Genomic DNA, 57,671 nt, shown 5'->3' on the forward strand with positions numbered 1-57,671 from the left:
TCCAGGAATTCATGGTTATGCCTGTTGGAGCAGAATCTTTCCGTCATGCACTACGTATGGGTGCTGAAATTTTCCATAGCCTGAAATCCGTGCTACATGAAAAAGGATTGAACACTGCAGTTGGTGATGAAGGTGGATTTGCACCGAACTTAGCTTCTAATGAAGAAGCTCTTACAACAATCTTGACTGCTATTGAAAAAGCAGGTTACAAACCTGGTGAAGAAGTCTTGCTTGCAATGGACGTAGCTTCTTCTGAGTTCTTTAATAAAGAAGACGGTAAATACCACTTAGCTGGCGAAGGCATCGTGAAAACATCTGAGGAGATGGTTGCTTGGTATGAAGAGCTTTGCAACAAGTACCCAATCGTTTCAATCGAAGATGGTTTGGACGAAAACGACTGGGCTGGTCATAAATTATTGACTGAGCGTTTGGGCGACCGCGTTCAATTAGTAGGAGACGACTTGTTTGTAACGAACACAACGAAACTTTCACGAGGAATCGAAGAAGGCGTTGGTAACTCGATCTTAATCAAAGTTAACCAAATCGGTACATTGACTGAAACATTCGATGCAATCGAAATGGCGAAACGCGCTGGCTATACTACTGTTATTTCACATCGTTCAGGTGAATCTGAAGATGCAACGATTGCTGATATCGCTGTAGCAACAAATGCAGGCCAAATCAAAACGGGTGCACCATCACGTTCTGACCGTGTTGCAAAATACAACCAATTGCTTCGTATTGAAGATCAATTGTATGACACTGCAAAATATCTAGGACTAAAAACGTTTTATAACTTGAAAAAATAATTGGAAAGCCGCACATCTTTTAGGTGTGCGGCTTTTTTTTATTTGGCTATTTTATAAAAATAGGTGTTTATCGTACATTTGCGCTTGCGATTTTCTTTCTCTGTCTAACTTAAAGCGCCATTCTGGAAGTAGATTCAGTCCATTATGTGATAGGTTATTTTTCGAATCTCTCCAGCAAACTATGGAGTCAAACTATTTAAGTGCTATTTTTCTGCAAGATTCTATCATATTATCTAATAATCTGACAGAATTCTTATTCTATTTCTCTTAACATATTGTGCTTATCTCTATTATTTGGTAAAATAGTTATTGTTGTGATGTTTCTGATCGGAGGTGGAACAAATGCATGCGTTTTTACTGACTTTACTCGTCATCGTTTCGCTAGCATTAATCGTTGTTGTGTTGTTACAATCAGGGAAAAGTGCAGGTTTATCAGGTGCCATCTCTGGCGGAGCTGAGCAACTTTTCGGTAAGCAAAAAGCAAGAGGTATTGATCTTGTCTTGCACCGTGTAACGATTGTATTAGCAGTATTATTTTTTATTTTGGCAATTGCCGTAACAAAATTATAATCAACACATACGAACCGCCTGACCGACTGAACTGGTTAGGCGTTTTCTTATTCCATGAAATGATGGGAAAAGTTGGATGTCTTAATTAAAAACATTATTTAGATACATACTGATTGAATGATGTGTTTTGTAAAGGAGAGGTTTTTTTAATGCGAATTGCGCAACCCAAACCGTTCTTTTTTGAAGCGGGTAAAAGAGCCGTATTATTGTTGCATGGATTTACTGGGAACTCATCAGATGTACGCATGCTTGGCCGTTTTTTAGAAAAGAATGGTTACACATCATTGGCTCCTCATTATAAAGGGCATGGTGTTCCACCGGAAGAATTGATTCAAAGTGGGCCTGCTGATTGGTGGAAAGATGTAATGCGTGGCTATGATCAATTGAAGGCTGCTGGATACGAAGAAATTGCTGTGGCAGGTTTATCATTAGGTGGTGTCTTTTCACTGAAATTAGGGTATACCGTTCCTGTAAAGGGTATCGTGACGATGTGTGCGCCAATGTCCATGAAGACTACTGAACTCATGTATGAAGGTGTATTGAAATATGCGAGGGATTATAAGCGCTATGAAGGAAAAGACACATCACTTATCGAAGAAGAAGTAGAAGTACTTCAAAAGACTTCGATGGATTCACTACCTGAATTACGGAAACTCGTATATAACGTTCGTGATCATGTGGATCATGTCTATGCACCACTTTTTGTTGTGCAAGGCCGTCAAGATAGTGTTATTGATGTGGACTCGGCTAATATTATATATAATCAGGCGGAATCATTTGAAAAGCAGATTAAATGGTACGAACAATCAGGCCATGTAATTACACTTGATCAGGAAAAAGAGCAATTGCACGAAGATATTTTAGAATTTTTACAATCACTTGACTGGCATGTGTAAAAATTGCCATGCACGCACACGCTTATAGAAGGAGGGATGAATCATGGAACAATCTTTAGAAAAACAATTATTCGCGATATTACGAGAAGAAGATTATAAACCAATGACCGTTCAGGAATTAGAATCAAAGCTTGAGCTGGAGTATTCCGAGGAATTTAAGGAATTAGTGAAGACGCTTGCCCGATTAGAAACACAAGGAGATGTCATCCGCTCAAGATCGAACCGTTATGGACTCCCGCAACAAATGAATTTATTAAAAGGGAAATTCATTGGACATCCACGAGGATTTGGATTTGTTTCACCGGAAGAAGAAGGTATGGATGATATTTTCATTCCACCAACAGAAATTAATGGAGCAATGAATGGAGATAGCGTTTTAGTTCGTGTTTCGAGCTCAAGCTCAGGCGATAGACGTGAAGGCTCGATTACCAAAATTACAGAACGTGGCATCACGAAAGTGGTCGGACAGTTCCAAGATAATAAAGGCTTCGGCTTTGTACTTCCGGACGATAAAAAAATCTCAATGGATATTTTCATTGCGAAAGAAGATACACTTGGCGCGATGGAAGGACATAAAGTAGTTGTAGAAATTACTGGATGGCCAGAAGGTCGTAAATCAGCAACGGGTATGGTTACACAAATTCTTGGTCATAAAAATGATCCTGGTGTTGATATTTTATCCATCATCCATAAGCATGGAATCGAAACGGAATTCCCGAAACCAGTATTGGATCAAGCTAATGCAGTGCCTGATGAAATCACTGAGGCAGATTTGGAAGGTCGACGTGATCTTCGAAATGAAGTTATCGTGACGATTGATGGAGCAGATGCAAAAGACTTGGATGACGCCGTAACAGTCACGAAGAATGCAGATGGAACATACAAACTCGGAGTTCATATTGCAGACGTTAGTCACTATGTAACTGATGGTTCGCCAATGGATACCGAAGCGTATGAACGCGCAACGAGTGTCTATTTGACTGACCGTGTAATCCCAATGCTTCCACACCGTCTTTCTAACGGAATTTGTTCATTAAATCCAAAAGTGGACCGTTTGACATTATCTTGTGAAATGGTGATTGATGGCAGTGGGAAAGTCGTATCACATGAAATCTTCCAAAGTGTCATCAAAACAACAGAACGTATGACATACACGGATGTTTTCAAGATTGTCGAAGAAAAAGATGAAGCACTAATCGAACGCTACCGTGATTTGGTTCCAATGTTCGAACTAATGGCAGAATTGGCTGAAGTTTTACGTCAAAAACGTGCAGACCGCGGTGCGATTGATTTCGACTTCAAGGAATCAAAAATTTTGGTGGACGAAGATGGTTGGCCAACAGATGTTGTCATACGTGAACGTACGATCGCTGAGCGCTTGATTGAAGAATTCATGTTAGCTGCGAACGAAACAGTTGCAGAGCATTTCCACTGGATGGATGTACCGTTCATCTACCGTATTCACGAAGATCCAAAACCTGAGAAGCTTCAACGTTTCTTCGAATTCATTACAAATTTCGGTATCGTTGTAAAAGGTTCGGGTAATGAAATTCATCCACGTGCATTGCAGGAAATCGTAGAGTCAATCGAAGGACTACCAGAAGAACCGGTTATTTCAACGATGATGTTACGTTCAATGCAACAAGCGAAGTATCATGCGGAAAGTTTAGGCCATTTCGGATTATCTACGGACTACTATACGCATTTCACTTCACCGATTCGTCGTTATCCGGATTTAATCGTTCACCGATTAATTCGAACATATTTAATTAATGGAGATGTTTCAAAACCAACAGTGGCCCATTGGGGTGCAGTGATGGATGAAATTGCTGACCATACTTCTGGACGTGAGCGCCGTGCTGTTGATGCAGAGCGTGATACAGAATCATTGAAGAAAGCACAATACATGGCTGACAAGATTGGTGAAGAGTTTGAAGGAATCGTCAGCTCTGTAACAAACTTTGGTATGTTTATCGAACTTCAGAATACAATTGAAGGACTCGTGCATGTAAGTAATATGACAGATGACTATTACCGATTTGATGATCGTCAGATGATGATGATTGGTGAAAGAGGAGGAAAACAATTCCGAATCGGAGATGAAGTTACGGTTCGTGTCACATCTGTTAAACCTGAAGAATCTGCTATCGACTTTGAAATTGTCGGTATGGTCAAAACTTTCAATCGTCCTCCTCGCAAGGAAACGCCGAAAGTCATTCATGCGAAACGAAAAGAAGGAGCAGGTAGAGGTAAATCTTCTGCTGATAAATCATCGCCAGGACCAAAAAAAGGCGTGAATCAAAAGAAAAAGTTTTATGAAGACATTGCCAAGAAAAATAAAAGCAGTCGTAAGCGTAAGAAAAAGTAAGTGATAGGAGCGGCGGATAGCCGCTCTTCTCATCAAAGCTAATAAATTATAAAATTATGTTATGTCTAGCTCATGCGCCAGCCTACGCCAAAGCTTGGGCCCACAGGACGTGGGTCATGAAGGCGTTACCGCAGGACGCGGTAACTTTAGCCTTCCTATCGAAACGAAAGCACTTGATTCGGTAACTTCATGCGCTGGTGTAGGCTAGGTGGTGCTTTGCGCTTTTCTTGACAGCGAGGTGTAGACAGATGCCAAAAGGAACTGGGAAAGTGGTTGCGCAGAACAAGAAAGCCAATCATGATTATTTTATTGATGAAACAATTGAAGCAGGAATTGTGCTTCAAGGTACGGAAATCAAATCCGTTCGTAACGGGAAAGTTCAGCTGAAGGATGCATTCGTCCGCATTCGCAACAATGAAGCCTGGATTTCGAATATGCACATCAGTCCATATGAACAAGGAAACCGATTCAACCATGAACCATTGCGTTCTAGGAAACTGTTACTGCATAAAAAACAAATCAGTGAATTGATCGGTCTTTCAAAACAAGATGGCTATTCAATCATTCCCATCAAAATGTACATGAAGGATGGCTTTGCCAAAGTGTTAATCGGCATGGGTAAAGGGAAAAAGAATTACGATAAACGCGATGATCTCAAGAAGAAAGAAGCGAAGCGAGACATTGAACGTGCATTCAAATCCCGCAATCAAGATTGATGGTACTTGAAGTTTGACCAATTTTGCCTTATAATAGAATTACAGCTTTGCCAGCTGAACTTTTTGTTCACCCGAACATCCCTTATCATAAAGAGTTAAAAGACTTTATGATTATCCTATAAGGGGACGTTACGGATTCGACAGGGATGGTCTGAGCTTAAGTTGCGCGTCGGAGGGATCGGCTCCGTATCAACGTCATTTTATAATAACTGGCAAAAACCAAAACCTAGCATTCGCAGCGTAAGCTGACAATGTTGCTTGTCTTGACCATCGCCCATGTGGTCCTGTACGAGCTCACTCTTAGTGGGATACGATCGTCGGTGCGACTTGAGCCGCCGAGAAGAGACTTTCAAGTTAGCGCACAAGACGCCCGCTTGTCGGCATAATGCTGCGCGAAACCTCAATAGGCAAGATACACGCGTAGAAGCTTAAGTGTTGGAGTTTCTGGACGCGGGTTCGATTCCCGCCGTCTCCATATTACGAAATCATATGATTTCATACAGTGTCAAAACCCTTGGTATTCAAGGGTTTTTTCTTTTTGACTATATCATCTAGTTTCAATGAGTATTAACCGAACAGCGTCAAAAACGTAGTCAAAGCGTAGTCACCCCACTACATTTCGATGAAGCTGACGAACTTTAATCTTGCTTCTTCTTTTGCTTTCTTCGTAACGTGTTCATCGAAAACTAATCCTAATATCATCCCGACAATGCCCATCAAGAAAAATAGTACGTTCATTATGTTCACCATCCTTTGGTTCCATTTTGTAAATATGTTGAAAAATGTACACAATAAAAACAGACAACTTTATTTGTTGTCTGTTTTTATTATCTGCTTTTTGTTTGCGTTATCTTGCCTTCAAGATGAGATAATTGGTCCTTACAAATTTAGACTTGAAGATAGGCTCCAAATGAATGGCGGTCAAATTGTTACAAAAATGGGGAACCGCAATCCTAAAATGTTATATTCCTTTATCAACATGGGCAACATTTAATAAATTGTATATGGACATGATAAGTTATAAATGTATACTTATTAAGTAAGTTTAATGGTCAGACGTTTAACCTTTTAATAATACAACTTTGTGGAGGCATTAAATGAATTATTTAATCTCAATCGTAGGCTTAATTGTTGTTCTGGGTCTTGCCTGGGTTGCAAGTAACAATCGTAAAGAAATAAAGATAAGACCAATTATCCAGATGATCATTATTCAGTTAATATTAACTTTTATATTACTGAATACCAAATTTGGATTGATTCTTATAGAGGGAATCGCAGCCGTGTTTACAAAATTATTAGATTACGCTAATGAAGGAATCAATTTTGTATTTGCCGGCATTGCGAATGAAGGACAAGCTCCTTTCTTCTTAACTGCTTTACTTCCAATCGTATTCATTTCGGCTCTGATTGGAATTCTGCAACACATTAAGGTTCTTCCTTTCATTATGAAATGGCTTGGATGGGCAATCAGTAAAGTAAACGGCATGGGTAAATTGGAATCTTACAATGGAGTAGCATCCGCTATTGTTGGACAATCTGAAGTATTTATTACTGTGAAAAAACAGCTTGGACAATTATCCCCTCAACGTCTATATACACTAAGTGCGTCAGCGATGTCTACTGTATCTATGTCTATTGTCGGAGCTTATATGACGATGATTGAACCGAGATATGTCGTAACTGCAATCGTGATTAATTTATTTGGAGGATTCATCATTGCTTCAATCATTAATCCTTACTCTGTAACCGAAGAAGAAGATCTCCTTGTTGTGCAAGAAGAAAAACAAAGCTTCTTTGAAATGCTTGGCGAATATATTATGGATGGATTCAAGGTTGCAATTGTGGTTGCGGCGATGTTACTTGGATTCGTTGCACTAATGGCAGGAATAAATAACTTATTTGATATGATATTTGGAGTCACGTTCCAAGCAATTATTGGATATGTCTTTGCTCCATTTGCGATTTTAATGGGTATCCCTGTTTCAGAATCAGTAACAGCAGGCGGTATTATGGCTACCAAACTAGTTACAAACGAATTTGTAGCGATGCTATCATTAAATGAATTAGCGTCAAATCTGAGTGAACGATCAATCGGAATCATTTCAGTTTTCCTTGTTTCATTTGCAAACTTCTCTTCAATTGGCATCATCTCAGGTGCTGTAAAAGGTCTTCATGAAAAACAAGGAAACGTTGTAGCACGATTCGGCTTGAAACTTTTATACGGAGCAACGTTAGTGAGCATATTATCAGCGATTATTGTGAGTTTTATCCTATAGTTAGAGAAAGTGTCATCCAAAACCCTAATAAAAGCAACATCCCAGCGAATACTTATAAGTATTCCTGGGACATTAAAGGACGTCAAATAAACCTTTTCAGTGAGTAGGTAAAAGAACGGGATACGAATTTTAGTATTTATCTCCATTCACGTCTTACTGTAAGATTACCAAAGAACCTTCTAAATCAATTATGATTAGGAGGTTTTTTCATGTCTAAAAAATCAGGTGTCTTTAATATTTAGGAGATGTGGGTAATGGGCAAGGTGACAAACCAGTTTAGGCTAATCATTATATAAAGTGCAAAATATGGTACAATTAGAAAAAAATGTTGGGGGTTAATATGGAGATAATCTTAAATCTTATTATTATAACTTTAAGTTTGGTAGGAGCAATGTCGTTTACTCTTTTTATACGTAGGTTATTAATAAATTCAAGCTTGCGGAATACTCATTATAAAGATATTGAAACTAAACTAGATGAAATCAAAGATTTACTTTTAAATGAGCGCACTTCCCCATAACTTCCAGTTCCAAAGCATCAGTTGTAATGCTTTTTTAATTTAAGAAGAATTCAAAAAGGGACTCTAATAGAGTTCTTTTTTCTTTTGCTGAATTATCGGCGATTAACTGAGCCTTATGTGACGATAGTCAAATGACTGTAGGAATTGTTTGTTACCACTTTTATAAAACTACTCTATAGAAACAACAATGCAGCGAATGCTTTAATCAAGGGGGGTGGCGTTTTTTACTTTTTCACCTAAATGTACGTTTTTTCATCTAATGGCATTCAAATAAGTGATTTTTTAATAAAAAGAATCTAAATAATCATCATGTTGATTTTCGCTATGACCGGACGCTTTCCGGGGGCATGGCTTCAGCCTCCTTATTCGCTAACGCTCAAGCTTGTTTCTTACACAGGGAACAAATACTATGAATTTTAAAGCTTCAATTACTGAAGATAATTCAGGATTGTGGCTTTTTTGTTGTTTTATGATGTCCCTGCCCTTATGCTCCCAAAATTGCAGCTAACACAAGAACGGTGTTCATAAGATATGCCAAAAGATAACAAAAAAAATCGATATAACATTCTAAAAATTTGTGATAGAATAAAATATCAGTCTATTTAAAGTTAAAATAAGTACACATTATTTTAACGAGGAGAAGTGATTGTGCGTTTTTTATGCGTGTTTTAAGAAAATTTTGGGGGGTAGTAGAATGAAAAATTTATTTGTTAAATGGAATCAAGTGAGCCTAGTAAAAAGGATTATGATCGGTATTATTGTCGGTCTTATCTTAGCTTTAACGGTTCCTGAAGCCACAAGTTGGATCTCCATTTTCGGTTCTTTATTTGTCGGTGCATTAAAGGCAGTTGCACCAATATTAGTATTATTCTTAGTGATGCATGCGATTGCCGTACATAAAAGTGGTAAGAAAACGAATATGAAATCGATTCTTGGTCTTTATGCTATTGGTACATTCCTAGCTGGGGCTGTCGCTGTAGTTGCAAGTTTTATGTTCCCAGTTACATTAACACTGACAACAGGAGCAGAAGACATATCTCCACCTGAAGGTATTGCGGAAGTTATTCAAACATTACTATTTAACATTGTTGCCAATCCAATTGATGCAATAATAAATGCTAACTATCTAGGTATATTAATGTGGGCAATCGTTCTTGGGATTGCATTAAAAAATGCAAATCAAAATACGAAAGACATGTTAGGTAATTTTTCGGATGCAATCACTAAAGTAGTACAATGGGTGATTAATTTAGCACCGCTTGGTATTATGGGGCTTGTTTTTAGTGCAATTGTAACAAGTGGTCTTTCTGCTCTACTTGATTACGGTAGATTAATTTTAATTCTAGTTGGATGTATGTTGTTTATCGCACTTGTAGTGAATCCGTTAATCGTATTCATCTATACGCGAAAAAATCCTTATCCACTTGTTTTAATGGTTTTAAGAGAAAGTGGTATTACGGCATTCTTTACACGTAGTTCAGCTGCAAATATACCGGTAAATATGAAATTATGTGAAAAACTAGGCTTAGATGAGGATACTTATGCAGTGTCAATCCCTCTAGGTGCTACAATTAATATGGCTGGTGCAGCCGTTACAATTGCTGTACTAACTCTTGCAACAGTAAATACTCTTGGTATTGAAGTTGATTTTGTGACTGCACTTATGCTTTCTGTTGTAGCAGCTATCTCTGCAGCAGGTGCATCAGGTGTTGCCGGCGGATCACTATTACTTATCCCACTAGCATGTAATTTATTTGGAGTTCCAAATGATATTGCAATGCAAGTTGTAGGTGTTGGTTTTATCATCGGTGTTGTTCAAGATTCTTGTGAAACTGCACTGAATTCTTCTTCTGACGTACTGTTCACAGCTACAGCTGAGTATGCTAAAGAACGTAAAGAAGGTACAGTAGTTTCTATGAAATCTTAGGATCTACGACTCTAGTAAAAAGAATATAGAAGCTTAACTATTGATCTGATCTAAAGCTCCATAAAGGTATTCATTTGATTGAATTCGATTAATGAAGATATAAAAAGCCGCAATTACCGAGGATGCTTGGTGATCGTGGCTTTTTGGTTGTGTAATGATTTATCCGCCCTGTTGCAGTACACTAATAAAGTAAAAAGGTTTACTTCAGTAAAATAAGGTATATTATATTTGTTGAATAGATTCTCTTTAAAGACAAGAAAAGTAGGTGAACAAAGTGGGGAAATATCAATTGGATACCAAAGGTCAGGTGGCTGTGGCAAAGTATCATGAAAAACACAAGCCTGCCAAATTTGATAAAAAGCAGCAAATTGAAAAAATACGTGCGGAGTATTTGAAAAAAAAGCAAAAACAAACAGATAAATAATATGAATATGAAAACATAGGAAGACTAAAATCTCCCTATGTTTTTCTTATTCGAAGTTCTTTTTTTCAATTGATGATAGAGTTTATTATTCTCCTAAATTTCAGATTCGGTGACAAAAAACTCGTCATCAGATATCCATTCCTCACTAATTGATTTTGACATTTTTTTTACTAATAGAAAACACCTCCAAGTTTGTTCAGGTATTCAATACCCGTTCTCAACTTAAAGGTGTTTTTATTTGTCTAACTCTATTTGGTCAGTCCCAAGCTTTTAAGCGAAAGTCAGGATTTCATACTGAAATATCTTGGTCAGTTGTTTGATTCATGCGCTGTTTCTTAGATTTTCTAAAGTGAAGCAATTCATACATACAAGGAATCACGATTAGGGTCAGCACGGTTGCCATGGCTAGACCACCAATCACAACAATAGCTAGACTTTGTGATACTAAGCTTCCTGTTTCGGCTTGTTTTAGTAGTAGTGGAAGCATCGCACAGATGGTTGCAATTGCAGTCATGAAAATCGGTCTCATCCTTGTTGCTGTCGCTTCCACTAGGGCATCACGAATAATCATTTTTTGTTCATTTTGTTTTACTCGGTCTAGTAGAACAATCGCGTTTGTTACGACGATACCAATTAGCATTAATGCTCCTAGTAGTGCTGTGATATCAACTGGAATTCCGCTGATGAGGATTCCTAAAATTGCGCCAATCGCAGCAAGTGGAAGGGAACAAAGAATGGCGATTGGTGCTCTGATCGACTTAAATGTGATGACCATAATTAAAAATACTATTCCGATCGAAACAAGCATTATGAGAAATAAATCAGTAAAATCATCTGCCTGTTGGCTGCTTGATCCACCTACTAGAACCTCAACATTCTCTGGTAGATCCATGCCTTTATTGTCTTTTTGATCGCCGAAAATCTCTAGATTGATTGTTTTCGAGATTTCAGAAAGCTTTGCAGGATCAACGGATGCTGTGACTCGAAGGTAGGCATCCCCATCTTTATGAAACTGGTTGGTTGAAAGCTCTTCACTTTGTAAAGTAGCAATGGATGATACTGGTACAAGGCCGGAATCGGTCATGACTGGTATATTCTCCAAGTCTTCAGGTGTATCCGTATCCAGGAGAGGTTCCAGGAATACAGTTTTCTGCTTGTCATCTAAACTAATCGTTCCAATTGGTGTTTTATTTAACATCACACCCAACTGCTGCGCGATTTGTTCAGTATTTCCTTTTGTTGGATCTACAACAAGGGAGTGTACAGTTTTCTTCTCGTCTTGATTGGTCGATACTTCCTCGACACCGTCAATGTTTTGCACTTTTTCTTTAATATTGGTTGCCACTTCTTCAAGCTCTGCCAAATTTTCACCGACTACATCAATGGTGATATTTGTACCTGCTCCTCCCATCATAAAGGAGGCTGTAGTTACTTCTAAAAGGGCATCAGGATATTGATCCTTTTTCTTTAACATTTCTTTCACTATGAAGTCTGTATCATTTTTATCGTCTAATAAAATACTGAAGGACGCTTCTGTCGGTGATCCAACATAGCCATATTGAGCAGCTTCAGCTGGAGAACCTACCTGTGAAAATACATGTTTCACTTCATCCATATCTCGAATGGATGATTCAAATTCAATTGTCTTTTCCTTTACTTCTTCCACTGGCGTATCATTCGGGTAACTCAATGTGGTCAGGACATAGTCAGCAGAGGAGCTGTCAACTGCACCTTTTGGAATGAAAAAGTAAGTGCCTATGGATCCGATGAAAAGGAGAATGGAGATCGTGAAAACAATCCATTTATGATTTAAGGACCATGTAACTACTTTTGGAAAACGAACAGCTGGTTTATGTTCAGGAAGCTTTGTATTTTTTAATAATCCCGCACTCATTAACGGAACAACAGTCAACGCGACAATCAAGGATGCTAACAAGGAATAAGTAACGGTTAAAGCGAATGGTAAAAGAAATTCTTGAAGTCCACCATTCAGTAAACTCATCGGTAAGAAAACGGCTACTGTTGTTAATGTAGAGGCAGTAATAGCAACCCCCACTTGCTTCGTTGCGTCAATAACCATTTGAACTGAGAATTTCTCTGTTTGCATTTTCCTGAAAATATTTTCGATGACGACAATACTATCATCAACTAGGCGTCCAACTGCAACAGCGACACCACCGAGCGTTAAGATATTCAATGTCACACCAGACCAAGACAGAAGGAATAGTGTGAAACACAGGGATAGAGGAATCGATATTATGGTAATAAAAGTAGAACGGATATTTCGCAGGAAAACCATAATGACGATTGTTGCAAATAGTGCACCAAGAAGAACTTCTTTTATCATAGTATGAACGGAATTTTGAACCATATCAGCAGAGGATATATAGATAACAGATTCCTGCTGATCATACTTTTCGTTGATTTCCTTTGTTACTTTTTCGATTTCTTTGCTAATAGTCACCGCATTGGATTGACTGTCCTTTGTGATGCTAATATCTAGGCTTTCTTTTCCATTAAATCGGCTAATGAAATTTGCATCTTTTGTTTCTTCAATTGTTGCAATATCTCCAAGCGTCACACTAGGTGAAACAGTTAAGCCTTTTAGTTTTTCAATGCTTGTTAAATCACCGATTACTTTAATATTGCTTGTTTTTCCGTCAATAATCTTTTCACCGACAGCTACAGCAGTATTTTGACCATTAAGAATGCCCATAACTGTTTGAAGAGAAATTTGATTTTCAGCCAATTTTTCATCATCAATATTAACGGAAATGACGGAATCTGTAATCCCATATAGATCTACACTGGAAACACCTTTGATTTCTTGATAATGAGATTGAAGCTCTTCACGAGCAAAATCTACATTTTCTGTAGTCACACCTTCTTCAAAGGTGACAGCAATGTTAGCAATTGGAATCATAGATGTATTAAGCTGTGAGATTGTTGGCTTGGATATATAGTGCGGCAAAGCTACATTACTTAACGCATCCTGTACATCCTGTTTGGCTTGTTTCATATCATATCCTGCCTCGAAAAACAGGTCTACTTTTGAAAATCCATCTCCTGTTGTAGAATAGACGGATGTTTTTCCATTCAATCCTGCAACAGCTCTTTCTATCGGATAGGTTACTTCTGATTCCATCGTATTGGAGTCAGTTCCCTGTCCAACGGAGATAATGGTGACTTGCGGATTATCCGCAGATGGTAAAAATTCCATAGGCAATCTAAAATAGCTGACAATACCTATCACCAATATTAAAATGGTTAATACAGCGACAGCAGCCCTGTTTCGAAAAGCCCACTTGGTAAATATCGACATAACAATTTCCCTCCATAAAATTACAAATTTGATATCAAAAGAAATATACTATAAATGCAAAACGAAAAATCAGACTTTTATTAAACTTTACAAAAACTTAATTCAAACTATGTGCTCCCTTCTTACCATCGTTTCAGTTACCTCTTTATTGTAACGAATGGTAATATATTCCACAATGATCTCTAGATTTATATTTTTCTAAGACCTAAGACTTAGAAGATAATGGAAAAGTAAACGGAGTGATGTTTTGAACATGAGAAAACATCCTAATAACCTCTCAAACTATGCATTGTATTAATCAAATAGAACAACGGCATTTACAGACAATTACGTTGTTATAAGGGGTTAGCGGCTACGCCGTTTCCATTTACATGATTCATTTAAATGTAGATGGATTTACCCATTATTAAACACGTCTTTCGATTCATTTCGAAAGACGTGTTTTTTGTTATTCATAAAAAGGTTCTGTATAAGGTCCTTGGCTGAATATAATCTCATATCGCCTCTTATAAAAAGTGCGACTTGAGCGACTGTAAATAGTCCAAGCCTCTCAGATTAATTCTTAAGCAATCGGAAGTTTCTCATTCATTTCCTCGAAACCATTCAATATCAACCGATAGAAGGGAGAAATTAATGAAGGTTTACCATATCCGGTCATTGGAGCAATTGAAACCTTATCAGAAAATGTGGGATCACATTTTGGATGTTAATCAGAACGATAACCCATTCATTGAATTTCAATGGATAGAGAATTGGTGGAAATACCTTGGGCGCAATCGGGGAGTCGAAATTATCGTCGTAGAAAAAGCAGATAATGTGATTGCCTTTTTCCCTTTGCAAATCACTCACATGATGAAGTCGACCGTCATTGAGTTCCTCGGGCGTGGTGAAGCGCATTACATGGATATCATCGTATACGATGATGAAAGAGAACAAGTGATTCAATATGTTTTCGATGAATTAATGGAGTCGATGCCGAAATGTATCTTTAATTTACATGGGTTATTATCAAGCAGCCCTACAACCAATATGTTGAGTTTGTATCTTGCTAAAAGAAAGTGTGAACCCACCATATTTTCAATTGTTACGCCTTTCGTGAAAACGGACACGCTCAATCTCGAAGATTACTTGAAAAAAAGAAGCAAAATTCACGGTCTCAATCGCAGGGAAAAGAGACTTCGTTATTTAGGACATCCAAAAGTAATGACTAGCAGTCCAGATGAAATCGAACAAGTTTTTACGCTACATGATAAGCGATGGAGAAAGATGGACGAGACCAATTTCACGGATGAAGAACATCAGATGTTTTACAGTGCTTTATTAAACTGTGAAGATGGACCGATGAAAGCTAAAGTGGAAGGCTTATATTTGGATGATCAAATGATTGCGTTCTCTTACGTATTTAAGTGCAGAGGTCGACATGTCGGTTATTTGAACGGGCACGATCCTGACTACAGCCTTTATGGACCTGGAACAATCCTCGATAAAGAATTGATCACTAGAAGCCAAAATAATGATTTGAGAATTTATGACTTGAGCATTGGCTACGAGCCATATAAGTTCGACTGGAATACGGGAGTAGACTACACGAACAATTTCTTGTTTTCTTCTAATGAATGGCAAACTCAAATGGTCTTCCAACTGATCAAAGGTAAGGGGTATGTAAAAGAAATTTTAAAGAAGAACTATAAAGTATTGTTATTTAAAAATGAGTTTCTTGGAAAAAATCTGCATTTTTTTCGGAATGCTAGCTTCAGGGATTGGGTAAAAGCGTTTCGCAGCCAAGTCGGTAAAATTTATTCGCAGAAATCGGTCGAGATTTATCAACAAAAGCAAGGAACTAAAGATTCGCTGGATTATCAAATGCTTATCTATCCCGAAGCACGAAAACGACATCACGACCTGAAGCAAACGAATAAATGGTTTTATAATGGATTCACACCATATGGTGATGCCAATGTTTCGATGTTCTGGGTTCATCCAAATGTTATACGTGTAGATGAAGTTGATTACTTGCAGGAGTTGCCAAAAAACAGTGCGTATATTGCAGAATGGCAAATTCATAAGTTGTCGAGTGTATGTTCATATTTGCGCCAAGATAATGGAGTTCAGGACATTTTTCTTCATACCACAAAAAAAGATGAAGTGACTACGAAACATCTTCAACAATTAGGTTTCACTCATATCAGCAGTATCAAGAAAAGAAATTTGTTATTTAAGCCATCTACACAAGTTTTAACTAATTCGACGAGTAAGCAGTGAGCTTGGCTGAGTTGATGGATTAAAAATGGACATGCAATAGTAAATTGGGTTATGGGGGAGAACATGTGAAAGCATATTCCGATTACGTATCAAAACATCGGATAGGAAAGCTTATAATATGGTTGAGAAATGTAAAAAGAAACAAAGAGAGAAAACATCGATAAGTCATTACTCTTAGCTTCCTTAAATACATCTTGTGTACCATTTGCCTGACCACTACGATAAAGTGGCAGGTTTTTTTATTGTTAATGAACTTTTTCGACAGTACGATGTCTAATACATAACAGAGGTTGAAATTACCGGAAGAGACTTACACAAATCCATTAAAACTTCCTTTCTCCTACTACCCTCGCTGGATTGAAGAGAAAGTGGAAATTGAACTGGAACAATAAATGAACAAATAGGAAGGCTGACTCTTTATGAAAGAGTCAGCCTTATTTTAATAGTTTTTGCTATCCCAGTCCTCTTTCGTTATGGAAAAGACGAAAGCATCGTGAGTTTTACCACCTTGATATAAATAATTTCTTAGCAAACCTTCTTTATTAAACCCCATTTTCAACAATAGCTTCCACGAAGCTTCATTGTCAGGAAATGTAACGGCGCCAACTCGGGAAAGTTCAAGTGTTTCAAAGCAATGTGACAAAACCTTCTCCAGTGCTTCTTTCACATAGCCCTTGCCCCAAAAATCTGGATGCAGGTCATAGCCAACTTCACATTTTTTGCTCCAAAGCTGCAGATTATTTAACCCGATTGTTCCAGCGAACTCTCCAGTTTCTTTTAGTTGGATGCCCCATCGTGCTGAACGTTTTTCCATGAAGCCTTTATTCATATTGGTAATCATTTTTTCTGCTTGTTCCATTGTTGTGAGGGGGTCCATCCCATAGTAACGTGTGACATCTTCACGTGAGAATTGATTGAACAAGTGGACTGCATGGGATTGATTTAAGTCGATTAAGTTAAGTCTATCGGATTCTAGTACAGGAAAAGACAACAGGAAAACCTCCATAATTAGCTTTGAATTTCTTTTGCAAAATAAATGTAATCGACTGGAACGCCCTCCAAATCAAACTGACGCAGGAATGAAGTCACTTGGCCCCGATGATAGGAAGAGTGGTTAATGAACGTAAAGAACATTTCGTCTCGTTTGTTGGAAAACGAAGCACCTTTTATATTGGTGAAATTCAATGTTTCTTTCCACTGTTCTTCAGTTAGCGTCGAGAAAAATTGTTCCATTTTTTCGTGTAAATCTGCAAATGCTTCTTTCGTTGATTGAACAGAACTCACATCAAACTGTTTCCATTCAGGTTTAGCAATACCAGTTAAACGCTTATACCATAAGTAATCAACACTGATGACATGTGAGTAAGTTTCACTGATAGATGGAAATGAATTTTTTGCTTCTTGTTGAAAGATAGATGCATCTAGTGAATCTACATGATTCAATAGTTTTTGCGTAGCCCATTTGTGGTAATGAAACATCGATTGCCATTCCAATTGAATTCCTCCTTTGAAAAATGTGAATATTCCCCATTTTAACACTTTATTAAGATAGTACACTACCACTGCATCTTGTTATAATTTGGAAAATAGTAATTGCAGTTCATTATATACACACATATACTCGAAGTATAGGGGTGATTATGATGATCTTATTAACTGGTGAGAAATTAAATTTAGAAGAAATGCGATCCATATTATTTCAGAATGAAACAATAAATCTTGATTCAAATGCATTAACACGTGTTCAAAAAAGCCGTGAAGCGGTTGAGAGAATCGTAAGGGAAGGCAAAACAGTTTATGGCATTAATACGGGCTTTGGTAAGTTCAGTGATGTCAGCATTGATGAGGAAGATGTACACGCACTACAACTCCATTTAATCCGTTCACATGCATGTGGAATTGGTGAACCATTTGAAGAACGAGTGTCCCGTGCAATGGTCGTCTTACGATTGAATGCATTATTGAAAGGTTTCTCGGGCATTCGAGTAGATGTATTAGAACGATTGGCTTACATGGTCAATCATTCGATTCATCCAGTCATTCCTTCACAAGGATCTCTAGGGGCATCAGGTGATTTAGCACCTTTGTCTCATCTGGCACTTGTATTGGTGGGGGAAGGGTTTGTCTGGCATGAGGGACAGCAAATTCCAGCTCATGAAGTATGGGGGAATAAAGGTATTGAACCATTAGTGCTGGAAGCAAAAGAAGGCTTGGCGCTAATCAATGGTACGCAAGCCATGACAGCGCAGGGCGTAGTGAACTGGTTAGAAGCGGAGACAATGGCTTATCAAAGTGAATGGATTGCGGCGATGACAATGGAAGCGCTTCACGGTATAACGGATGCATTTCATCCAGCTGTCCATCAGGCACGTGGCTACGTCGAGCAAGTAGATGTGGCACGTAGAATGCTAGAGTGGTTGCAAGGAAGTCAACTAGTTACAACTCAAGGTGAAAAACGTGTGCAGGATGCCTATTCGCTGCGTTGCATTCCACAAATTCACGGTGCCAGCTGGCAGGTGCTTGGTTATGTAAAAGAGAAGCTTGAAATCGAAATGAATGCAGCAACAGACAATCCATTGATTTTTGAGGATGGGGAAGTCATCATTTCAGGAGGTAATTTCCATGGTCAGCCGATTGCTTTTGCGATGGACTTTCTGAAATTAGCAGTTGCGGAGCTTGCGAATGTTTCGGAACGCCGAATCGAACGATTGGTCAATCCACAATTGAACGAAGGATTACCACCTTTCCTAAGTCCACAACCAGGACTTCAATCAGGTGCCATGATTCTGCAATATGCGGCGGCAAGCTTAGTATCGGAAAATAAGACGCTGGCACATCCAGCCTCGGTTGATTCAATCCCATCCTCGGCTAATCAGGAAGATCATGTGAGCATGGGGACAATCGGCGCACGTCATGCTGGAAATATGATTCAAAATGCACGACGCGTGTTGGCAATCGAAGCTTTCTGTGCATTGCAAGGTTCGGAGTACAGAGGCAAAGATAAAATGTCTCCATTGTTACAGGATAAATGGAATGAATTCAGAGCATTCGTCCCATCGATGGATGAAGACCGGATTTTCAGCACAGATATCGAGCGAATCAGCGTACATTTAAAGAACGAAACTGCTTCCTCAATTTATGCGAAAAAAGAGGCTGTAACCGTCCGGTAAGCGATGAGTCAAGATGTCTCAAAGGTCGTTTTCAGACGTGAACCTGCAAAAGTCAGACTGAGATACCGCTCAGCTACTCAACGAGCCAATAAAAAAGGCAGTCTCCATTTTTGGAGACTGCCTTTCACTTATTTAACACCATATTTACGATCCAGTTGCACTAAATGGGCATCGGGGTGATAGCCATCAATTATTAAATCCCTCAACTATGACACGTTTTTTAAACAGTTTCTGTCCGTCATGATTGTCCGACATACTCGTAATGGAGAACATTAAACATAGAAAGAGGGATAAGAATATTTGCTCAAGCTTATTCGAAAATCCCACTTCTAAGAACGGTAAAGTCAACTTTAAAATTTACTTTCGCGTCCTTATACATCTCATGCCATTTTTCATAAGTGAGATTGGGCTCTCTGACCGAGCTTCGGTAAAATTCACCTAAACCAAAAACATCGGAGTCCACTTCCTGACAATAAACGAGTATTTTTGCAAGGTTCTTGGACATACTTTTCTCGATTTCCTCTTCCAATTTCTGCACATTTTTTGGGTTGTCCATATCCATATTTGCTTCTATTTCTAATAATCTTCCACGAACTGTGAATTGCATGTCGAATTCCGGTGTGTCCGGATTAATGAGTTTCAATTTTTTCTTCGTAGAGATAGTATCAATCACTACTGTAATATCTTCTTGAGATTCCTGTGTTTGTGAAGCTGGTAGTGATTCTTTAGGAATCTTCGTTTCAAACATGGCAGCCTTGTGAAAATCTCTAGCCAATTTAAGGTAAAAACTATTTTCAGCCGATAATTTCCCGACCATTTTGTCTTTGTTGAATAAAGCAACTCCTGAAATTTCCACAATTTCATCCTTTCTTTTAATTATGGGTAAAGCAACGTCCCTACCTAGAGAGTAATAATCGTGTGCTACTTCATGAATAGTGGATGAAATCATTTGTTCGCTCTTGATGTTTTGTTCTAGCAACTTGAAGATATGGATTCCTATATCTTCGATTTCCTGATACTGATATTCAAGTAATGATTTTGTTTCACCCTCAACAACAGCCACATACAAGCCACCGCTCGTCTCGGAATTCTTCGAAAGAGTATCAATATAATGAGCAATTCCGTCTTTTGATATTTCTTCTCCAAACAAGACGACTCGCATCTGACCGGTCACGTTTTTTTTCGATGTTTTTCTATTAATATCAGTACGGGCACCACGAATAGTTTCATTCTCAGCCGAAATTACTTCTACATTACTTTGGAATTCTGGATTCACTTGACGAACGACTGCTGTTACCGACAATTTATCGTCTTCTCTCAAATCATATCCAAGTAAGGTTGTCAATCCAATCTGTTCCAGCAATTTCTGTTCCGCACATCCAACCAACGAAACAAAGAGAACAACGAATATGAAGCCAAGTTTTATTTTTTTCATATCTTTTGCTCCTTACGAATCCGATATTTCTTTTTCATTATTGCGAGAAAGTATATAAAGAGGGGATAAACAAATATGACATAAAATCCAACTTTGGAAAAGTAAGTGTTCACCGCATTGATTTGGGTACGAGTTTCAATGGAAAGAGAGAGCATAAAGATGACAACCGAAAACAGCCAAATAAATTTGTTTGAATTTACTTTCACCAATCGTAAGCTTCCCCGATAAGCAGCCCATAGGTATAGACAAAGGTTGGGCAAAATCACTAACATCCAAAAGCAAACGGCAATATATTCAAACCGTTCGATAAACGGAAAATGGACGACGCTGAATAATGTTAAGGTGGCCCAAATCGATTTATTTAATTGTTCTGGGCTGAAGTATGTGATAGAAACTAATATGACAGATAGATAAATGATCGTAGTTGCCAACAATCCAAAATGTACATGCTTTTGTACTTTATTTTTATCCTTGATGAATGGGTAGATCACATTGAGTATCTCAAACCCCGCAATAGTAAACGTCATGGACTGTGCACCTTTTAAAATTCCGATAATATCGGTTTCCATTATGGGCAGCAAACTTCGCGCCGAAGTAAATTGAAGTGGATATACCAACATGGGCAAAAGCCAAATGGACAGAACGAAACTGAAAAATGAAATCCCAACAATAACACGCAGTCCACCTGTAAAAGCGTAGATGACTATCAGCAGTAAAGTAGCGGAAATAAACCACGTACTCAAGTTCGGAAAAACCCACGTTTGAACCACTTCAATATAGTTTCGTAATACAGAGAAAAATGCAGTTGAACAATACAATATATATAAAAGATTTAAAAAGTTGCCGAACCATTTTCCGAAAATGTCTTGATGGATGCCGTATAAATCATTCGAACCGTAGATTTCCAGAGTTTTAATCATAATAATCGCGATAATATGAGTGGCAATTCCGACGAGCAGAACAGAAATCCAGGCATCATGTTTGGCGTCCTGATAAATGACACGTTGGAAGCCATGGATACCAACACCTACTTGAATCGTATGAATCACAAAAAAAAGTAGAAAAGCATTGATCATCTCTTGGTTTTTCACATGTATGGTGTTGTTCACTCAAATCACCTTCAGTTCAACTTTTTTCTGGATTGATTGGTTCTGGTTGATATTTATCTGCATCCTGTGGCCTTGCATTTGATTGCCTTTTGTAAGCAAATGGTAATGGTAACCTAATGATACTATCTCGCCAATCCTTAAAACGCGGGGGATAGAAAGGAGCCGTGTATGGTGCTCCCAAACTAGACTGACGAATCAGGTGAGTCAAGATGAAGCAAAAACCGAGCATGATTCCATAAAAACCCCAAAAACCCGCTAACAAAATCAATGGAAAGCGGATGACCCGAATGACGTTACCCATCATAAAGCTTGGCGTCGTAAAAGAAGCCAATGCGCTTAGCGCAACAATGATAATAAGAATGTTACTCGTAATCCCGGCTTGTACCGCCGCGGTTCCTATCACGATACCGCCTACGATACCGATGGTTTGTCCAACTTTGGTCGGTAATCTTGCCCCTGCTTCCCTTAATAATTCAATTATCAATTCCAGGAGTAATGCTTCAATTATTGGTGGGAATGGCACTAGAGCTCTGGATTCGCTTAAAGGAACTAACAGCGATTGAGGGATGACTTCATAATGAAAAGTCAGAGCTGCTACATACATAGGTGTCAAGTAAATGGACAAAAATACGGCACCGAATCTCAATAGTCGAAAAAAGGAAGCGATTGGCCATCGCAGGTTTTGATCTTCCCTGCTTTGAAAAAATTCAATGAACGCGTATGGGCATAATATTGCCATGGAACTGCCATCCACAAGGATGCCTAATTTACCATTCAGCAACCCTTCGCAAAACCTGTCCGGTCTTTCAGTAAGAAGCATCTGGGGAAACGGTGATAAAGAATTGTCATCAATCATTTCAGCAAGAGTCGAACTATCCAATAAGGCATCCAGCTTTAAGCTGGTAATCCTGTCTTTCAACGTATTCACCATGTCCTCGGATGCAATGCCCTTGATATATAAAAGGGCAATCGTTGTATTCGTTTGTTTTCCAACAATAAATTTTTCATTGCACAGCTCAGGATTTTTAATATACCTTCGAATTAGTGATTCATTGGTAGACAGGCTTTCATTGAATCCGACCTGTGCCCCGATTACCTGTGATTCATTTTCAGGTGCTGTCAAGCTTCGGGACTCTTTCGTCGTGATTTTTGCCATTACAACTTGAGAAAATCCATTTATATGAATCAGTGCCGTCCCGTTATACATAGAAAGGACGGAATGATCCAGTTGTTCATCCAAATCAACCTCGGGCAGGGAAAGTGCAGATTTAAGACTTTCAGGTGATTCATACTCTTTTCTTAAAAGGTCTGGAAGGAGCTGTTCTTTTATGGTTCGGCCATCCACCAAACTATCTATGTAAGTAAGCGTGAGATTTGGAGAAATTGTTTTGACAACTAAGTCAGTTGGATTGTTGGTTGCTTTTTTAATAGCCTCTAAATAATCTTTTGATGAGATTGGAAACAAGCTTTCATTATGAACCTTACTTGCTTTTTCATCTTTGTGATTTTCGCCATCAGTCGGTTTATTTTTCGAGGAAGACTGTCTGCTCTTTTTTTTAAACATTTCTTTCCCTCCTTTCACAACCCTTTCTTTTAGAATAGGCTCCAGGAAAATAATCTATACTCATAATTCAAATGTAATAATATTTTTTGACACTTATAGAATACAGACTTTCGTACAGTTCGATCTGCATTTGTTATACTGAAACAAGATATTTTAAAAGGAGAGATTCCAATGAAAACATTCGCCTTGATCGCTGGAAGTTTGCGGAAAGAATCATTAAATCGAAAGTTACTTGCATACTTAAAAGAAACGTACAAAGTGGACATAAAAATGGAGTTTATTGAAATCAATGAGTTTCCATTGTTTAATGAAGATATCGAAGCTAAGGTTCCAGAACAGGTGAAAAAAGCCATCCAACTGATACAAGAATCTGAGGGTGTGCTGATTGCGACGCCTGAATATAACCATTCAGTGCCTGGAGCATTGAAGAATGCATTGGATTGGCTTTCAAGAAAAGAAAAAGTTTTTGTAAAGAAACCAGTTCTGATCATGGGTTGTTCAGCGGGACCAGTAGGAACATCACGTGCTCAAAATCATTTGCGATTAATATTAAATTCACCAGGCCATCAAGCGTTAACACTACCTGGAAATGAAATTTTGATTGGACAAGCATCAACGAAATTTAATGATAAAGGAACACTAACTGATGAAAAGACCGTAATATTCATTAATGGAGTCTTGAAGAAATTCATTACATGGATCGATGCTACAAAAGAGTGGCAGAAAGAGGAGATATAATGCAATCCAATCAGAGGCCCCACATTTTATTAGTCGACGGAATGGCACTTTTATTCCGTTCGTTTTTTGCAACTTCAGTCTTTGGACAATACTTTAGAAATGAACAAGGTGTCCCAACTAATGGTGTTCAAGGGTTTGCCCGTCATGTGATGAGCGCAAAACAAATTATGCAACCGACTCATATGGCCATTTGTTGGGATATGGGTATGCACACTTTCCGCAATGATTTGTTTGATGGATACAAATCCAACCGTCCTGCTCCGCCTGAAGAAATGCTGCCTCAATTTGATATGGCTAAGAGTCTTTCTGAAATGCTTGGCTGGAAAAACTTTGGGGAAGTTGGGATGGAAGCGGATGATTTAATTGGCTCCATGGCATGCAAGTGGCAAAATGAAGCAGATATCACCATCGTAAGTGGAGATAAAGATTTATTGCAATTACTCAATCCCACAACTAAAATCGCTTTTACGAAAAAAGGGTATAACATCTATGACGAATATACATACGAACGTTTTGTAGAAGAGTATCAAATTGAGCCTTCGGTTTTTGCCGATGTGAAAGCATTTATGGGAGATTCGAGTGACGGGTACCCGGGAGTTAAAGGAATAGGACCGAAAAGTGCACTTCAACTTATTCAATGCTATGGTTCTGTTGAAGGAGTCATTGAGGCGTTACCGGAGTTAAAGCCGGGTCAACAAAAGAAGATTCAGGAAAACCTGGACATGTTACGATTGTCAAAAAGACTCGCTACGATTCATTGTGAAATGGATTTGCCGATTGAACTTGATCAATTGATTGTGCCTTCATACAGTCAGCAATTATTAACTCAGGTAGAGGAAGCCGGATACGGCATTACGAGTCGGTATGCTCGAACTTTATATTCGATTTAACTTTATTTGGAGGAAAGCACATCTGAAGTTACTCGTCTCTTAAACGAGCATTGTCAGTAATTCAAACTTCTTAGTATTTGGGGATATTTTTACGAACGTTAAAATTCCTTTGTTCTTTTCATATGAAACTTGGCGAATTCGGCTTGCGCGATTTCTTCCACCATTATCGTGGATGATCAGCGTCAAGTCGTTTTCTTTTTCTTCAAACCCGATGAGCGGGACCCAATGATAGGAAAAATCATAAGAGCTGAACCAGTGAAATGAAAAGTACCGATCAAATTTACATGCCACCGGTCTACCGGCTCGTAATTCTTCTTTTGCATCTTCCATCGAACAGGTATCAATATCCCAATTAGGGCCGAGAAGTTTCCGTAAATTACGTTTTAAACGCCATGTAAATAAACCAATTCGAGTACCTCCCAGTAAACGGTATAATCGATTCGCATCATAAGGGCATGAATTCGGCATCAAGTAACGCAAAATGGTCAGGGCAGTAACAGGTCCACATGCAGATTTCTGATACTGTGTTTTGATTGATCTATCAAATTGCGATAGACCTTGTATTTCTAATTGAATACGCATAATGTCACCTCAGTGAAAAAAGAGTTTTTCCGTCTGATTTAACAGTACGGAAAAACTCTTTTTCTGTAAACTTTGAAGCTTTCATTGCAACTAAAAAAATGGCAGAGAAACTTAAAATCTAGCGATCTATCAACTTACAAGAATTGATGAACGTCTACGTTTGCACCTTCGGCAAGTGCATGCCCAAGCGATTCATCGGCGCGGTGGAAGTTTGCAATCGCACGCCCTACGATGTCACGATTTTGGATGGTAGAGAATTGATCTAGCAAGTTTTTAATAAGTGCTTGTTTTGTAGACTCATCATAACTACGGTAAATTTCACCAGCCTGGCCGAAATTATTTGTTTTTTCGATTGCGTTTTTACCCGCAACTCCTGAAATTGGTTGATCAAATTCTTTGAATTCAGGCGCTTCTTTTGGTTCTGAGTCGAAACTATTTGGTTCGTAATTTACGCGAGACGTTTGTTGTCTAAATGGCATAGCGCCGTCACGTTGGTTATTTGAGAATGGACATTTTGGTGCATTGATTGGCAACTGTAAGTAGTTTGCACCAATACGGTAGCGTTGTGTATCTGAGTAAGAGAACAAACGACCTTGCAACATTTTATCTTCAGATGGTTGTATACCCGGTACTAGAACACCTGGATTGAATCCAACTGATTCTGTTTCTGCAAAGAAGTTGTCTACATTTCGATTTAAAGTCATTGTTCCGATCAACTCATAAGGGAAGTCTTTCTCTAACCAATCTTTCGTAGCGTCAAGTGGATCAAAGTCAAAGTTATCCATGTCTTCAGGTTTCAAAGTTTGAACAAATAAATCCCATTCTGGATAGTCTCCACGCTCAATTGCTTCATATAAATCACGCGTTGCATGACTGAAATCTTTTCCTTGCTGTTCAGCCGCTTCTTCGATTGATAAGTTTTTCACGCCTTGTTTAGGCACCCAACGTAGTTTCACATATGTAGTTTTTCCATCTGCTGAAATCCATTTGAACGAATGGACAGAAGAACCACGTAGGTGACGGTAATCTTGTGGAATTCCTTCATCTGTAAATAAGTGAATTAACATATTTGTCGATTCAGGGGATAAGCCCATGAAATCAAAAAGACGTGCAGCATCTTGAAGATTTGTGCGTGGATCTGGTTTTAATGAATGAATTACGTCTGGGAATTTAATTGCATCTCGGATAAAGAATACAGGCAAATTATTCCCAACAAAATCATAGTTGCCTTCTTCTGTATAGAATTTTACTGAGAATCCACGTGGATCACGAGCAGTTTCTGGTGAGTGGAGCCCGTGAATGACGGTAGAGAATCGAGTGAATACAGGCGTTTTTTGCCCTTCATTTTGTAAGAAAGCAGCTCGTGTATATTTTTTCATACTGTTTTTGACGATGAATGTACCGTGGGCAGCAGCTCCACGAGCATGTACAACTCGTTCAGGAACACGTTCACGGTCAAAGTGAGCTAATTTTTCTATTAATTGATAATCCTCTATAAGTGTTGGGCCACGTTCACCCGCAGTTCGGGAATTTTGATTATCACCGATTGGTACACCTTGGTTAGTTGTTAGCTTTTTCATTGTATCGACTCCTTAATTATAATTATTACAAAAAAGAACTAATTCAAATGTAAAGTATATTTAAGTGATTATCAAGTAATATGATTGAGTAAAAGATTAAAAAATTTTTACTAGCTTATAGACTTGTAGAAGATGAAAAAATACAATAATAGAAGAGAAAGAATGTTTCCACAATTTTAATCGTAGAGTTAAACATCACTACAATGGGGGAATAACAGGTGAATATCACATATAAACGGTTATCATTATTAAATTTTGAAGATGCACTTGCTTTGTTCAATAAAGGTTTTGAAGGATACCTAATCCCGATGCATTTAACAATGGAACAGTTTGTTGGACGCTTTGGCAACGAAGGATTGTCGGTGGAACTATCAGTTGTAGCTTTTGATGAAAACACACCAATTGGGTTTATTCTGCAAGGAATAAGAGAAAATGACGGATTTAAAATTTCCTGGAATGGTGGTACTGGGATCATTCCTGAATATCGGGGCAAGGGTGTTGGACTTCACCTAATGAAAGAAGCGGAGCGCGTTCTTTTGGAAAATGAAGTAGACGTTTCAACTTTAGAGGCTTTATCTGAAAACGAGCCTGCAATCAAATTATATGAAAAGTGTGGATACGAAATTAAGGATAAGCTTGTATTTTTATCTGGTTCCGGAAAACTAATCGACAAACTGCCTGAATTAGGAGATTACGAATTAGAAAGATTTCCTGCGTTTCTAGCCATTGGATCAGATCTTTTTCCAACGCTCGTCCCGTGGCAAACAGCCGAGAGTGTTGTACCCAAAGTCGGTGGAGAAGTAGTGAATTTGTTAAAAGATGGGGAAATAAAAGCATCCTGTTTAATTCGAAAAAGAGGAATTTATAATAATCCTTCTGAAGGAATTACCTTATTCCAAGTGGCTTCCAGAGACGAACAACATGAGGTTAACCTTCTATTGGCACATGCACTTGAATATGATCAACCTGTTAGTCGATCTACATACAACTTTATGACGGGTAAAGGCAATGTGGTATTTTTACTACAGGAAAGTGGTTTTGAAAATACAGCAATTTCACAAGTCTTTATGCTCAAGAAATACTAAAAAAAACAACCAATCATTCACCCAAGGGAGTGGAGCGATTGGTTGTTTTCTTTTAATAGACGTTGAAGGGCTGCGCGGAAATTCACATACGTTTCGATTTCCACTTGAATACCTGCATGAACAATTTCTCGGACAAATCGAGGATTAAAACCAACATAAATCGGACGAATACCCATTAGTTTAAGTGAGTTATTCAGTTGGTAAATTTCCGTTGCCAAATCATTGTAATCAAATGATGCTACGTCTTCTACGGTAACTCCAGTAAAATCAAAGATAGCTCGCTCCGTTTCACGATGGGTTCCTGCATATTGAAGTGCTTTGGTTTGAATCATATCAAAGCGTTCTTTGAACATATATCCGGCAATCGGAATCAATATTGTATTTGGCACGACAGAAGGAATCACTGGGGCAGACATGTTCTTGATAATATTTTCATAGTATTTAACTTTCTCTTTCAGTTGTTGCAATTCAAGTTCTTGAGTCATATTACACCTCAGTGATTATTTTCACTAAGTATAGCATAATCTATTCTTGATTCTGCACGAAAAAAGGATAGACATGAAGTCTATCCTTTCAACTTGTTGACAAAAGAATATTAATCAATAAAAAAGTATAAAAATTCGCATTCTTATCTTTTACACTCTATCGAAAATATTATAGTCGGCTATTTCTTTCGCTTTCCGCGGACGAAACGCTAGCCTCCTCGGCTCAGCTGTCTATGACAGCTGAGCCTGTGGGGTCTAGCTTATTTCGTTTTTCCGCAGGAGTCTTCAGAAATAGCCGACCATCTTACTAATGAAAAAATATGAAGAGATACGCAAACAGAAGCGAAATCCGTTGATTGGAGTGGAGGCGGCGACTTCAGCGGGAACAGCACGAGCTGAAGGCCCCGCAGGAACGTAGTGACGAGGAGACTAAAGCCGTGCCCGCGAAACGCGTCCGCCGCAAAGGAAATCAACATTTTCTTGCATACACTCTTTTTCATTAGTATACAGTTATATTCACTCTTTTTATTTTTTGTCTACAGTCTGAAAGGATAGACATGAAGTCTATCCTTTTTGACTCTGCAAAAATTCAGTTACTTGTTCAGGTGATTTTGCATTTGCACTGTGCAAATGAGCTTTCTTTTCGCTATCCTGATAAATCAGTAAGCTTGGAATGCCCATAACATCATACTTTTCAGCAATTTCAGGAAGTTCGTCGCGATTCACTTCGTACCAAGTGTATTGTTTATACTCTTCAACGATTGGATCAATGAACATGTCCATGCGCGTACAATCAGGGCACCATCCAGCAGTGAATTTTACGATGACTTCATTATCAGAAGAAATAACGTCATTAAATTGTTCAGTTGTTGTAATAGATTTCATTTTTGTTCCTCCTTGACTTCTATAGGAACAGTTTACACGGTTTTACTTCCATCGGATAGCAATTTGTTTCATTACTGAAGCTGTTGCTTGTATCCCTGGAATTGTTGTGTCGCTTGTTGGATTTCTTTAGGATCTGCCGGTGTCAATTTATACCAACCATGCTTGAACATTAAGTCGTAAAGGCTACGTTGTTGTTTGGATGTAGCTCTTAATTGAGTGAAAATGGTTTGATATAGCGCATCATGGCTGGCCTCATGCATTGCCGTTGCATAAGAATTACATAAATATTTTTCAGTAGAAAGGGCATCATTTAAGATGTCGCGGTCGTTTAATTGCGGTGTTTCAACATAAGGAGTTTGTGGATTTTTCACTGTTTGCTGATTCATGAAACAGAACCTCCTTCATTTTGTTTCAGTAGCTTGAGCAACTCGTCGTAATGATTACTGTGCATTTGTTCAGCTGTCTCAAATTCCTTCTTCAAATCGGGGAGTTGGCAATTTTCAGCTGCCCAATTCATTTTTTTAGCTGCCAGCAAATTCCATGACATCATATCTGTCAAGTAGCTGAAATCTTTTGAAGAAACCATTTTAGGGGGTTCGGGAAATAAAATTGGTTGTTCTTTTTGTTGTGAAAATAAATTCATGTGATGTATCCTCCTTTTCGTTTTTAGTGTGAGGAAGAAATGATTATATATACATTTTTCGTTTAGTTTCTTTTGTATATATATAGGAAAGAACATACTAATAAAATGTATTTGAATAGAGGAGGCCGGAACTCATGATTGAACAATCGATGCGTGAATTCTTTTTATTTTTATCCAAAAATAAAGTTTTAAGAAAAGCGGCTAAAAAATATGGTCTACGATTCGGTGCATCCCGTTTCGTGGCAGGAGAAGATATCACGGAAGCAGTGGAAGCGATTCGCAAATTAAATGACGAGGGACTCTTGAATAAATAATAGGAGAGGAGATGCCAACGAGCATCTCCTTTTTGAAATAGACTTGTAAAAGTATTATTTGAATTCTTCAGCTACATAGTGCATACAAAAAATACACCTTTCATAGAATAAAAGGACGCAATAGTTAGCAAGATTTTTCGCGGTAAATTTTGGTTTTTTATCATCATTTAAATATTGCGAAAAAATTGAAAATGAACTAAACTAATAGACATAGAGGTTGTTTCTATTTTTTTTCATTAAAAAATGAATGAGTATTCATTCAAAAACTTTGAAGGAGGCTTTATCCGTGACTTATCAAATTAAAAAGGCTGCTGTTCTGGGTTCTGGCGTTATGGGTTCAGGAATCGCTGCTCACTTAGCAAATATCGGAATTCCAACTTTATTGCTTGACATGGTACCTCGAGATTTAAAAGAAGAGGACAAAAATAATTCAAAAGCTCGTAATCAAATAGCCCAAGGTGCACTAGAGAAACTTTTAAAACAAAAGCCCGCACCCCTAGCGTCAAAGAAAAATCTTACATTATTAACAGCAGGAAATCTCGAAGACGACTTGGATAAATTAAAAGATGTTGACTGGATTATCGAAGTTATTGTAGAAAATCTGGATATTAAAAAAGGTCTTTACGAGAAAATTGACGCGGTTCGTAAGCCAGGCACAATTGTCAGTTCTAATACTTCCGGCATTAGCATCAATGCAATGGCTGAAGGACGAAGTGAAGACTTTCAAAAGCACTTCCTTGGCACTCATTTCTTCAATCCGCCACGTTATTTAAAACTGTTAGAAGTTATACCAGCTCATCATACGCTCCCGGAAGTTGTAGTATTCATGCAAACATTCGGTGAGGATCGTTTAGGAAAAGGTGTTGTTCTTGCGAAAGACACACCAAACTTTATTGCGAACCGCATTGGTACGTATGGCCTTCTTGTGACACTTCGTGAAATGCTGGCAAGAGGCTACTCGGTTGGTGAAGTGGATTCCATTACGGGTCCTGTCATTGGTCGTCCGAAATCGGCGACGTTCCGTACGCTTGATGTGGTCGGGTTGGATACTTTTGGTCACGTCGCAAAAAACGTTTACGACCAGACTACAGGTGACGAACAAAAAGTGTTCGAATTGCCAACCTTGATTACTAATATGCTTGAAAACGGCTGGTTAGGTGCAAAATCAGGTCAAGGATTTTTCCTGAAAAAAGGTAAAGAAATTCTTGAATTGAATGCTGAAACGATGGAGTACGAACCAGTGAAGAAGCTGAAAACCCCTTCATTGGAAATGGCGAAGCAACAAAAAGGTCTTGCAGCTAAAGTGAAAACATTAACTTATGCTAAAGATCGCACAGGAGAATTACTGTGGAGCATTTTAGCACCTACATTGTCCTATTCCGCAAAACTACATGGAGAAATTGCAGATGATATCGTGGCAATCGATAATGCGATGAAGTGGGGGTTTGGGTGGGAACAAGGACCATTTGAAGTATGGGATGCCATCGGCGTAAAAGAGTCCACTGAAAAAATGGCAGCGGAAGGGTTGGAAATTCCAGCTTTCACACAAAGCTTACTTGATCAAGGATTCGATTCCTTCTATAAAGAAGACAATGGAGATTTGTATTTCTTCAATGGTGAGGGTTATTCATTGGTTCCAACGAATGAAAAAGTAATTAACTTAAAACGTTACAAGAAAAAACATGGCGTAATCAAGAAAAATTCAGGTGCCAGTTTAATAGATTTAGGAGATGGGATTGCTTTACTGGAGTTCCATTCACAATCAAATGCAATCGGGCTCGATATTATCCAAATGATTAACTTTGCAGTTGATGAAGTAGAGAAAACCTTTAAAGGTCTTGTGATTGGTAACCAGGGGAAAAACTTCTGTGTAGGCGCAAACCTTGGCATGATTCTTATGGAGGCCCAGGACGACAATATTTTTGAACTGGATTTCGTCGTGCGTTCGTTCCAAAACGCCATGATGAAAATAAAGTATTGTTCGAAACCTGTAGTGGCAGCTCCATTCGGCATGACGCTTGGTGGCGGGGCGGAAGCATGTCTGCCAGCTGCACACATTCAAGCATCTCATGAAACATATATGGGATTAGTTGAGGTGGGAGTGGGACTCATTCCTGGAGGCGGCGGAAATAAAGAATTGTATATGAAACACTTAAAAGGCTTGCCAACGGGTGTTCATGTCGATTATCAGTACGTGGCAAACAAAGTGTTTGAAACAATTGCCATGGCAAAAGTATCGACATCTGCCGAAGAAGCACGTGAAAATAACTTCCTGAACTTTGCAGACGGTATCAGTGTAAATGCTGATCACTTAATCTATGATGCGAAACAAGTTGCACTTTCGCTATATGAAAACAACTACAAAGCACCTCTTCGTGAAAAAGTACCAGTAACCGGCGAGTCAGGATATGCAACGCTGTTACTTGGAGCTGAAGGAATGTTCCTTTCAGGTTTCATCAGCGAGCATGATTTAAAAATTGCGAAGAAATTAGCCTACGTGCTAGCAGGAGGAAAAGTGCCCTACGGTACTTTGGTCGATGAACAATATTTGCTCGATTTAGAACGTGAAGCATTTTTAAGTTTAGTAGCTGAACCAAAATCTCAAGCGAGAATGCAGCACATGTTAGTGAAAGGAAAGCCACTTCGTAACTAATCTTACGAAGCGGCAATGAGGAGGAGAACTTATGCGCGAAGCAGTTATTGTAGCAGGTGCCAGAACACCTGTAGGGAAAGCGAAAAAAGGCTCCCTTGCAACAGTGAGACCAGATGACTTTGGTGCATTGGTTGTAAAAGAAACGTTAAAAAGAGCGGGCGGTTATGATGGTCCGATTGACGATTTGATTTTAGGCTGTGCAATGCCTGAAGCGGAACAGGGGATGAACGTTGCCCGTAATATAGGTGCACTGGCAGGACTTTCAGATACAACACCAGCGATTACTATCAACCGCTTCTGTTCTTCTGGTCTGCAATCAATCGCTTATGCAGCAGAACGAATTATGCTTGGTCACTCTGAAGCAATCATTGCAGGTGGTGTTGAATCGATGAGTATGGTTCCGATGATGGGAAATACAATTCGTCCTAACGCAACACTTGCAGAAACAGCACCTCAATACTATATGGGGATGGGACATACTGCTGAACAAGTGGCAATGAAGTTTGGCATTACCCGCGAAGACCAGGATGCTTTTGCTGTACGCTCACATGAGCTTGCAGCTAAAGCCATCGCGGCAGGTAAATACAAAACAGAAATTGTACCAGTAGAAGTTCTGAAAAGATATATTGATGAAAATAACAAACCACAAGAAAAGAAAATCATGTTCGAAATGGATGAAGGCGTTCGTGTTGGGACGAACATGGAGACTCTGGCAAAACTTCGTCCGGCATTCAACGCTCGTGGCACTGTAACAGCAGGAAATGCATCTCAAACGTCTGACGGTGCAGGTGCTGTGCTTGTCATGGATCGTGAAGTAGCTGAAGCGCAAGGACTAAAACCACTAGCTAAATTCCGTTCATTTGCGGTTGGCGGGGTTCCACCAGAAGTAATGGGAATTGGACCGATTGTAGCAATTCCAAAAGCGTTGAAGCTAGCGGGTCTTTCAATCGAAGACATTGATTTATGGGAATTGAACGAAGCATTCGCATCGCAAGCGATTCAAGTAATTCGTCATTTAGGAATCGACATCAATAAAGTGAATGTCAATGGTGGTGCCATAGCGCTTGGACATCCACTTGGTGCTACAGGTTCGATTTTAACGTTGAAAATGATTCATGAATTAAAACGTCAAGGCAAGCAATTTGGTGTTGTCACGATGTGTATCGGCGGAGGCATGGGTGCAGCTGGCGTATTTGAGATTCTTTAATAGAATTGTTGAAAAAATAGGAGGAAAACAAAATGACGAAGACGATTGCAAATGCAATTAAAGGCGGAAGCTTTTTAGTGGAAGATGTAGCACTTGATCGCATTTTTACACCGGAAGACTTTACAGATGAACATAAAATGATCGCTAAAACAACAGATGATTATGTTACACATGAAGTGGTGCCAGTCATTGAAAACTTGGAACATCATGAGTTTGAGCATTCTGTAAGACTATTAAAATCAGCTGGTGACTTAGGTTTACTAGGTGCAGACGTGCCTGAAGAATACGGCGGTCTGGCATTGGATAAAGTTTCATCTGCACTGATTGCAGAGAAAATGTCGCGTGCAGGTGGATTCTCCATTACTCACGGTGCACACGTTGGAATTGGATCATTACCAATTGTACTTTTTGGGAATGAAGAGCAAAAACAAAAATATTTGCCTAAACTCGCTACTGGCGAACTAATTGCCGCTTACGCATTAACAGAGCCAGGCTCAGGGTCGGATGCTCTAGGTGCTAAAACTTCTGCCAAGTTAAATGCAGAAGGTACGCACTATGTATTAAATGGAGAGAAACAATGGATTACAAACGCTGGTTTTGCGGATGTATTTGTTGTGTATGCAAAAATTGACGGAGAACAATTCTCTGCTTTCATCGTAGAACGTGAATTCTCAGGCGTTTCAGTAGGCGCGGAAGAGAAGAAAATGGGGATTAAATCTTCTTCGACACGTACTTTGATTTTACAGGATGCACAAGTGCCGGTTGAAAACTTACTTGGGGAAGTTGGTCGTGGCCACGTTATTGCATTCAATATCTTGAATATTGGTCGTTACAAATTGGGAGTGGGTACAGTTGGTGCATCCAAACGTGCTTTTGAATTGGCTGTTGCCTATTCCAACCAACGTCAACAATTTAAAACACCGATTTCTTCTTTCAACTTAACAAAAGAAAAACTTTCAACAATGGCATCCAAATTATATGCTTCGGAAAGTTTGATTTATCGCACAGTCGGTTACTTTGAAGACCGCATGAGTCAATTGAGTCCTGAAGAGCAAAAAGATGGCAAAGCTATCGCTGCTTCTATTGCGGAATATGCTATTGAATGTTCAATCAACAAAGTGTTCGGCACAGAAGTATTGGATTATATTGCGGATGAAGCTGTTCAGTTGCATGGCGGTTACGGCTTCATGCAAGAGTATGAAGTAGAGCGCATCTATCGTGACTCCCGCATTAACCGTATTTTCGAAGGCACAAATGAAATCAATCGTTTGCTGGTACCTGGTACGTTCTTGCGTAAAGCTATGAAAGGTGAACTTCCACTTCTTCAAAAAGCACAAGCGCTTCAATCAGAATTGTTAATGATGATGCCAGAAGAAATTGAAGATGCACCATTAGCTCAAGAAAAAGTATTGGTGCAAAATGCTAAAAAAATCGGCTTGCTAGCTGCAGGTTTAGCGGCTCAACGTTACGGTACAAAACTTGAAACTGAACAAGAAGTATTGGCAAACATTGCAGACATCGTGAGCAATCTATTCGCAATGGAATCAGCTGTTCTGCGTACAGAGAAAGCAATCCAGCGTGACGGTGTTGATAAAGCGAACCAAAAACTTCTATACACTCAAATCTTCTGTCAGGAAGCTTTTGAATGTATCGAAAAAGATGCAAAAGAAACATTGATTGCTGCAGTTGAAGGCGATAACTTACGCATGATGCTTTCTGCATTGCGTAAATTGACTCGCTCTACTCCTTATAATGTAATTGCCAAAAAACGTGAAGCTTCGGTTAAATTGATTGAAGCTGAGAAATACGTAGTTTAATAAAATCTCGATATTTGACCCTATTATTGAACAAGGCGAAGTGCTTCTGCCACTTCGCCTTGTTTGTATTTTAAGAAAACTATTAATACTAAAAATCACCGATAGGTTCTTCGATGAACCTAAGGAAAACTTCCTTCATTACTGGATATAAACAAGTGATAATATTTTGATTGACGCAAAGAAAAACGTAGTATAAAAAATCCGAACGCTTCTGATGAGGTGTTCGGATTTATTTTTTGATAGACTGGTTAAAATGATGATAAGGAGGTTTAATGATGGCTATTACGTATTATGGATATCCGAAATGTAGTACTTGCAAAAAGGCTAAAGCATGGTTGGATTCCGAAGGTCTTTCGTATCATGATGTACATATTGTGGAAACTCCCCCTTCAAAGGAAGAGTTGAAAAAGATCGTAGAGACAAGTGGGTTGCCGCTTAAGAAGTTTTATAACACGAGTGGAATGAAATACAGGGAGCTTGGTTTAAAAGATAAACTGCCGACGATGTCAGATGAAGAACAATATGAATTGCTTGCTTCAGACGGGATGCTCATTAAGAGACCCCTTGTGACGGACGGCTTGAAAGCCACAGTAGGTTTTAAGGAGTCGGATTTTACTGTGAATTGGAAAAGCTGATTTTCTGTTCTTGTTTTTAAGGAAAGATTATGTCAAACTGAAGTTGAATATATTACATATTTGGAGGGGTATTAATGAGCACACCAAAAGAATTACGCTACTCTGAGGAACACGAATGGGTTAAAGTTGAAGATGGAAAAGCACGCATCGGCATCACTAACTTCGCTCAATCTGAGCTTGGTGATATTGTATTCGTAGAGCTTCCACAAGTAGGCGACGAAATCAAAACGAACGAACCATTTGGCAGTGTTGAATCTGTTAAAACAGTTTCTGAGCTATACGCACCAATCAGTGGTAAAGTAGTTGAAGTGAACAGCGGATTGGAAGACAGTCCTGAATTCGTGAATGAATCTCCATACGAGAATGCATGGATGATCGTTGTCGAACCTACAGATTTGTCTGAAGTGGACTCATTAATGACTGCTGAGCAATACGAAGAAATGACACAAGAGTAAAATCGTTAGTTGAACGCCGACATTTGTTCGGCGTTTTTTGCATATGTCGATTATAACAGCGAGTTTAAAACAGGATATTGAAAAGAGTGGCATTGGTTTGTGATCGGGAAGAGTTGCAACCTGATGGACTCCGTTTCAAGAAAACTTTTTAAACAATCTTTTATGTCAGTACAGCCAGGAGTGATCCCATGCCAATTGATAAAGTCATAATTGTAGAAGGTCGATCAGATAAACAGCGGATTCTGCGTCTTATTGCAGAGCCAGTTGAAATTATCTGCACGAACGGAACAGTCAGCCCCACGCGATTGGAAGAAATATTAGCCCCCTACGATCAGTTGGAGATTTATGTATTTGTCGATGCTGATAAGTCCGGAGAGAAATTACGTGCGCTCATTAAACGTGAATTTCCCGAAGCACTTCATTTATATACTGATCCAGCCTACCGAGAAGTTGCGACTACACCAATGAAAGTTCTAGCGACTGTGTTGCTCGGAGCGAATATCGATGTTAAAGCGGAATTTATTGCCTAAAGGATGAATACAATGAAAGAATGGACGCGTGCGGAGTGGGAAAATCATTCTCAAAACGCAAAGAGGGCAGCTTATTATTTATATACGCCCATGTGTGGAACTTGCCAAGTTGCCTCAAAAATGATGGACGTTGTGGAAGAACTTTTGCCGGATTTGCAAATAGGGAGAGCAAACTTGAACTATGTAGAAAGTTTAGCGGTCGATTATCAAATCCAAAGCGTCCCTTGTTTACTCATTGCGGAAAATGGTCAATTAGTTGAAAAAATTTATGCTTTTCAATCAGTTCCCTATCTCTATAATCGTTTGCAAAAAAATAATTGACGTTCGCATTTGAACGTGTTACATTATCATTCGTAACTAAAAACTTAATATCGTAAACTCTTATAAAGAGAGGCTGAGGGAAGTGCCCTATGAAGCCCGGCAACCGTCACAATTTGTGAAATGGTGCCAAATCACTCAAAGCGAATTCGCTTTGACAGATGAGAGAACGGTCTAACGTATATAATTGTGCATTAGTCCCTTCTGCTTGTCTGCGGAAGGGATTTTTATTTTTTTAGGATATTTCAATAAAATGATGTTGATATTAAATGAAATGAAAGAGTTTATTTGCGCGCGTTAAGCTTGAGAGCAGGTAAGTGGTTTAAAACTTGTTGACTCATGCGAAACTTGCAGCCAGCGCAAATGCACGATAAAGAAAACAAATAAAATGCGTTATAAATTCAGAGGTGAAGTGAATATGATTCAATTAAAAAACTTATCAAAACGGTTTGAAACCGCTAATGGACAACTCATAGCGGTAGATGACGTGAATGTGACGATTGATCAAGGAGAGATTTTTGGCATAATCGGTTACAGTGGAGCCGGAAAAAGTACGTTGATCCGATTATTAAATGGCTTGGAAAAACCTACTTCAGGTAGTGTCACTGTAAATGGACACGAAATCTCGTCCAGTTCAGGACAAGATCTTCGTAGTGCAAGACAAAAAGTAAGCATGATTTTTCAACATTTCAACTTACTATGGTCGCGGACAGTCGAGGAAAATATTTCATTCCCATTAGAAATTGCAGGGATTAGCAAAACGCAACGTTCAGAACGAGTAAAAGAATTAATCGAACTAGTTGGATTGACAGGCAGGGAGAAAGCATACCCTTCCCAATTATCCGGTGGTCAAAAGCAACGGGTAGGAATTGCACGTGCCCTTGCCAATAATCCTGAAGTGCTGCTATGTGATGAAGCGACATCAGCACTTGACCCTGAAACAACAGATGCCATATTGGAACTACTGGTAGATATCAACAAACGGTTGGGTTTGACAATTGTCCTGATTACACATGAAATGCATGTCATCCGTAAAATTTGTCATCGGGTTGCGGTCATGGAAGCTGGAAAAGTGGTTGAAATGGGAAGTGTACTTCAAATATTCCAAACTCCTGAACAACCCATTACGAAACGCTTTGTTGCCCAGGTAAATGGTCCGGAGTCAGCCAGCCAGACGATTGCTCATTTGGTAGAGCAATATCCCTCAGGCAAGCTTGTGAAACTAGTTTTTGTCGGAGATAGAACGGAGCAACCGATTCTATCAAGATTAATTAAGCAATATCAAGTGGAAGTTAACATCGTTCAAGGGAATATCGCACAAACTCAAAATGGTGCATATGGAACGTTATATTTACAAATCGACGGTGATTCAAATGCCATCGACCAAGCGATTGATTATTTACATGGACAAGATGTTCATACGGAGGTGATTTCACATGATTGAAAACCTTCTACCGAATGTGGATTGGGAAAAAATGTGGGAAGCCACACTTGAAACGTTATATATGACTTCAATGGCTACCGTTTTAACTTTCATAATCGGACTTGCACTTGGAATTTTGTTGTTTCTAACTAGCCCTCGTCAATTATGGGCAAATAAAATAGTGTACTGGTTAACAGGGGCGTTCGTTAATATTTTCAGATCCATTCCGTTTATCATCTTAATTATTTTGTTGATACCGTTTACTAAATTCCTACTCGGTACGATTCGTGGGGCAAATGCTGCATTACCGGCACTAATCATAGGAGCAGCACCATTTTATGCGCGCATGGTCCTGATTGCATTACGTGAAATAGATAAAGGTGTAATTGAAGCTGCTCGCTCAATGGGTGCTAAAACTTCCACAATCATTTGGAAAGTGCTTCTTCCGGAGTCCATGCCTGCATTAATCTCAGGACTGACCGTTACAGCAATTGCCCTTGTAGGTTATACCGCGATGGCAGGAATTATTGGAGCGGGCGGTCTTGGAACACTCGCATTTTTAGAAGGCTTCCAACGCAGTAGAGTAGATGTAACGATTGTTTCCACAATTATCATTTTACTAATTGTCTTTATCATCCAATGGGTGGGAGATTCGATTACAACAAAAACAGACAAACGTTAAGGTGCTTTCGGGTGAAAGCTCGATCACATAAACAAAAAAAGGGAGAGATAATGATGAAGAAATTTGTAGCAGGAATTTTATTATCGGCAAGTGCAATCACTCTAGCGGCATGTGGCGGAGGAGCTGACTCATCATCAGGTGGAGACAGTAAAGAACTTGTAGTGGGAGCATCTAACGTACCCCATGCAGAAATTTTGGAACAAGCAAAACCGTTGCTTGAAGAAAAAGGTATTGAACTTAAAATTGAAACTTACCAAGATTACATTTTACCGAATGAGGATTTGGAAAATGGCGATTTGGATGCAAACTACTTCCAGCACATTCCTTACTTCGAAGCTCAAATGGCCGATCATGGCTATGATTTTGCCAATGCTGGAGGTATCCATATTGAGCCAATCGGTGTGTACTCCAAAAAATATAAGACTCTGGATGAACTTCCTGAAGGAGCAACGATACTGATCAGTAATTCAGTTGCTGACCATGGTCGTATCCTATCAATGTTGGAAGCTGAGGGTCTAATCACATTGAAAGAAGGCATTGATAAGACAACGGCAGAAGTAAAAGATATTGTAGACAATCCGAAGAACTTAGAATTTGATGCAGAATACGAAGCGGCACTACTTATACAAATGTACGAAAATGAAGAAGGCGATGCGGTGTTAATCAACTCAAACTACGCAATCGACGCTGGGTTGAACCCATTGGAAGATTCAATCGCTATTGAAAACTCAGAATCTCCATACGTAAATATCATTGCTGTGAAAGCTGGTAATGAAAAAAATAAAGAAATTAAAGCATTAGTTGAAGTATTGAAATCTAAAGAAATTCAAGATTTCATCTTAGATGAATGGGGCGGCTCGGTCGTTCCAGTTAAATAAAGTAATCCTATGGACGTCGGGAAACCGGCGTCTTTTCTATTTCTCGGAAGAGAATACTTAGTCACCCAGTAACTTGAAGGTGGTTATTTTGTGGGTATTATTGGGTGAACCCGATTAAATGGTATTTGATGCCGATTAAATTTCATGTTACTCCAAATTAAATGAGTGTCATACCGAGTTAGGATTTAATCCAAACGATGATTACATTAATGATTGTACATTACATAGCACAGGATAGTTTTGAATTGGCAACAAATATAAATGGAGATGGGGCATCACCATGTTAATCGTGAATCGACTTTTACGTGAAAAAACTAATGAAAGTAGCTCTTTGGAATCATAATTTTCAATGTGTTCCGACTATTTTGTATAGCCTTTACATTGGGAATATTGTTATGGTAGGATAATGATGCAAATTGACTACATATAAAGGAGATTTAATGATGAAAAAATTATTACTACTACTTACTTCACTTACAATCGTTCTTGCGGCATGTTCATCTGATAAAGAAGAGAAGCCAGAAAAAACAACAAACGGAGCTGCAAAGACTGAAGAAAAAGCTAATCCGGCAGCAGATATGATGAAGTTTTATTTATCCATTTCTCAATCAATTAATGAGGTTGATGCTGATTTAAACGCTTTTGAAGATGCACAGGGTGAAGCAACACTTCCTGAAGGTGCCGATCTTCAAACGATGAAAGATGCAGCAAAAGCTTCTGCAGACAATGCATCAGCAAAAGTAGAAGCGTTGGAAGTTCCTAAAACCTTAACAAAGCAACAAGAAGCAATTAACAGTGCACTTTCTAAAATTCAAGAAGCTTACACAATGAAATCAAAAGCGTTAGCTTCTAAAGGCGAAGTTCAATTAGATGAAGCAAATGCAAAATTCCAGGAAGCTGATAAAGAGTTAAATGCTGTCCTTGAAGAAATCGGTTTGGTTGGTTCAAGTATTTTTAATGAAGTTTCTTTATAAGAAGCAAATCTTAGCTTGATTTGTTGGATGTTTTCCAAAAAAGTTCTTCCGTTAATTCGGTCGAACTTTTTTTTTTTTTTGAGCTGATTAACAATCTCGTTGTAAATTGTACATATGCGCTTGCCGCTTGTTCGGCCAGAGCCAATATGATGAGATTATCCAGTTCGTCCGTGGAAATAGAATCGAACAAAAATAAAAGTTATGAGATTTTTTGTTTAAAAGTGTGACCAGTGGGTATATATACAAATGTGAAGGATTACAACTTACAACAGTAGGTTGAAAATTTGAAAGGAATGATTCACTATCCAATCACTAGATTTTACCTACACAGAACGTATGGACCAAGCATTCAGAAGCGCACATGGAGTTGGATTGGTTGATTATCAAAACAACGCCGATATACGAATTAAGATTGAAATGCAACGTGAGCGTGATCATGAAATTGGCCAACAAGTCGCGGCTCGTTTAGAGCGTCAAGCACATTGAGAAGTATAATAAAGAGTAGCAAAAGTCAGTGAGCCTAGGTTCATTGGCTTTTTTTTGTCGTTTCTTAGTGAAATCAATTCTCAATTAGATTTGCTTTATTGAAAATGAAAAACAGTGAATGATAGTATATGATAAATCATGCTGATATTAGTCGATTTCAATTGTGTTAAACGATTTTCATATATTTAATAGGCCGTTTAAAAGATTTGCAAGGGGTCGATAATTCGGTTAAGATTAGAATGATAATAAATTAAGAATGGTTTTTTCCGTTCATTTATACATTATGGAGGTTATAAAATGTCGACTTTAGTTATTCAAGATCTTCACGTTGCCATTGATGGTAAGGAGATTCTTAAAGGATTGAACCTTACACTTAATACAAACGAAATTCACGCAATCATGGGACCAAATGGTACTGGTAAATCTACTTTAGCTTCAGCAATCATGGGTCACCCGAAATATGAAGTAACTTCTGGTTCTGTCACTTTAGACGGTGAAGATGTACTGGAAATGGAAGTGGATGAGCGCGCTCAAGCGGGGCTTTTCTTAGCAATGCAATACCCAAGTGAAATCACTGGTGTAACGAATGCTGACTTCTTACGCTCAGCTATCAACTCACGCCGTGAAGAAGGTGATGAAATTTCAATTATGAAATTCATCCGTGAACTTGATTCGAAAATGGAATATCTAGAAATGGACCAAGATATGGCTCAACGCTATTTAAATGAAGGTTTCTCAGGCGGAGAGAAAAAACGCAACGAAATTCTTCAATTAATGATGCTTCAACCAAAATTCGCGATTCTTGACGAGATTGACTCTGGTTTAGATATCGATGCACTTAAAGTTGTTTCTAAAGGAATCAACCAAATGCGTGGCGAAGGTTTCGGTTGTTTAATCATCACTCACTACCAACGCTTATTGAACTACATCACGCCTGATCATGTACATGTAATGATGCAAGGTCGTGTAGTGAAATCTGGTGGAGCGGAACTTGCTCATAAACTAGAAGCACAAGGTTACGATTGGATTAAAGAAGAATTAGGAATTGAAGACGAAACTGTAGGTCAAGAAGCGTAAGGAGGAGACATACACATGACGGTTGAAACAAAATTGGCATTAACCGAACAAGATGTACGCTCCTATTCAACGGCGAAGCAAGAACCGTCTTGGTTTGCTGAATATCGTGTACAAGCTTTATTAGCGGCAGAAAATCTGCCTATGCCAACACCAGATAAAACGAAAATCGATAAATGGAATTTCACTAACTTCCCAGTTCACGCTGTTGAAAGCAAACCATTTGCTTCACTTGCCGAATTACCGGAAGAAGTGAAAGCCATTGTAAATGATGATCAAAAAAGCGTTTATATTCAACGAAATAATACACCTGCTTTTTTACAAATTTCTGATGAGTTATCAGCACAAGGTGTCATTTTTACAGATATCTTTACTGCTGTACGTGAACATAGCGATCTTGTTCAAAAGTACTTCATGACAAACGGTGTGAAATCGGACGAGCATAAGCTCGCTAGCTTACATGCAGCGTTGTTAAATGGTGGCGTGTTCGTATACGTACCGAAAAATGTTGAAATCGTTGAACCAATTCAAGTTGTTTTCCTACATGACGATGCTCAAGCTTCGCTATTCAACCACACAATTGTAGTGGCGGATGCGAATAGCTCAGTAACTTATGTAGAAAACTATCTTTCAACTGTTCCCGAATCAGCAGGACTTGTAAACATTGTTTCTGAAGTATTTGCTGAAGACAATGCCCGCATCACTTATGGTGCGGTTGATGTCCTTGCTAAAGGCGGCACAACGTATGTTAACCGTCGAGGCATCGCTAATCGTAATGCACGAATTGAGTGGGCACTTGGTTTGATGAATGACGGCGATACAATTTCTGAGAACGTTACACACTTGGTGGGTGACGCATCTTATGGCGATACTAAAATGGTTGTTGTGGGTCGCGGGAAACAAAAGCAAAACTTCACGACTAAAATCATTCATTGGGGCAAACACTCCGAAGGATACATTTTGAAACACGGCGTCATGAAAGATGAAGCTTCTTCTATTTTTAACGGAATTGGCAAAATCGAACATGGTGCAACTAAATCAAATGCTGTTCAGGAATCGCGTGTTTTGATGTTAAATGAAAAAGCACGTGGGGATGCAAACCCAATTCTATTGATTGACGAAGATGATGTTACAGCAGGACATGCAGCTTCCGTAGGTCGTGTAGACCCACTTCAACTTTACTATTTGATGAGTCGTGGTATTTCGAAGCAAGATGCAGAACGACTAGTAATTCATGGTTTCCTTGCGCCAGTTGTAAACGTATTGCCAATCGAGGGCGTTAAAAAGCAACTGACGGAGGTAATTGAAAGGAAAGTGCGCTAATGATCAGCAAAGACATTCGAAGCTATTTTCCCATATTAAATCAAGAAGTGAACGGCAATCCGCTTGTCTATCTTGATAGTGCAGCGACATCCCAAAAGCCGGTTCAAGTCATTGAAGCATTAAAAAAATATTATGAGTTCGATAATTCAAACGTTCATCGCGGTGTTCATACACTTGGCAATCGAGCGACTGAAAGTTATGAAGGAGCGCGTGAAAAAGTGCGCAACTTCATTTCTGCAAAGTCTACTCAGGAAGTCATTTTCATGCGCGGGACAACAACTGCAATTAATACAGTTGCACAAAGTTATGGTGGAGCAAATGTTGAGGAAGGCGATGAAATCGTCATTACTTACATGGAGCATCATTCAAACATCATTCCATGGCAGCAATTAGCAAAGGAAAAAGGTGCGGTATTAAAATACGTAGATTTAGAAGAAGACGGTACCCTTTCTTTGGATAAAGTACGTGCAACAGTTACCCCGCGTACGAAAATTGTTTCAATTATGTATGTATCAAATGTTCTTGGCACAATGAATCCAATAAAAGAGATTACACAAATTGCTCACGAAAATGGAGCAATCATGGTAGTCGATGGTGCACAAGCTGCACCTCATCTACGTATCGATGTGCAAGATCTGGACTGCGATTTCTTTGCTTTCTCTGGTCATAAAATGTGTGGTCCAACTGGGATTGGCGTACTTTATGGTAAGAAAGAGTTGCTAGAGCGGATGGAACCAATTGAGTTCGGTGGCGAGATGATCGACTTCGTTGGTCTATATGATTCAACGTGGAAAGAGCTTCCTTGGAAGTTTGAAGGAGGAACTCCGATTATTGCGGGTGCGGTCGGATTAGCCGCAGCTATCGATTTCCTGGAAGAAATCGGACTCGATGAAATCGAAAAACATGAGCACGCACTTGCTGCTTATGCGTTGGAACGCATGTCTACAATTAACGGTTTGACAATTTACGGTCCAAAAGATCCAGGAGAAAGAGCAGGAATTGTTACTTTCAATTTAGATGATGTACATCCACACGATGTAGCGACAGTTCTCGATATGAACGGTATTGCAGTTCGTGCGGGACATCATTGTGCACAACCATTAATGAAGTGGCTGCAAGTAACAGCGACTGCACGTGCAAGTTTCTATGTTTACAATTCGGAAGAGGATATTGACCGATTAGTGGCTGGACTTACCACGGCAAAGGAGTATTTTAACGATGTCTTTTAATAATTTAGATCAACTTTATAGAACTGTGATTATGGATCATTACAAAAAACCTCGCAATAAAGGGACATTAGAGGACAGTGTCACAATCGATATGAATAACCCTACATGTGGGGACCGTATTCATTTGACTTTGCAAGTAGCTGATGGTGTCGTACAAGATGCCAAGTTTGATGGAGAAGGTTGTTCCATTTCCATGGCTTCTGCATCCATGATGACGCAAGCTGTAAAAGGCAAGCCGGTGGATGAAGCGCTAAATCTATCCACCATCTTCTCGGATATGATGCTTGGAAAAGAATATGATGACTCTATCGACTTAGGTGATATCGAAGCTCTTTCTGGTGTAGCCAAGTTTCCTGCGCGCATCAAATGTGCAACCCTTGCTTGGAAAGCCATGGAAAAAGGTGTAGATAACGAATCACATTCGTAACAGAACGGAGGAAAGATGATGGCTAAAAAAATGCCTGAAATCGGCGATTACAAATATGGTTTCCATGATAAAGACGTGTCTATTTTCCGTTCAAAACGTGGACTGACACGTGAAATCGTTGAAACAATTTCAAATATGAAAGAAGAACCTCAATGGATGTTAGACTACCGTCTAAAATCTTTGGAGTTGTTCTACGCAAAACCAATGCCACAATGGGGTGGAGATTTATCTTCTCTTAACTTCGATGAAATTACGTATTACGTAAAACCATCAGAAGCGACTCAAACTTCATGGGATGAAGTGCCGGAAGAAATTAAACGTACGTTTGATAAACTAGGTATTCCTGAAGCAGAGCAAAAGTATTTAGCTGGGGTATCTGCTCAATACGAATCTGAAGTGGTTTACCACAACATGAAACAAGAACTAGAAGATATGGGTATCGTCTTTAAAGATACTGGATCTGCTCTACGTGAAAACGAAGAACTGTTCAAAAAACATTGGGGTACAGTCATTCCAAACTCGGATAACAAGTTTGCTGCATTGAACTCGGCAGTATGGTCAGGTGGATCGTTCATCTATGTGCCACCGGGTATCAAAGTTGAAACGCCTCTACAAGCTTATTTCCGAATTAACTCAGAAAACATGGGTCAATTCGAACGTACACTCATTATTGTTGATGAAGGTGCACACGTACATTATGTAGAAGGCTGTACAGCTCCTGTTTATACGACGAATTCACTTCATAGTGCGGTTGTAGAAATCATCATCAAAAAAGATGCATATTGCCGTTACACGACAATCCAAAACTGGGCGAACAATGTGTATAACCTAGTAACGAAGCGTGCAGTTTGTGAAGCAAACGCTACGATGGAATGGATTGACGGAAATATCGGTTCTAAATTAACAATGAAATACCCTGCTGTCATCTTAAAAGGTGAAGGTGCACGTGGTATGACATTATCTATTGCTTTAGCTGGTAAAGGTCAACATCAGGATGCAGGTGCGAAAATGATTCACTTGGCTCCAAACACGTCTTCGACAATTGTTTCTAAATCAATTTCGAAACAAGGCGGAAAAGTGACTTATCGCGGAGTTGTACGATTCGGTCCTAAAGCGTCTGGTGCCCGTTCAAATATCGAGTGTGATACATTGATCATGGATAACCTGTCGACATCAGATACGATTCCATACAACGAAATCCTAAACGACAATGTATCTTTGGAACATGAAGCGAAAGTTTCAAAAGTATCTGAAGAGCAATTGTTCTACTTGATGAGCCGCGGCATTTCACAGGAAGAAGCAACTGAAATGATCGTTATGGGCTTCATTGAACCGTTTACAAAAGAATTACCGATGGAATATGCGGTTGAGATGAACCGTTTGATTAAGTTCGAAATGGAAGGCAGTATCGGGTAATAAACGAATTGTGTATTGCTCACTTTTTGAGTGATTCGTCTACTATTCTGTACGATAATAGTGAAAATTTTTATGAACGATAAAAGCTGTAGACACATTACAAGTGTCTACAGTTTTTTTGTAGGTTATCTTCACGGGTGACGTGATTTATTGATAATGGACCTTCTTTGAAATGGAATTTTGATTTTGTTATGCTTATTATAAGTACGATGATGGATGTCGTAGTGAAATTTGAATACAAAAAGGGTGAGAAGCTCGTGAAATATGATGTAATATTATTTGATTTGGATGACACGTTATTAGACTTCAGTGAGACGGAGAAAAATGCTTTTAATAATTCATTTACAGCATTTGGTTTGCCGAATGGTTTAAAAGATTATAGGGCTAGCTATAATGTGATCAGTAAAGGGCTATGGTCTGATTTGGAGCAAGGACATATTTCACTTTCTGAACTTAAAGTAGAACGATTTAAGCGCTTGTTTATGCAGCATCAACTGACATTAAGCGCGGAAGACTTTGGTCAATCCTATTTAGATAACCTAGGGCAAGAAGTACATTTGATCGATGGTGTCCAGGAAATGCTCAATAATCTTTCTAATTGTAGGCTTGCTGTATTAACGAATGGGTTTCAAGAAGTTCAACATTCAAGAATAGCAATTTCATGCATGAAGGATACTTTTGAAGCCATTATTACTTCTGAGGAAACCGGCTATCAAAAGCCACAAGCGGAAATTTTCGAATATGCTTTTGAAAAACTGGGTATTTCTACTAAAGGAAATGTGTTAATGGTAGGGGATTCCCTTACATCAGATATTCAAGGTGGCAACAATTTTGGAATCGATACTTGCTGGTTTAATCCACATGGAAAAGAAAATGTATCGGCAATTAAGCCAACCTATGAAATAAGCGATTTTATAGAATTAGTACAAATCGTGAAGGATAAGGTTTTGATAGAATAAAAAAATGACAGTGTTGGTCATCTCTACTTTGGTGTCTTTACATTGAAAACAAGATTGTTCAGTATAGTTAGCTAAAATGGAAAAGGGTATCCCGAGTGCTTATGGGATACCCTTTTTCCTTTTAATTGATTCAATATAGCTTGGAAAGGAGAAGTGGATTTCAAAGAATTAAGCCGTCTTTCATTGAGATAATGTGGTCTGCATATGAAAGCATTTCTTCATCGTGAGTCACCATTAACGTTGTAATATTCAACGTTTTAGTTAATTCTCTGATTAACGTCATCACATCTTTCGATCTTTTCGAATCTAAACTCGCAGTGGGCTCATCCGCAAAAAGCATTTTAGGTTTGTGGATGATTGCGCGTGCAATTGCCACCCGTTGTTTTTCCCCACCTGACAATGAAGCAGGGTAGGAATCCTTACGGTGTTCCATATCAACCAATTTAAGTATTTGTGCAACTTCCTCTTTTTGTTTCTTTTTTTTCATCTTTGTTTCCGAAACGTCGAGCATCAGCATCAGTTGTTCTTCTACAGTGAGAAAAGGAACAAGATGAGAGGATTGAAAGACAAATCCGAACTCACTTGCCCGGATTTTTCGAATTTGCTCCTGACTCAACTTAGACAAATCTTTCCCATCGAATAGAATCTGACCATGCGTTGCGCGTTGAAGACCGGCGGCTATTGTAAGTATCGTACTTTTACCAGAACCAGATGCTCCAACTAAAGCTGTTATTTCCCCTTGTTGAAGAGAAAGATTGATTCCTTTTAATACTTGCTCTTCTACGTCCCCATTTCTAAACGTTTTTTTGACATCATCAATTGTGAATACAGTCATATTAAACCTCTCCTTGTTGAATCGCTTGTAGTGGCTCGACTTTTTTAATTTGGATACCCGATAGCGTAGCGCCAACAAATCCGATGACCACGAATATGAGTGATAATTGAACCGTTGTTTGAAGGGTTAAACTAAAAGGCATTCCTTCAGGTGCAATCATTGTGAAAGCTTGGCTCAATGCAACTGATAATGTTAGTGCAATTGCAGTAATAAATAGCATCTGTGACCACATCATCCCAAATAATTGACTTGTTTTAACTCCAAGTGCTTTCAAAATCCCGTATAGTCCTATTTTTTGAACGTTCATCATGTAGAAGAATATCGCGAACAACATCCCGCTGATGACGACTAAAAACCATACAATCATATTGAGCGACATCTGTTCTGCGCTATAACTTGGAATCGTATTGAGAAATTCTTTGTTTGAAAATGATTGTAATCCGTCAATTGCATGCTCCTTATCATTTCCAGGTACAAATACCAATTGCATATCTTCCACACCGTAGATTTCTTTGTAGTTTTCCATATTGATATAAGCGACAGGTGCGTGGCTATATTTCTTTTGATCGACAAAGCCTTTTACTTTAAATTCACCGCTGAACTGATTGTTCGTTATGGTATCTCCGACATTTATGCCGTCTTCTTCTAATGAACTATCTAATATGATTTCTCCTTCTCCAACTTTTTCAAATAACTTCGAATCAGTTGAAGTAACAAAGGCAACGCTATGTTGTTTGTCGTCTGCATCGTTCACAAATCCCATCTGAATTGAAAGTGCCGCTGCATCCTTCTGGTTATTTATTGCTTTGTCTTGTAAATTTTCATCTATTTTCGAAAGATTATAGGTTTCATTTGCTTCGTCATTCATATAAAATTGACCATTTGGCAGATCTTTTATTAAAGCCGCATTATCTTGAGATAAACCATTCGATAATCCAGAAATGATAAACGTTAAAAAACTAACAAGAAATATAATTGATCCTAATATGATAAATTTTGCTTTACTCTTCCTAATTTCTTTCCATGCAATATTCATCTTTTACGCCTCCGTTTTTTATGATAACTAGAGTATATTAGTGTTAAGTGAACGGAATATGAACTGAAGATTACATCGTAAAACGACTGTCAAATACTTTTTCTTTTCGGGATGCAGAGGAATTTATCAGGATGGTTACTGTGGCGACTTGTGCATGTATACTCAAAAACTGGCTATCATGTTTACGTAGAAAAATGCATTAAATTTATTTTTGGATTGATAAGTAATTAATTCGTGTTATGATGTTCATGTACAACTGAATAGTAATATCTTCCACTAGGGGGACCTTGCAATTGATAAATGGAAATCATTTATTCATAAATAAAGGTTGAGATTAAAGTAATGCTTTAAGACCCTTAGAACCTGATCTGGTTTATACCAGCGTAGGGAAGTGGAGTTGCGGAGCAGTATGTTTTTTTACTATTTTTCCAATACAACCACTTTCTTATGTTTGTTAAGAGAGTGGTTTTTTATTTGCCCTAAATTTGGCGGAAGTGATTCGATTCAGTTGAGAAAAACTTTTTTGGAGGTTGTTTTATGACATTTTCAAAGCTTTTAAGAGAAGAATCAGATCACATTTGGGAAGCAAGCTTTCATCATCCGTTCGTTACAGGAATTGGGGATGGGACATTGTCTTTAGAGTGTTTCCGTTATTACGTTATGCAGGATGCATACTACTTGTCCCACTTTGCAAAGGTTCAAGCTTTGGGTGCAGCAAGAGCTAATGATTTTGAAACAACGAGTAAAATGGCAGCTCATGCACAAGCCACATATGAAGCAGAATTATCGCTGCATAAGAATTTTTCACGTCGACTCGGAATAACAGAAGAAGAACAAGCAAATTTCAAGCCTTCGCCTACTGCGTATGCTTACACATCCCATTTGTATCGTGCAGCATATCACGGACATTTAGGCGATATTATCGCAGCCATTTTACCTTGTTATTGGCTTTATTTTGAAATCGGCGAGAGACTTCAGTCGTGTACTCCTGAAGAACCGATTTACCAAGAATGGATTGCTGCATATGGTGGTGAATGGTTTAGAGCGAAAGTCGAGGAACAAATTAATAGACTAGACAAGCTTGCTGAAACAGTAACTGCTGAGGACCGCGAACGGATGAAAGAACATTTTATCATTAGTAGCCAATACGAATATTCATTTTGGGAAATGGCCCATACATTAGAAAAATGGCCAGCTCAAAAAGAAGTAGTAAGTTACACATAGAAAAATGTAGTTGGCGTAGGGAAGTGGAAATAGCTATTAAAATATTTCGGATATCAGTATAAGAAAAGACATCAGTTTGCACCATTGTGGGTGCAAACTGTGTTTTTCTAGCACTGATAGCTATTAAAATATTTCGGATATCAGTATAAGAAAAGACATCAGTCTGCACCATTGTGGCTGCAAACTGTGTTTTTCTAGCACTGATAGCTATTAAAATATTTCGGATATCAGTATAAGAAAAGACATCAGTTCGCACCATTGTGGGTGCAAACTGTGTTTTTCTAGCACTGATAGCTATTAAAATATTTTGGATATCAGTATAAGAAAAGACATCAGTTCGCACCATTGTAGGTACAAACTGTGTTTTTCTAATTTAATTTACGTTTAGTTTATAAGGCAATCAACTTTAGGCTTTTGAAAGGGGATAAAGAGTATGGATCATGCAAAACTACATGTCATATCAACTGGAAGCCAGAAGCCAGAGCAATTAGCAGAAATAGCTGGGGCGATCCATCCATATATCGATGCCATCCATATTCGAGAGAAGTCGAAAACAGCCATAGAAATCTACAGATTAGTGAGTTTATTAACGGACAATAAAGTCCCGTTATCTAAAATAATTATCAACGATCGACTAGATGTGGCCTATGTGTCAAAGGTTGGAGGAGTTCAACTCGCCTATCATTCTATACCAGCTGATATTGTGAAAATACAGTTTCCAAGTTTAAGAGTTGGTTGTTCGGTTCATTCAATTGATGAGGCTCATATTGCACAAGAACAAGGTGCAGATTATGTGATTTTCGGACATGTTTTCCCCACACAATCAAAGCCGGGATTAGTTTCAAAGGGTTTAGAGCAATTAGCCACCGTCTCACATTCAGTTACTATTCCCGTATTTGCAATAGGCGGTATAAAACCGCTAAACGTTCGGGAAGTAATCGAAGCTGGGGCGAGTGGTATTGCTGTGATGTCAGGAATATTAGAAGCTGATAATCCGTTAGAGGCAGCAAAGGAATATTATCAAAAGCTAACGTCTAACAATTGACATAATAATTTTCCAGGGAAAAAGGGGGGATTTGATGAGATATCAGTATGATGCAATCGTGGTGGGCGGTGGAGTTATTGGGGGATCCATCGCTTATAATCTTGCCAAAAGAGGGATTAAGGTACTTTTGTTGGAAAAAGATCGACTTGCAAGTAAATCATCTGGAGCCGCTGCTGGAATGTTGGCCGCTCAAGCAGAATTGGATGGAGTGGGACCACTTTTTCAATTAGCTAGAAAAAGCAGAGCGATGTTTACAAGACTAGCAGATGAAATAAAAGGGACCAGTGGAATAGATATTGAACTCATAAATAAAGGCATGCTAAAGGTTGCCATTAATGAACAGGAACAACAGGAATATAAGAGATTCATTGCAATCCAGAGACAAAGTGGAGATCAAGCTGATTGGCTTACAGCTGAAGAGGTAAGAGAAAAAGAGCCTGCATTATCTCAAGATATTATTGGAGCAATGCTTCTTGATAAAGATGGGCATGTAGAAGCCCCCCAGTTAACTTTAGGGTTATTAAAGTCTGCAGCAGTACTTGGTGTGGTAATAAAAGAATACGTGGAAGTTTATGACTTTCAGTTCACGAAAGAGAGAGTTACAGGTGTTGTGACGAGTGAAGGTGATTTTACCAGTGAAAATGTCATTGTGGCAGGTGGGGCTTGGAGTAAGAAGTTACTTTCAAAAACAGGGATACAGTTAGAAACCCATCCCGTAAAAGGTGAATGTTTTTCTATCGTAACGCATCGTCCATTGCTAACTAGTACGATATTTTCGCATGGTTGCTACCTCGTCCCCAAAAAAGGTGGAAGAATAATCGTTGGTGCTACCGTTAAACCAAGAACTTTTAACCCAAAAGTTACGTTAGAGGGGATATCCTTTCTGATGGAAAATGCTAAAAAATTGATGCCGTCCATTTTGGAGGCAGAATGGGAGCAGACCTGGGCTGGTATTCGACCACAAACCGCTGACGGGTACCCGTACTTGGGGGAACATCCTGTATATAAAGGGTTATTCATCGCAACAGGCCATTTTAGAAATGGAATATTACTTTCTCCAATAACTGGTGAGATTATCTCCGACTTGGTTGAAGGGAAGTCCACATCGGTAAATTTGGCACCTTATCGGGTAGATCGTTTGGTAAAGCAATTAGTTTAAGTGTGGGGTGAAAGAATGAAATTAGTGATTAACGGAGACAAAATAGAAGTCCCAAATACAGTGGAAACAATATCTAACCTGTTACAGCATTTCGAATTAGAAAAGAAGGTTGTAATCGTTGAATGGAATAACACGATATTGGAAAAAGGATCGCATCAAGAAACCATACTAAGTGATGGGGATAAAGTTGAATTAGTACATTTTGTAGGAGGCGGATGACGATGTTGAAAATTGGATCATATGAATTCATGTCAAGATTACTATTAGGTACAGGGAAATATCCAGACTTTGATGTTCAAAAAGAAGCAGTAGAAGTGTCAGGAACAGAGATATTAACGTTCTCTGTTCGTAGGATGAATGTATTCGAGCCAAGCCAACCTAATTTTTTAGAAAAGCTAGATCTTAATAAGTACATATTACTTCCAAATACAGCAGGTGCAAGTACAGCAGCAGAAGCGGTTCGTATTGCTAAATTAGCTAAAGCTTCAGGTCTTTGCGACATGATTAAGGTTGAAGTAATTGGTTGCCAAAAAACATTATTACCGGACCCAATAGAAACATTAAAGGCATCAGAGGAACTGTTAAAAGAGGGATTTACTGTCCTACCGTATACATCAGACGATGTTCTCCTAGCTAAACGACTAGAAGAATTGGGGTGTCATGCCATTATGCCAGGTGCATCACCAATTGGTTCCGGCCAAGGGATTATTAATCCATTAAACCTCAGCTTTATTATTGAACAAGCAAGTGTACCAGTTATTATCGATGCTGGAATAGGGACTCCATCTGACGCAGCCATTGCCATGGAATTAGGTGCGGATGGGGTGTTACTAAATACTGCAGTTTCAGGAGCAAATGACCCAGTGAAAATGGCGAAGGCAATGAAACTTGCGATTGAAGCGGGTCGTCTAGGATTTGAAGCAGGACGGATTCCGAAAAAGCGTTATGCAACTGCGAGTAGCCCTACGGAAGGAATGAGTATGAGTTGAGTGAACGATATTCACGACAAGAACTCTTCGTTCCAATTGGAGTAGAAGGACAATCAAAAATAGGGGAAAAACATGTGTTAGTAATCGGTGCGGGTGCACTTGGAACGGGAAGTGCAGAAGTGCTTGTGCGTGCAGGTGTTGGCAAGCTGACGATTGTTGATCGTGACTATGTGGAGTGGAGTAATCTCCAACGTCAGCAATTGTATACCGAAAATGATGCGAAGCAACGCATTCCAAAAGCAATTGCAGCGAGAGAACGTTTAGCGCACATAAATTCAGAGGTAGATATTGTTTCCCATGTAATGGATGTCTCTGTAGAGGAACTAGTAATGCTTGTTAAAGATGTGGATTTAATCATGGATGCAACTGATAATTTTGATATTCGGTTGATAATTAATGATATTTCCCAGAAGTATCAGATTCCCTGGATTTATGGGGCATGTGTTGGAAGCTATGGGATTACATATACGATCCTACCAGGAGAAACCCCTTGTTTACATTGTTTGTTACAAACTGTGCCAATGGAGGGGGTTACTTGTGACACTGTCGGAATAATTAGCCCAGCTGTTCAAATGGTCGTCTCCTTTCAAACAACAGAGGCATTAAAAATTTTAGTAGAAGATTATCAAGCTTTAAGAAAAAAGCTCGTTTCATTTGATTTATGGAAAAATCATCATGCAGCAATTAGCGTCGATAAGATGAAGAAAGAAAGTTGTTTATCTTGCGGTACAAACCGTACGTATCCGTATTTAGCTTTTTCAAATCAAACAAAAACCGTCGTATTATGTGGAAGGGATACGGTTCAAATCCGACCACCTGAACCAATGGATAGAAATTTAGAGAGTTTGGCTAACGTCCTTTCGGGACAAGGAAGAAAGGTCTCACAAAATCCATACTTACTTTCTTTTTCAACCGGTAATCACCGCCTAGTTATTTTCAAGGATGGACGTGTATTAATCCATGGAACAAAAGACATTGCTGAGGCTAAAACTTTATATCATCGCTACTTAGGTTGAGTTTTATTATTCTTAAGGGTGTTAATCGGGTGCTTTAACTCGCAATGAATAAATTTTTATAGTTTATAATAATGCAAGGTTTTAAGCGTTTGTTGATATTCTTTTTGAGTGTGAATGTTTGAAAGCTATGTAATCTAAGGATATGATAAAGGAAAGATTTTCAAGAAAAATTCCTCAAGGATAGATTCGTATATTCATGTTTTTCTCCTTCAAAAAATAGTTCTTGCAAATATTTTTTCCCAATTCAGTATGAAGGACTGGCATTAAAGCAACTAGAAATGTTTGAAGGAGATTGGTAATGGAATATGTTTTATTGGTAATTGTGGGATTAATATCTGGCATCGTGGGTGCATTGGTTGGTTTAGGTGGAGGGATCATTCTGGTGCCTGCGACTCTTTATATTGGTGGATCGCTAGGATTGATTCCAGGAATTACTCCTCAGAATGTCGTTGGACTTTCTGTTATTATGATGATTTTCACGGGACTAGCCTCGACATTGACCTATATGAAATCCAAAACAGTTGATTACCGCAGCGGTCTGATCTTTTTTGCTGGAAGTGTTCCAGGAACGATTTTAGGAGCTTGGGTGAACAAAGGTTTGGATTTGCCTTCATTTAATTTGTATTTTGGCATTTTAATGATTATTATTTCGACCATATTAATGGTTCGGAAATATTTAAAGCCTGTAGAGTGGTTTGTGAAACATGGTAAGCAAAAGACTTTCACAGATGCTAACGGACAAAATTACATATACGGGTATCCTGTATGGTTCGCACTGATCCTGACCTGTGGAATTGGTTTCGCTTCTGGATTGTTTGGGATAGGTGGTGGGTCTATAATTGTACCAGCCATGATTTTACTATTCTTATTCCCCCCACACGTTGCGGTCGGAACTTCCATGTTCATGGTGTTCTTATCCGCTTTGGTTAACTCAGCTAGCCATATTTCGCTTGGGAATGTTCCGTGGTTATATACAATTCCAGTCGTACCGGCTGCTTATATTGGAGCCAAAATAGGAGCAAACTTAAATCAACGTATCCAATCGGAAACATTGGTATTTGCTCTGCGTATAATTTTATTATTACTTGGTGTTCGCTCGATTGCTGCAGGACTGATGGGATAAGGAGTTGGCCAAATGATTGAAACCATTCATTTTTATCATACTAATGATTTACATAGTCATTTTCAGCATTGGCCACGTATCCATGAGCTCGTGACAGCACGAAAAAAATGGCATGTTGAAGAAGGCGAATCGAGTTTCACGATAGACTTGGGAGATCATATCGACCGTTCCCATATTTTCACGGAAGG

The 57,671-nt window shown here is 38.8% G+C and carries 55 protein-coding genes, 1 other RNA gene, 1 pseudogene and 2 riboswitches (2 of these 59 running past the window's edge); of the genes and pseudogenes, 42 read left to right on the top strand and 15 right to left on the bottom strand.

What is annotated here, in order from left to right; all coding sequences use genetic code 11:
• The 6 genes from eno to ssrA form a co-directional block, all read left to right on the top strand.
• Positions 1-809 carry the 3' portion of a phosphopyruvate hydratase gene (eno, locus tag AC1DSK_RS05815; protein ID WP_016429076.1) on the top strand. 487 nt of this gene lie to the left of the window's left edge, so only the last 809 of its 1,296 coding nucleotides appear in the window; its start codon lies off the left edge, out of view; its stop codon occupies positions 807-809.
• Positions 810-1,151: 342 nt separating this feature from the next.
• A complete protein-coding gene (gene secG, locus AC1DSK_RS05820; protein ID WP_016429075.1) occupies positions 1,152-1,379 on the top strand; it encodes a preprotein translocase subunit SecG in 228 nt (75 codons plus the stop codon).
• Positions 1,380-1,528: 149 nt separating this feature from the next.
• On the top strand, positions 1,529-2,275 hold the full coding sequence (locus tag AC1DSK_RS05825) for an alpha/beta hydrolase (protein WP_477547768.1): 747 nt from the start codon (positions 1,529-1,531) through the stop codon (positions 2,273-2,275).
• 43 nt (positions 2,276-2,318) lie between these two features.
• Positions 2,319-4,643, top strand: coding sequence for a ribonuclease R (rnr, locus tag AC1DSK_RS05830; protein WP_477547769.1), 2,325 nt, complete (start codon positions 2,319-2,321; stop codon positions 4,641-4,643).
• A gap of 248 nt (positions 4,644-4,891) precedes the next feature.
• Entirely contained in the window at positions 4,892-5,359 is a 468-nt protein-coding gene (smpB, locus tag AC1DSK_RS05835; protein WP_016429072.1) for an SsrA-binding protein SmpB, read from the top strand.
• 122 nt (positions 5,360-5,481) lie between these two features.
• Positions 5,482-5,837, top strand: a transfer-messenger RNA (tmRNA) gene (gene ssrA, locus AC1DSK_RS05840).
• A gap of 134 nt (positions 5,838-5,971) precedes the next feature.
• Here the strand turns inward: ssrA and AC1DSK_RS05845 are convergent.
• Positions 5,972-6,097, bottom strand: a complete 126-nt coding sequence (locus AC1DSK_RS05845; RefSeq protein WP_477547770.1) for a hypothetical protein — start codon at positions 6,095-6,097, stop codon at positions 5,972-5,974.
• A gap of 359 nt (positions 6,098-6,456) precedes the next feature.
• Here AC1DSK_RS05845 and AC1DSK_RS05850 point away from each other — a divergent pair, with 359 nt between their 5' ends.
• The 4 genes from AC1DSK_RS05850 (at position 6,457) to AC1DSK_RS05865 (ending at position 10,506) form a co-directional block, all read left to right on the top strand.
• The gene (locus tag AC1DSK_RS05850; RefSeq protein WP_477547771.1) at positions 6,457-7,635 is read left to right on the top strand and encodes a NupC/NupG family nucleoside CNT transporter; all 1,179 of its coding nucleotides are present in this window, start codon (positions 6,457-6,459) and stop codon (positions 7,633-7,635) included.
• 340 nt (positions 7,636-7,975) lie between these two features.
• Positions 7,976-8,155: a DUF4083 family protein gene (locus tag AC1DSK_RS05855; RefSeq protein WP_016429069.1), complete on the top strand. Its 180-nt coding sequence runs from the start codon at positions 7,976-7,978 to the stop codon at positions 8,153-8,155.
• A gap of 694 nt (positions 8,156-8,849) precedes the next feature.
• Positions 8,850-10,082 (top strand): serine/threonine transporter SstT, encoded by a 1,233-nt coding sequence (gene sstT, locus AC1DSK_RS05860; RefSeq protein ID WP_477547772.1) that lies wholly within the window; start codon positions 8,850-8,852, stop codon positions 10,080-10,082.
• Between the two features lie 274 nt (positions 10,083-10,356).
• Positions 10,357-10,506, top strand: a complete 150-nt coding sequence (locus AC1DSK_RS05865; RefSeq protein WP_477547773.1) for a hypothetical protein — start codon at positions 10,357-10,359, stop codon at positions 10,504-10,506.
• Positions 10,507-10,795: 289 nt separating this feature from the next.
• On the opposite strand, the gene AC1DSK_RS05870 is transcribed toward AC1DSK_RS05865, so the two are convergent.
• A complete protein-coding gene (locus AC1DSK_RS05870) occupies positions 10,796-13,828 on the bottom strand; it encodes an efflux RND transporter permease subunit (RefSeq protein WP_477547774.1) in 3,033 nt (1,010 codons plus the stop codon).
• A 633-nt stretch (positions 13,829-14,461) separates the two neighbouring features.
• Here AC1DSK_RS05870 and AC1DSK_RS05875 point away from each other — a divergent pair.
• Positions 14,462-16,090, top strand: coding sequence for a GNAT family N-acetyltransferase (locus tag AC1DSK_RS05875; protein WP_477547775.1), 1,629 nt, complete (start codon positions 14,462-14,464; stop codon positions 16,088-16,090).
• Positions 16,091-16,529: 439 nt separating this feature from the next.
• On the opposite strand, the gene AC1DSK_RS05880 is transcribed toward AC1DSK_RS05875, so the two are convergent.
• Both AC1DSK_RS05880 and AC1DSK_RS05885 read right to left on the bottom strand, forming a co-directional pair.
• Complete coding sequence (locus AC1DSK_RS05880) at positions 16,530-17,081, bottom strand: GNAT family N-acetyltransferase (protein WP_477547776.1); 552 nt, start codon at positions 17,079-17,081, stop codon at positions 16,530-16,532.
• A 17-nt stretch (positions 17,082-17,098) separates the two neighbouring features.
• Complete coding sequence (locus AC1DSK_RS05885; RefSeq protein WP_477547777.1) at positions 17,099-17,584, bottom strand: DinB family protein; 486 nt, start codon at positions 17,582-17,584, stop codon at positions 17,099-17,101.
• 149 nt (positions 17,585-17,733) lie between these two features.
• Between AC1DSK_RS05885 and hutH the strand changes: the two genes are divergently transcribed.
• Entirely contained in the window at positions 17,734-19,260 is a 1,527-nt protein-coding gene (gene hutH / locus AC1DSK_RS05890; RefSeq protein ID WP_477547778.1) for a histidine ammonia-lyase, read from the top strand.
• A 310-nt stretch (positions 19,261-19,570) separates the two neighbouring features.
• Here the strand turns inward: hutH and AC1DSK_RS05895 are convergent, their stop codons facing one another.
• The 3 genes from AC1DSK_RS05895 to AC1DSK_RS05905 are packed head-to-tail and all read right to left on the bottom strand — an operon-like array spanning position 19,571 to position 23,368.
• Positions 19,571-20,695, bottom strand: a complete 1,125-nt coding sequence (locus tag AC1DSK_RS05895) for a Ger(x)C family spore germination protein (protein WP_477532187.1) — start codon at positions 20,693-20,695, stop codon at positions 19,571-19,573.
• Positions 20,692-21,804: a GerAB/ArcD/ProY family transporter gene (locus AC1DSK_RS05900; RefSeq protein ID WP_477547779.1), complete on the bottom strand. Its 1,113-nt coding sequence runs from the start codon at positions 21,802-21,804 to the stop codon at positions 20,692-20,694. Before AC1DSK_RS05900 ends, AC1DSK_RS05895 begins: the two co-directional genes overlap by 4 nt.
• Positions 21,805-21,820: 16 nt before the next feature.
• Positions 21,821-23,368, bottom strand: a complete 1,548-nt coding sequence (locus AC1DSK_RS05905) for a spore germination protein (RefSeq protein WP_477547780.1) — start codon at positions 23,366-23,368, stop codon at positions 21,821-21,823.
• Positions 23,369-23,539: 171 nt separating this feature from the next.
• On the opposite strand from AC1DSK_RS05905, the gene AC1DSK_RS05910 reads away from it, so the two are divergent.
• Together AC1DSK_RS05910 and AC1DSK_RS05915 are read left to right on the top strand one after the other, a co-directional pair.
• The gene (locus tag AC1DSK_RS05910; RefSeq protein WP_477547781.1) at positions 23,540-24,106 is read left to right on the top strand and encodes an NADPH-dependent FMN reductase; all 567 of its coding nucleotides are present in this window, start codon (positions 23,540-23,542) and stop codon (positions 24,104-24,106) included.
• Positions 24,106-24,996 (top strand): 5'-3' exonuclease, encoded by an 891-nt coding sequence (locus AC1DSK_RS05915; RefSeq protein ID WP_477547782.1) that lies wholly within the window; start codon positions 24,106-24,108, stop codon positions 24,994-24,996. Before AC1DSK_RS05910 ends, AC1DSK_RS05915 begins: the two co-directional genes overlap by 1 nt.
• Positions 24,997-25,035: 39 nt before the next feature.
• Here AC1DSK_RS05915 and AC1DSK_RS05920 read toward each other — a convergent pair whose 3' ends face one another.
• The gene (locus tag AC1DSK_RS05920; protein ID WP_477547783.1) at positions 25,036-25,578 is read right to left on the bottom strand and encodes a C39 family peptidase; all 543 of its coding nucleotides are present in this window, start codon (positions 25,576-25,578) and stop codon (positions 25,036-25,038) included.
• A 134-nt stretch (positions 25,579-25,712) separates the two neighbouring features.
• A complete protein-coding gene (locus tag AC1DSK_RS05925) occupies positions 25,713-27,158 on the bottom strand; it encodes a catalase (protein WP_477547784.1) in 1,446 nt (481 codons plus the stop codon).
• Positions 27,159-27,376: 218 nt separating this feature from the next.
• Between AC1DSK_RS05925 and AC1DSK_RS05930 the strand changes: the two genes are divergently transcribed.
• Positions 27,377-28,243, top strand: coding sequence for a GNAT family N-acetyltransferase (locus tag AC1DSK_RS05930; protein ID WP_477547785.1), 867 nt, complete (start codon positions 27,377-27,379; stop codon positions 28,241-28,243).
• Positions 28,244-28,260: 17 nt separating this feature from the next.
• On the opposite strand, the gene AC1DSK_RS05935 is transcribed toward AC1DSK_RS05930, so the two are convergent.
• The 4 genes from AC1DSK_RS05935 to AC1DSK_RS05950 all read right to left on the bottom strand — a co-directional run bounded on the left by AC1DSK_RS05935 (position 28,261) and on the right by AC1DSK_RS05950 (position 30,256).
• Positions 28,261-28,728: an STAS domain-containing protein gene (locus AC1DSK_RS05935; protein WP_016429052.1), complete on the bottom strand. Its 468-nt coding sequence runs from the start codon at positions 28,726-28,728 to the stop codon at positions 28,261-28,263.
• Between the two features lie 564 nt (positions 28,729-29,292).
• A complete protein-coding gene (locus tag AC1DSK_RS05940; protein WP_342543158.1) occupies positions 29,293-29,613 on the bottom strand; it encodes a thioredoxin family protein in 321 nt (106 codons plus the stop codon).
• 71 nt (positions 29,614-29,684) lie between these two features.
• Positions 29,685-29,999 (bottom strand): spore coat protein, encoded by a 315-nt coding sequence (locus AC1DSK_RS05945; RefSeq protein WP_016429050.1) that lies wholly within the window; start codon positions 29,997-29,999, stop codon positions 29,685-29,687.
• Entirely contained in the window at positions 29,996-30,256 is a 261-nt protein-coding gene (locus tag AC1DSK_RS05950) for a hypothetical protein (protein WP_477532178.1), read from the bottom strand. Before AC1DSK_RS05950 ends, AC1DSK_RS05945 begins: the two co-directional genes overlap by 4 nt.
• Before the next feature lie 137 nt (positions 30,257-30,393).
• Here AC1DSK_RS05950 and AC1DSK_RS05955 point away from each other — a divergent pair.
• From AC1DSK_RS05955 to AC1DSK_RS06045, 19 genes and pseudogenes are all read left to right on the top strand, one after another.
• Positions 30,394-30,558: pseudogene (locus AC1DSK_RS05955) on the top strand (proline dehydrogenase); the annotation flags it as partial.
• Positions 30,559-30,856: 298 nt separating this feature from the next.
• Positions 30,857-33,223, top strand: a complete 2,367-nt coding sequence (locus AC1DSK_RS05960) for a 3-hydroxyacyl-CoA dehydrogenase/enoyl-CoA hydratase family protein (RefSeq protein WP_477547419.1) — start codon at positions 30,857-30,859, stop codon at positions 33,221-33,223.
• Between the two features lie 31 nt (positions 33,224-33,254).
• Positions 33,255-34,430: an acetyl-CoA C-acetyltransferase gene (locus AC1DSK_RS05965; protein WP_477547420.1), complete on the top strand. Its 1,176-nt coding sequence runs from the start codon at positions 33,255-33,257 to the stop codon at positions 34,428-34,430.
• Positions 34,431-34,462: 32 nt separating this feature from the next.
• Positions 34,463-36,247 (top strand): acyl-CoA dehydrogenase family protein, encoded by a 1,785-nt coding sequence (locus AC1DSK_RS05970; protein WP_477547421.1) that lies wholly within the window; start codon positions 34,463-34,465, stop codon positions 36,245-36,247.
• Positions 36,248-36,522: 275 nt separating this feature from the next.
• Positions 36,523-36,882: an arsenate reductase family protein gene (locus AC1DSK_RS05975; RefSeq protein ID WP_477547422.1), complete on the top strand. Its 360-nt coding sequence runs from the start codon at positions 36,523-36,525 to the stop codon at positions 36,880-36,882.
• Between the two features lie 74 nt (positions 36,883-36,956).
• Positions 36,957-37,337 (top strand): glycine cleavage system protein GcvH, encoded by a 381-nt coding sequence (gene gcvH / locus AC1DSK_RS05980; protein WP_016429043.1) that lies wholly within the window; start codon positions 36,957-36,959, stop codon positions 37,335-37,337.
• Between the two features lie 188 nt (positions 37,338-37,525).
• Positions 37,526-37,867, top strand: a complete 342-nt coding sequence (locus AC1DSK_RS05985; protein ID WP_016429042.1) for a toprim domain-containing protein — start codon at positions 37,526-37,528, stop codon at positions 37,865-37,867.
• Positions 37,868-37,879: 12 nt separating this feature from the next.
• Positions 37,880-38,188: a thioredoxin family protein gene (locus AC1DSK_RS05990; protein WP_477547423.1), complete on the top strand. Its 309-nt coding sequence runs from the start codon at positions 37,880-37,882 to the stop codon at positions 38,186-38,188.
• 57 nt (positions 38,189-38,245) lie between these two features.
• Positions 38,246-38,353: riboswitch (SAM riboswitch) on the top strand.
• Between the two features lie 250 nt (positions 38,354-38,603).
• Positions 38,604-39,629, top strand: coding sequence for a methionine ABC transporter ATP-binding protein (locus tag AC1DSK_RS05995; protein WP_477547424.1), 1,026 nt, complete (start codon positions 38,604-38,606; stop codon positions 39,627-39,629).
• Entirely contained in the window at positions 39,622-40,290 is a 669-nt protein-coding gene (locus AC1DSK_RS06000; RefSeq protein ID WP_477547425.1) for a methionine ABC transporter permease, read from the top strand. The genes AC1DSK_RS05995 and AC1DSK_RS06000 overlap by 8 nt, the downstream gene beginning before the upstream one ends.
• 53 nt (positions 40,291-40,343) lie before the next feature.
• On the top strand, positions 40,344-41,168 hold the full coding sequence (locus AC1DSK_RS06005; RefSeq protein ID WP_477547426.1) for a MetQ/NlpA family ABC transporter substrate-binding protein: 825 nt from the start codon (positions 40,344-40,346) through the stop codon (positions 41,166-41,168).
• Positions 41,169-41,611: 443 nt separating this feature from the next.
• Positions 41,612-42,142: a hypothetical protein gene (locus AC1DSK_RS06010; RefSeq protein WP_477547427.1), complete on the top strand. Its 531-nt coding sequence runs from the start codon at positions 41,612-41,614 to the stop codon at positions 42,140-42,142.
• A 336-nt stretch (positions 42,143-42,478) separates the two neighbouring features.
• Positions 42,479-42,628, top strand: a complete 150-nt coding sequence (locus AC1DSK_RS06015) for a YuzK family famiily protein (RefSeq protein WP_477547428.1) — start codon at positions 42,479-42,481, stop codon at positions 42,626-42,628.
• Between the two features lie 297 nt (positions 42,629-42,925).
• Positions 42,926-43,705 carry a Fe-S cluster assembly ATPase SufC gene (gene sufC, locus AC1DSK_RS06020; protein ID WP_477532168.1) on the top strand — a complete coding sequence of 260 codons (780 nt, stop codon included), beginning with the start codon at positions 42,926-42,928 and terminating at the stop codon, positions 43,703-43,705.
• Positions 43,706-43,720: 15 nt separating this feature from the next.
• Entirely contained in the window at positions 43,721-45,025 is a 1,305-nt protein-coding gene (sufD, locus tag AC1DSK_RS06025) for a Fe-S cluster assembly protein SufD (RefSeq protein ID WP_477547429.1), read from the top strand.
• Positions 45,025-46,254 (top strand): cysteine desulfurase, encoded by a 1,230-nt coding sequence (locus tag AC1DSK_RS06030; protein ID WP_477547430.1) that lies wholly within the window; start codon positions 45,025-45,027, stop codon positions 46,252-46,254. Before sufD ends, AC1DSK_RS06030 begins: the two co-directional genes overlap by 1 nt.
• Positions 46,244-46,681, top strand: a complete 438-nt coding sequence (gene sufU, locus AC1DSK_RS06035; protein WP_477547431.1) for a Fe-S cluster assembly sulfur transfer protein SufU — start codon at positions 46,244-46,246, stop codon at positions 46,679-46,681. The genes AC1DSK_RS06030 and sufU overlap by 11 nt, the downstream gene beginning before the upstream one ends.
• Before the next feature lie 18 nt (positions 46,682-46,699).
• Positions 46,700-48,097 carry a Fe-S cluster assembly protein SufB gene (gene sufB / locus AC1DSK_RS06040; protein ID WP_016429032.1) on the top strand — a complete coding sequence of 466 codons (1,398 nt, stop codon included), beginning with the start codon at positions 46,700-46,702 and terminating at the stop codon, positions 48,095-48,097.
• A gap of 257 nt (positions 48,098-48,354) precedes the next feature.
• Entirely contained in the window at positions 48,355-49,056 is a 702-nt protein-coding gene (locus AC1DSK_RS06045) for a YjjG family noncanonical pyrimidine nucleotidase (RefSeq protein WP_477547432.1), read from the top strand.
• A gap of 160 nt (positions 49,057-49,216) precedes the next feature.
• Here the strand turns inward: AC1DSK_RS06045 and AC1DSK_RS06050 are convergent, their stop codons facing one another.
• Together AC1DSK_RS06050 and AC1DSK_RS06055 are read right to left on the bottom strand one after the other, a co-directional pair.
• Positions 49,217-49,891, bottom strand: a complete 675-nt coding sequence (locus AC1DSK_RS06050) for an ABC transporter ATP-binding protein (protein ID WP_477547433.1) — start codon at positions 49,889-49,891, stop codon at positions 49,217-49,219.
• 1 nt (position 49,892) lies between these two features.
• Positions 49,893-50,927 (bottom strand): ABC transporter permease, encoded by a 1,035-nt coding sequence (locus tag AC1DSK_RS06055; RefSeq protein ID WP_477547434.1) that lies wholly within the window; start codon positions 50,925-50,927, stop codon positions 49,893-49,895.
• A gap of 268 nt (positions 50,928-51,195) precedes the next feature.
• Positions 51,196-51,334: riboswitch (TPP riboswitch) on the top strand.
• 130 nt (positions 51,335-51,464) lie between these two features.
• On the opposite strand from AC1DSK_RS06055, the gene tenA reads away from it, so the two are divergent.
• From tenA to AC1DSK_RS06095, 8 genes are all read left to right on the top strand, one after another.
• Positions 51,465-52,151: a thiaminase II gene (gene tenA, locus AC1DSK_RS06060; protein ID WP_477547435.1), complete on the top strand. Its 687-nt coding sequence runs from the start codon at positions 51,465-51,467 to the stop codon at positions 52,149-52,151.
• A 433-nt stretch (positions 52,152-52,584) separates the two neighbouring features.
• Positions 52,585-53,196: a thiazole tautomerase TenI gene (tenI, locus tag AC1DSK_RS06065; RefSeq protein WP_477547436.1), complete on the top strand. Its 612-nt coding sequence runs from the start codon at positions 52,585-52,587 to the stop codon at positions 53,194-53,196.
• Between the two features lie 34 nt (positions 53,197-53,230).
• On the top strand, positions 53,231-54,355 hold the full coding sequence (thiO, locus tag AC1DSK_RS06070) for a glycine oxidase ThiO (protein WP_477547437.1): 1,125 nt from the start codon (positions 53,231-53,233) through the stop codon (positions 54,353-54,355).
• A 15-nt stretch (positions 54,356-54,370) separates the two neighbouring features.
• On the top strand, positions 54,371-54,574 hold the full coding sequence (thiS, locus tag AC1DSK_RS06075) for a sulfur carrier protein ThiS (protein WP_477547438.1): 204 nt from the start codon (positions 54,371-54,373) through the stop codon (positions 54,572-54,574).
• A 2-nt stretch (positions 54,575-54,576) separates the two neighbouring features.
• A complete protein-coding gene (locus AC1DSK_RS06080; protein ID WP_477532809.1) occupies positions 54,577-55,344 on the top strand; it encodes a thiazole synthase in 768 nt (255 codons plus the stop codon).
• Positions 55,341-56,360: a thiazole biosynthesis adenylyltransferase ThiF gene (locus tag AC1DSK_RS06085; protein ID WP_477547439.1), complete on the top strand. Its 1,020-nt coding sequence runs from the start codon at positions 55,341-55,343 to the stop codon at positions 56,358-56,360. Before AC1DSK_RS06080 ends, AC1DSK_RS06085 begins: the two co-directional genes overlap by 4 nt.
• Before the next feature lie 298 nt (positions 56,361-56,658).
• Positions 56,659-57,483: a sulfite exporter TauE/SafE family protein gene (locus tag AC1DSK_RS06090; RefSeq protein WP_477547440.1), complete on the top strand. Its 825-nt coding sequence runs from the start codon at positions 56,659-56,661 to the stop codon at positions 57,481-57,483.
• Positions 57,484-57,495: 12 nt separating this feature from the next.
• On the top strand, positions 57,496-57,671 hold the start of the coding sequence (locus tag AC1DSK_RS06095; RefSeq protein ID WP_477547441.1) for a bifunctional metallophosphatase/5'-nucleotidase. 1,195 nt of this gene lie beyond the right edge of the window; the window shows 176 of its 1,371 coding nt (coding positions 1-176); it begins with the start codon at positions 57,496-57,498; the stop codon falls past the right edge of the window.

Source organism: Paenisporosarcina sp. P4_B8 (genome assembly GCF_056402175.1).

Excerpts from the sequence above, each read along its gene's own strand:
- secG (WP_016429075.1), top strand. The coding sequence starts at position 1,152 with ATGCATGCGTTTTTACTGACTTTACTCGTCATCGTTTCGCTAGCATTA.
- AC1DSK_RS05825 (WP_477547768.1), top strand. The coding sequence starts at position 1,529 with ATGCGAATTGCGCAACCCAAACCGTTCTTTTTTGAAGCGGGTAAAAGA.
- rnr (WP_477547769.1), top strand. The coding sequence starts at position 2,319 with ATGGAACAATCTTTAGAAAAACAATTATTCGCGATATTACGAGAAGAA.
- smpB (WP_016429072.1), top strand. The coding sequence starts at position 4,892 with ATGCCAAAAGGAACTGGGAAAGTGGTTGCGCAGAACAAGAAAGCCAAT.
- AC1DSK_RS05845 (WP_477547770.1), bottom strand. The coding sequence starts at position 6,097 with ATGAACGTACTATTTTTCTTGATGGGCATTGTCGGGATGATATTAGGA.
- AC1DSK_RS05850 (WP_477547771.1), top strand. The coding sequence starts at position 6,457 with ATGAATTATTTAATCTCAATCGTAGGCTTAATTGTTGTTCTGGGTCTT.
- AC1DSK_RS05855 (WP_016429069.1), top strand. The coding sequence starts at position 7,976 with ATGGAGATAATCTTAAATCTTATTATTATAACTTTAAGTTTGGTAGGA.
- sstT (WP_477547772.1), top strand. The coding sequence starts at position 8,850 with ATGAAAAATTTATTTGTTAAATGGAATCAAGTGAGCCTAGTAAAAAGG.
- AC1DSK_RS05870 (WP_477547774.1), bottom strand. The coding sequence starts at position 13,828 with ATGTCGATATTTACCAAGTGGGCTTTTCGAAACAGGGCTGCTGTCGCT.
- AC1DSK_RS05875 (WP_477547775.1), top strand. The coding sequence starts at position 14,462 with ATGAAGGTTTACCATATCCGGTCATTGGAGCAATTGAAACCTTATCAG.
- hutH (WP_477547778.1), top strand. The coding sequence starts at position 17,734 with ATGATCTTATTAACTGGTGAGAAATTAAATTTAGAAGAAATGCGATCC.
- AC1DSK_RS05895 (WP_477532187.1), bottom strand. The coding sequence starts at position 20,695 with ATGAAAAAAATAAAACTTGGCTTCATATTCGTTGTTCTCTTTGTTTCG.
- AC1DSK_RS05905 (WP_477547780.1), bottom strand. The coding sequence starts at position 23,368 with ATGTTTAAAAAAAAGAGCAGACAGTCTTCCTCGAAAAATAAACCGACT.
- AC1DSK_RS05910 (WP_477547781.1), top strand. The coding sequence starts at position 23,540 with ATGAAAACATTCGCCTTGATCGCTGGAAGTTTGCGGAAAGAATCATTA.
- AC1DSK_RS05915 (WP_477547782.1), top strand. The coding sequence starts at position 24,106 with ATGCAATCCAATCAGAGGCCCCACATTTTATTAGTCGACGGAATGGCA.
- AC1DSK_RS05920 (WP_477547783.1), bottom strand. The coding sequence starts at position 25,578 with ATGCGTATTCAATTAGAAATACAAGGTCTATCGCAATTTGATAGATCA.
- AC1DSK_RS05925 (WP_477547784.1), bottom strand. The coding sequence starts at position 27,158 with ATGAAAAAGCTAACAACTAACCAAGGTGTACCAATCGGTGATAATCAA.
- AC1DSK_RS05935 (WP_016429052.1), bottom strand. The coding sequence starts at position 28,728 with ATGACTCAAGAACTTGAATTGCAACAACTGAAAGAGAAAGTTAAATAC.
- AC1DSK_RS05940 (WP_342543158.1), bottom strand. The coding sequence starts at position 29,613 with ATGAAATCTATTACAACAACTGAACAATTTAATGACGTTATTTCTTCT.
- AC1DSK_RS05945 (WP_016429050.1), bottom strand. The coding sequence starts at position 29,999 with ATGAATCAGCAAACAGTGAAAAATCCACAAACTCCTTATGTTGAAACA.
- AC1DSK_RS05950 (WP_477532178.1), bottom strand. The coding sequence starts at position 30,256 with ATGAATTTATTTTCACAACAAAAAGAACAACCAATTTTATTTCCCGAA.
- AC1DSK_RS05965 (WP_477547420.1), top strand. The coding sequence starts at position 33,255 with ATGCGCGAAGCAGTTATTGTAGCAGGTGCCAGAACACCTGTAGGGAAA.
- AC1DSK_RS05970 (WP_477547421.1), top strand. The coding sequence starts at position 34,463 with ATGACGAAGACGATTGCAAATGCAATTAAAGGCGGAAGCTTTTTAGTG.
- AC1DSK_RS05975 (WP_477547422.1), top strand. The coding sequence starts at position 36,523 with ATGGCTATTACGTATTATGGATATCCGAAATGTAGTACTTGCAAAAAG.
- gcvH (WP_016429043.1), top strand. The coding sequence starts at position 36,957 with ATGAGCACACCAAAAGAATTACGCTACTCTGAGGAACACGAATGGGTT.
- AC1DSK_RS05985 (WP_016429042.1), top strand. The coding sequence starts at position 37,526 with ATGCCAATTGATAAAGTCATAATTGTAGAAGGTCGATCAGATAAACAG.
- AC1DSK_RS05990 (WP_477547423.1), top strand. The coding sequence starts at position 37,880 with ATGAAAGAATGGACGCGTGCGGAGTGGGAAAATCATTCTCAAAACGCA.
- AC1DSK_RS05995 (WP_477547424.1), top strand. The coding sequence starts at position 38,604 with ATGATTCAATTAAAAAACTTATCAAAACGGTTTGAAACCGCTAATGGA.
- AC1DSK_RS06000 (WP_477547425.1), top strand. The coding sequence starts at position 39,622 with ATGATTGAAAACCTTCTACCGAATGTGGATTGGGAAAAAATGTGGGAA.
- AC1DSK_RS06005 (WP_477547426.1), top strand. The coding sequence starts at position 40,344 with ATGAAGAAATTTGTAGCAGGAATTTTATTATCGGCAAGTGCAATCACT.
- AC1DSK_RS06010 (WP_477547427.1), top strand. The coding sequence starts at position 41,612 with ATGAAAAAATTATTACTACTACTTACTTCACTTACAATCGTTCTTGCG.
- AC1DSK_RS06015 (WP_477547428.1), top strand. The coding sequence starts at position 42,479 with ATGGACCAAGCATTCAGAAGCGCACATGGAGTTGGATTGGTTGATTAT.
- sufC (WP_477532168.1), top strand. The coding sequence starts at position 42,926 with ATGTCGACTTTAGTTATTCAAGATCTTCACGTTGCCATTGATGGTAAG.
- sufD (WP_477547429.1), top strand. The coding sequence starts at position 43,721 with ATGACGGTTGAAACAAAATTGGCATTAACCGAACAAGATGTACGCTCC.
- AC1DSK_RS06030 (WP_477547430.1), top strand. The coding sequence starts at position 45,025 with ATGATCAGCAAAGACATTCGAAGCTATTTTCCCATATTAAATCAAGAA.
- sufU (WP_477547431.1), top strand. The coding sequence starts at position 46,244 with ATGTCTTTTAATAATTTAGATCAACTTTATAGAACTGTGATTATGGAT.
- sufB (WP_016429032.1), top strand. The coding sequence starts at position 46,700 with ATGGCTAAAAAAATGCCTGAAATCGGCGATTACAAATATGGTTTCCAT.
- AC1DSK_RS06050 (WP_477547433.1), bottom strand. The coding sequence starts at position 49,891 with ATGACTGTATTCACAATTGATGATGTCAAAAAAACGTTTAGAAATGGG.
- AC1DSK_RS06055 (WP_477547434.1), bottom strand. The coding sequence starts at position 50,927 with ATGAATATTGCATGGAAAGAAATTAGGAAGAGTAAAGCAAAATTTATC.
- tenA (WP_477547435.1), top strand. The coding sequence starts at position 51,465 with ATGACATTTTCAAAGCTTTTAAGAGAAGAATCAGATCACATTTGGGAA.
- tenI (WP_477547436.1), top strand. The coding sequence starts at position 52,585 with ATGGATCATGCAAAACTACATGTCATATCAACTGGAAGCCAGAAGCCA.
- thiO (WP_477547437.1), top strand. The coding sequence starts at position 53,231 with ATGAGATATCAGTATGATGCAATCGTGGTGGGCGGTGGAGTTATTGGG.
- thiS (WP_477547438.1), top strand. The coding sequence starts at position 54,371 with ATGAAATTAGTGATTAACGGAGACAAAATAGAAGTCCCAAATACAGTG.
- AC1DSK_RS06080 (WP_477532809.1), top strand. The coding sequence starts at position 54,577 with ATGTTGAAAATTGGATCATATGAATTCATGTCAAGATTACTATTAGGT.
- AC1DSK_RS06090 (WP_477547440.1), top strand. The coding sequence starts at position 56,659 with ATGGAATATGTTTTATTGGTAATTGTGGGATTAATATCTGGCATCGTG.